This is a genomic window from Priestia sp. YIM B13486, assembly GCF_042787865.1.
Taxonomy (GTDB): Bacteria; Bacillota; Bacilli; order Bacillales; family Bacillaceae_H; genus Priestia; species Priestia megaterium.
On the sequence record NZ_JBHZOZ010000005.1, the window covers coordinates 170098 to 227768 of the forward strand.

Below are 57671 nucleotides of genomic sequence, written 5' to 3' on the forward strand. Positions count from 1 at the left end.
TCATCCAAGATTGCTGTGTCATTTTTGGTATTTGCTTCAATTAAACACTGGTTAATATAGTCATACATAGCCATCATAGACTTAGCAACTTGCACGTTTGTATCAAGGGTAATCATTAATTCTTGAATAATATTTTGTGCTTTTAACAGATTCGTATTTTTCAGCTCAATATTTTTTTCCTGTATGCCTGTTCGTGCAAGTTTGATAAATTTTAAACACCCGTTATACAGCATAAGCGTTAACTCTCCTGGAGAAGCAGTCTGAACAGCTCCTTGCTGATACGCTTGATATGGATTATGTGCTGCCATAAACGTTCACTCCTTCTTAACTAAAATATTGCGATAACTGCGCGCTTTGAGCATTTGCATTTTGAATGGCTTTTTCCATTGCTGTAAACTGACGATAATACCGGTCCTCTACTTGTGTGAGCCTGCTTTCAAAACTAGTGATTTGGCTATTTACGCTTTTTAAATTCCTCCCAAGCAAAAATTGTTCACTTGTCCATGTTGAACGGCCAGCGCGCTGCTCAACTTTGGATACGGTTTGAGTAATCGTATCTCGTAAACGTCGTACAATCCCTTTTTCACTTGTTGTACTTCCACTTTTCATAAATAAATCCATCACAGACTGCGGATCTTTTTCAATTGCTTCTTTCAATTTAGTTCCGTCGCCTTCTATGACTAGCTTGCCTCGATCGCTATAGTTTGCGCTAGTTGAAATGCCAATGTCGGTTAGCTGCGAAAATCCTCCGCTCACTCCTGATACAGAGGCATACCAGTTAGAACGCATTTGGTTTAGACCGCTTGATAAAATTGAGTCTCCTTTTAACAAACCGCTTTTCGCCTTATCATCCCACTGCTCAGCTTGTTTATCCGTTAATTTTTCTCTTTCTTCATCAGTCAAAGGCTGATAGTTCCGGTCTCTTTCTTCCGTAATCTTTCCGTTAATCTTTTCAATCAGTTCATTGTATTTGGTCACGAAATCTTTAATTGTATCAAATACTTTTTGCGTATCATTGCTTACGTTAACGCGCACATCTCCTGTGAAATTGTTTTGAAGGGTATAGGTAACGCCTCCAGTAGTAAATGTATTGGACTTACGAGTTGTTTCTAGACCATTTAGCGTAAATTTTGCGTCTGTTCCTTTGGCATCACCGGCGAGCTGTAAAAAGCCTGTCAAAAATCCTCCTGAAAAAACCATGTTTGAACCATCCGCACTATCAGCAGAAGATAAATTTCCTGTATCTTTACGAGTCATGACAACTTTATTTGTTCCTTCATCGAAAAAGGCTGAAATGCCTACTTTTGAATTGCTGATTTGTGTGAGAAGGGTGTTTAATGAGGTAGAACCGTCAAATTCAAATGGCGTACTTCCATTTGTATTATCACCCGTTGCTTTACCGTTGCTGTCATAAGTTGTAATAGAAAACTTCAATACATTTTGCTGATACCAAAATGCTTCAATTGTACTGCCGCTTGTTAGTGTGGTACCAAATGTCATTTCACCTGTGTCTTCGTTAATGAAAACTTCATCAGAACTTAATGTTTCCGCCTTTGTTCCTATTGTCACTTTATACTCTTTACTTGTACCTTCAGTGGTAACAGATATAAAATTTAAAGTGCCTGTGTTCTGATTTACAGCAGAAATAGAACCCTTTGCTAATTTTATTGTGCTAGTATCAGCACTTAACGTTATAGCCCCTTGTTCCACTGTTTTCTCAGTCCAAACACTTGGGTCTGTTTTTATTGAACCTCTTTGAGACCATAAGCTTTTCGTCGGATCAACACTAGAACCAATACTGTTAGCGCTAATACTCTGCGCAACAGTCGCCATTGTCACGTTTGAAAGAGTATAAGAGGCATTTGCTGCTGAGGAAGTAGCTGCTGCTTTTACTTTCGTTTCATCCGATGAAGATACCGTTTTGGATGAATAAGAAGACTGCAAGGTCATATTAAAAGCGAGATTATTAAATTCTGATAACAGCAAGTTCATAGAGCGATAATCATCTCGCTGCCACTCTAACGTTTGCTTTTGTTTTTTCATTTTATCAATAGGCATACGTTCAGCCTTCATTAAATCACTGACGATTTGATCAATATCCATTCCGCTTGCTAACCCACTTACTCTTACCACTTACCATCACCACCGTTTTTTTATTCATCTATTCATCAACTGTTAGCCATGAAATATGAGTGTATTTTTTCGAATCTTCTTATTCGTTCATAGGTTCAACACTTCTCTATTTTGTATCGGTAAAACAAACATTTTTTTCATAGGTCAAATGATGCAAGATAGAAAAAGCTCACTTATTTTTCTACAATAAGTGAGCTTTTTATTATTGGCCAAGCAAGTTCATCTTCTGGGATAAATTTCTTTGAATATCCTTAGGAATAAGGTATGGTGCTAGATTTATAATATCTCGTAACGAATCAATGGTTACAGAGGCAGATAAATTTATATATTCATCCGTTGTATCTGCTTGCTCAAACGAAATGGAGTCTGGCAAATTATTGAGCAGAGTAATTTCATTCATTTCTTTATCGACCGTGACATCAGAATCCTTATCAATATTTAAGCGATCCCATACAAGAGACATCGGAATCGGCATTCTTCCTAAATGCACGCTATTCACCTTTAAAACAAGCTTTCCATTTTCGGCATTTGGTGTTACGTCAACTACAAACTGTGATTCCATAAAAGATACTACATGTTTATTAATATACAATTTTATATGTTTTGGAAGCAACTCGGCTTCTGCTCCGTCAACCGTTTCATCATTTTCGTAAAGGTAGCTGCGCAAATAATCATTAACATCGCTCTCGCTTAATCGGTATCCTAAAATAGGAGCGCCTCCGTTCAGTTCTAGCGACGTCGCATGAGCGGACTTTTCTTGTGCCAGTGAAGATAATGAAGCAGTCTGATCAAGTTTTTCAATATTTCTGACTGGACTAACGAAAAAGTACAACCCAACTAAAAGGATAATAAATAGAAAAATAACAGCTATAAATTTTCTCAAACACACGCACCCTCTCAAACATTCTTCTTGGAATATAATACCGATTTCTCTTTTATCATACAAGATAAATAAGATGTATGTCGAAAATTTGTATAAAATGTACGTATATACCAGACATCCCAAACGGCGAATAAGTCTACAATGAATAAATCGAGTCTATTTCGACTTAAAAATCGACAATTTTAGTAACTTAAAGTCGATTTTTATAGGAATTTGATAATTGGCACACTTCTTGCTTATTATAAAGGTAAGGGGAGGAATTTCTATTTATATTTTCAGAATTTACTTTATTTTCTAATAGTCTTTCGATAATTTTAAAGGAGTGAATACGATGGGAAACAAAACAGAATCACACGGAAAGTTAAAGCAACGTCACGTTTCCATGATTTCCATTGCAGGTATTATCGGAGCCGGCTTATTTGTAGGAAGCGGATCCGTTATTAATGCAACAGGCCCAGCAGCAGTAGTTTCATATGCAGCAGCCGGACTGCTAGTCGTTCTATTGATGCGTATGCTCGGTGAAATGGCTATGGTAAACCCAGATAAAGGCTCATTCGCAACATATGCTCAGCAAGGAATTGGCGCGTGGGCAGGTTATGCTGTCGGATGGCTTTACTGGTTTTTCTGGCTAATTGTAATTGCGATTGAAGCCACTGCAGGAGGAGCAATTGTTCATGAATGGCTCCCTTCCGTACCAATTTGGCTTTTAAGCTTAATCTTAACCTTTGCATTAACTTTAACAAACTTGTTCTCTGTCAAATCATTTGGAGAATTTGAATATTGGTTTGCTATGATTAAAATTGTGGCAATCGTTGCTTTTATGGGAATCGGTTTAGCTATTATTTTCGGATTAATCCCAGGTACATCTTCACCTGGTCTAGCTAATTTAACGGGCCACGGAGGCTTTATGCCAAAAGGTACGAACTCTATCTTTTTGGGAGTTATTACCGTTATTTTCTCTTATTTCGGGGCTGAAATTGCGGCTATTGCAGCTAGTGAATCAGAAAACCCAGCAAAAGCTATCACAACTGCTATTCGCAGTGTCGTATGGCGAATTTTAATTTTCTATATTGGTTCAGTTGCTATTTTAGTAACTCTTTTACCTTGGAACTCAGCTGATTTACTAAAAAGTCCATATGTAACAATGTTAGAAATGGTCAATATTCCAGCAGCTGCACAAATTATGAATTTAGTCGTATTAGTATCCGTTTTGTCTTGCTTAAACTCTGCTTTGTACACGAACTCACGAATGATTTTGTCATTAGCTCAAAAAGGACAAGCTCCTCGCGCTTTAGCAAAAGTAAGCAAATCAGGCGTGCCGGCAAGAGCTGTATGGATTAGCACAGCTGCTGCATATGTATGTGCTATCTTTAGCTTCGTTTCGCCGGATAAACTCTTTTTATTCTTAGTTAATGCATCAGGAGCCATTGCTCTTATTGTGTACTTAGCTATCGCTATTTCTCATTTACGCCTGCGTAAGAAAATGAATCGAGCAAACCAGCCAATTAAAGGGATGAAAATGTGGTTGTTTCCGTATTTAACATACGTAACAATTGCTATTATTACAGTGATCTTCTTATCAATGGCATTTATTGATTCGATGCGCTCACAGTTTTTCTTAACTCTTGGATTAACCGCTGTGGTTCTTCTTTCATACTCGTTCATCAAAAAAACAAACAACAAGCGACCTGACGATCAATTTTCCGAGTCAGAAAATATTGCAAAATAAAAAAGCCGCAGATGCGGCTTTTTTATTTTGCTTTTGATTATTTCTCAACCGATATGTCACGATGAAGATTTCGAAGCGGCTGAGGAGGGCAAATACGTCGCGTCGCGTAGGAAACGATAAAAATAGTTAACAACCCGCCTACCATCGCAAATGTGCGAAACGGAAACATGACCACTCCGTCTTCAATCATCGGATACGGAAGCAGCGCTTTTAAATGAAGCAGCGGTTCTCCTCCACCTATTCGAAGAACAAGAGACACAATAAACCCAGCCAAAGATCCGTACCAGTTAGCTCCTTTAAAGAATAAAGCACAAACCAACTGCGGAAAAAGTATACAATACACGAGGTCCCCTGATAAATACCATAAAGAGTAGACACTCTCAGAGTTCAAAGCAATTAGAGTTGCTCCCGTTCCAATGATAATGATAGAACGTTTAATAACTTTATCTAACTGCGCCTGTGTCGCATTTGGTTTTACAATCGGACGATACACGTTCCAGGCTGCCATCCCCGACGCTGAAAGCAACGAAGCCGCTACTGCAGCCATAACGGCAGCAGCTAGTCCTCCAAGTGCAATCGCTCCTACTAAATCGGGCGTTAGGTATTTAAATACATACGTTAAAATCATGGACGCGCTCTCAGGGCTTGACGCTCCAAATGAAGACCAGTCTGCACTATAACCTATCATTCCTATTAAAGTTGGAGGCAAGGCCGCTAACGCGCAAAAGATGCCGGCTGTAATAGATAGCCACATTGCTGCTTTTTCGTTTTTAGCAGATAACACGCGCTGAAAATAAATCTGCCATGGGATACCACCAAAAATAAGTAAAAATGTGCTATCCCACCATTGCCAATATGTATTTCCCCATTTCGGATCTTCCCAGCCTTTTATTGGAGGAAATAAATGAAGAGAACCAGTCATGCCTTCTGAATAAGTAGAAAAAACGGCTCCCACCCCTCCCGTATTCGAAAATGCAAAGGGAAGCACCAGAAATAGTCCTAAAAACATAATAGAAAGCTGTAAGATATCGGTATGTGCTACTGCCCACAAGCCGCCAATCACGGTGTATGCAATGGCAATAAGTGCGGAAAGAATGATGGAAATTGAAAAACTGAGGCCTAAAATCACACCGAATGTTGTTCCTAAAGCAGTTAAGATAGCTGCGCTCCAAAACAGCTCTCCCAGTATAGCTGGAAAATAAAGAACCGTAGCCATTTTCTTACCAAAACGAGATTCTAGAGGATCGAGCATTGTCATAAACTCAAACCTTCTCATCTTTCTAGCAAAAAAGATACCGCCTAAAATCAAGCTGATTGAATAACACCATGGCGCTTGAGTCCATGTCAGCCCTGAGGAATAAACGGTTTCGGCCGTTCCAGCAATATACCCTCCACCTACCCAAGTGGCGGTCATTGTGAACATTGAAATCCATAGCGGCATAGATCTTCCTGCAACAAGCATATCATCTGATTTTCCTTTTTTACTTGCAGCGGCTCGAGCACCAATAAAATAAATAACACCATACATAATGAACATTAAAATGAGGCCTGGCCAATAGAGATCTGGATTATAGAGAGAATAGATAAATGCGACAACCATAAAGATGGAAAATCCTATAATAGTTGTCCATAAGGGGGTTAGTAGACGGTTGTTCCTGCTTGATTTCCCTGAAAAGTCAGAAGTCTCATTCGACTTTTCAGGCCTGGCTTGTTGTGTGTCTGAACGAAATGGCTTTTTAGCATTTTGCATCGTCTCACATCCTTTAAATTGATAAAGAAATCTAAAGACATAATTGTCCTCTATTCCTTTTTCCTACCAGCATACAATTAAACCTAAAAATAGATTTTTCAGAATAAAATATAAATAGTTGGATTATAAATACCAATGCGAAGGGGAGAAATTACGTTTATATAATTATATTAAAATAATTTAAATTTATTTTTTTTATTATTTTGCTAAGAACTCATAATTATTTTCATCTTCTATCTAAACTCCTTTCTTAATTTCCACATTCAAAATCCTTTGTTTCTCGAGGTTTGTATGCAAGCAGATATAGTACTATGGTTAATATATCTGAATGTTTAGGATATTGTCAAAAAAGTTTGAGTGTTTTCATATAAAAAAAGAATAATATTCTCATAGCTCGTACATAAAAAAACCTTTTGTATCAAGGGACATAGCAATCAGTGATTTTTTATTACTTTTTGTTAAATTTTTTCTTAATATCCGAATGATTAGTCTCTTCCAGAGAAGATAATCTAATAAATTCTGAACATTTGGGGTTTTTGGGTTTGACTAAATTAAATAACCGATGCTATAATTCGAATTGTTAAGAACGTTAAATATAAATTTAACAAATTCTATTATTTGGAGGTCGATGCTATTGGAACAAACACTTACGCTTGAAAAAATGCACATAAACGGCGAATGGGTTGAAGCACGCAGCGGCGAGAAAAGAGAGATTATAAATCCTTTTAACCAAGAGGTTATCGCTGTCGTTACAGAAGGAAATCGTGCTGATACTGTAGAAGCTATTGAAGCAGCTAGAAAAGCTTTTGATGCAGGTGAATGGTCTAAATTTACAGCGGCCCAAAGAGGTTCTTTACTATTTAAAGTAGCGGAAGAAATTCGTAATGATCGTGAAGAACTCGCTAAACTTGAAACCTTGAATACTGGAAAAACCCTCGTTGAAAGCCTGGCAGACATGGATGGAATTGCTGATGTCTTTCAATACTATGCTGGATTAGCAGATAAAGATGGTGGACAGATGATTGAGTCACCTAATCCCGATTCTGTTAGCCGCGTTGTCCGCGAACCTGTAGGTGTATGCAGCCAAATTACTCCTTGGAATTACCCTTTATTGCAAGCCTCTTGGAAATTGGCTCCGGCACTTGCTGCTGGGAATACAATTGTTATTAAACCAAGCGAAATCACCCCTTTAACAACTATTCATATGATGAAAATTTTTGAAAGAGTTGGCTTTCCATCAGGCGTCATTAACATTGTACTCGGCCCGGGTGCGACCGTTGGACAAGAAATGGCAGAAAGTCACTTAGTAGATTTAGTTTCCTTTACAGGCGGCGGTGTATCTGGACGTAAAGTCATGCAGGCTGCCGCAGGCAACTTTAAAAAAATCGCTCTTGAACTCGGTGGGAAAAATCCGAATATCGTCTTTGCTGACGCTGACTTTGACACTGCGGTTGACTATGCATTAAATGCGGTCTTCTTTCATGCCGGTCAAGTTTGTTCAGCTGGTGCGAGATTACTCGTTCAAGATGATATTCACGATAAATTTGTTTCAGCAGTTATTGAACAAGCCAAAAAAATTAAGCTAGGAGACGGCATGGATGAGGCCACTCAAATGGGACCCGTCATCTCAAAAGAACACCTAGCTAAAGTGGAACATTACATTGAACTTGGGAAACAAGAAGGTGCTTCCCTTATTTTAGGAGGCAAACGTCCAACTCAAGAGTCTTTACAAAAAGGTTTATTCATTGAACCAACTATTTTTACAGACTGTCATGGAGATATGAAAGTTGTCCAAGAAGAGTCATTTGGTCCAATTATGACCATTGAGCGCTTCAGTACTGAAGAAGAAGCGGTGGCACTTGCTAACGATACAATCTATGGATTAGCTGGAGCCGTTTGGACAAGTGATATGAATCGAGCTGAACGTGTAGTGAAAGCACTTCGTATGGGAACAACTTGGATTAACGATTATCATCCCTACTTCCCGCAGGCTCCTTGGGGAGGTTATAAGCAATCTGGGATTGGAAGAGAGCTTAGCCACATTGGGCTAGAAGAATATACGGAAATTAAACATATTTATACGAATACAAATCCACAGCCAATGCGCTGGTTTCAATAAAATTCAAGGGGGAATGTAAAGATGTTTATGCGATTTGAAAGAATGGAACGTTTAAAAAGTTTTGAGATGCCAACGGTTGTAAAACATGGAATTGGTGCTGTTAAGCATACTGGAGAAGAAGTAAAAAACCTAGGTGTATCTAAGGTTTTACTAGTAACAGATCCTGGTGTAAAAAAAGTAGGTTTAGCAGATCCTGTAATCGCTAGTTTAAAAGAAGCGGACGTAGACGTTATTCTATTTGATCAAGTAGAAGCCAACCCTTCTATTCACGTGGTAGCAAACGGCACAAAAATGTACAAAGAAAATGGATGCAACGGACTAGTAGCTGTTGGAGGCGGAAGCTCAATGGATACGGCAAAAGCTATTGGTGTAGAAGTAGCTCATAATGCTCCCGTCTTAGATTATGAAGCAGCTGAAGGAAAAAAACCTTTAACAAAACGTATCCCTCCTTTAACAACCATTCCTACAACTGCGGGTACAGGAAGTGAAGTCACACAATGGGCTGTCATTACGGATCCTGTTCGTGAGTTTAAGTTTAATACAGGTGGACCTTTAATTGCTGCCCACTTAACAATTATTGATCCAGAACTTCACGTATCTATGCCTTCACATATTACGGCCGGTACAGGAATTGACGCATTAGCTCATGCAATTGAATGTTATACATGTCATTTTGCACAACCAATGACAGACTCTGTTGCTTTGTTGGCTATTGAGTACGTTGGAAAATACTTACGACGTGCAGTTGCAAATGGACAGGATATCGAAGCACGCTATGGAATGGCGCATGCAGCTATGCTTGCTGGCCTTTCATATGGAAGTGAATCTGCAGGAGCAGCTCACGCGATGGCTCAAACATTAGGAGGCATTTATCCAATTGCCCATGGCCCTTGCGTAGCAGCAATGCTAGGTCCTGTAATGGAATATAACTGGATGGGCGAGCCTGAAAAATTTGCGCGCATAGCTCAAGCTTTAGGAGTTAATACACACGAATTAACGCTTGAAGAAGCAGCTCAAGCAGCTGTTCGTGAAGTATATCAACTAGTTAAAGATGTACAAATCCCTTCTTTAGAAGAACAAGGTGTTCCAAAAGAAGCGGTTTCTCGCTTAGCTCAAGAAGCATTTAATGATCCACAAACAGTTGGTAACCCTCGTGATTTAACTGTAAAAAGTTACGAATGGATTTATAATCGCTGCTTCGAAGCTACACCATTAACTGTATAAAAATGATAAAAAGGCTGTTGATTTTTCAACAGCCTTTTTTATTTACTCTTTCGCTAATTCTTCATTTAAAATATCGATGATTCTTCGGTCGTCAAAAACTTTCACTACTTTTTTCAAGAAATGATAATAATGTTTGGACTCTATAATCTGCGCTAAATTACGCTTTGCTTTTACTGCGATCTCCTCAGGCACATCTTCATCATTTAAGAGAATCTGCAGCTTGTTTTCCGCTTCTTCGATTGCCTCTAAATTAACTGAAATTTCTCTTTGCCACTTCTTACAGAAAAATGAAAAAAAGGACTTAGAAAAATCTTTTTCTGCTTCATATAAGTCTTTTCGAACACCTTTTTTCCACACTTTGTGGACCATATCAATATTTTGCAGTGAACGAATGGATGTACTCATCGTTGGTTTACTCATACCCAATTCTTCACTCATTTGATCTAATGTAACAGGCTCATCCATAAAATAAAGCATGCCATACAGCCTTCCTACTGAAGGTGTGACCCCATATAAATCCATCGTATCAGCTAAAGCGCTGACAACTACATCTTCTGCTTCTTTTAATAAATCATGATACTCTTGAACATCACTCATTTACTCTTCTCCTCTTTTGTTAAATTCATTTGAATTATACTTAATAAATTTAATGATACACGATAAAAAGGAAAAAAACAGAAATTCAGTTCAATTTTTTTGATAAAAAAGAAGCCTTTCTCTTAAAGAGAAAGGCTTAAGACATAGTGGGGAATACTATATGTTTATCTTTCCCGATTTAGATATTATTTATACCGTATATTTTTGATTATTTTCAACCCGATCGTTTTATTTCTTTTTCGGTAATTGTTTCAGCATATCAATAGCATGTAATGTAATTTGAGAAGCACTTTTATTTTCGTTACGTATTTCTTCATAAATCTCTTGTCTATGAATATCTACAGATTTTGGAGCTTGAATTCCTAACTTTACTTGATCACCATTAACTGCAAGGACGGTCACTTCAATTTCATCACCTATTTTGATTGTTTCATTTAACTTTCGTGTTAAAACAAGCATGGACTCACTCCTTATCTTATTCCTCTTACTCAAATAACCTGTGCTTCGTTTCATAAGCTGTATTCATTAAAATCACTTGCTTAGCAAGCTGTTGCTTTGTATTAATAATAACAGGAGCCTGCAAATTAGCCGTTATCTTTTCCATAGAATCTGACATCGTAAGCAATACGTAAACAGCTGCATCTTCCGCTTGTTGTAATTGAAGCTTTTCGATTTCCTGAGGTTCTAGGTGAAAATCATAATCTAAAAAAAACTGAAATGGATCCGTGATAATAAAAGCTAATTCTTTGGTTTGAATAGACTGCAGAACTTGGGAAGCTTCGGCTTCTGGAAGTGGTAAAATAACGAACTCAGTTTCTTCCAAAAAACCTGGAATCCCTTGATTGAATGTCAGTGTTTGCTGATTATCTATTTCTATATCTCCATGATAGCTTGTTGAAATTTTCATCTCATCACACCTTTGCTAATTGATTTTTTCTTGTTATCTTTTTTCATTATAAAAAAGCTCCTTCTGTTTAGAAGGAACTTTTTAACGCAAGAAATCTAGCAGCGTAGGCTGAATAATTTGAGCTCCTACTCCCAAAGCAGCACGATGCACGCTTTCTTGTACGGTTAAATCCGTAATGACTTTTTCAATATCTGCATCTTCATTATTTGAAAGCATCTTAGTAGCCGTAATTTCCTGTGAATCAAGGCGGTTTTCGATCAGCTCAAGCCGATTGCTCCTTGCTCCCAATTCAGATCGCTCCGCTAATAGCGTAGACAGCTGCGTGTCTACCTGTGTAGAGAGATCTTTTAGTGAGTTTACATCGTTTTGTTCAAAAGCTGTTTGAACATTCTTCATTAAGTCGAATGCTCCTTGTCCAAAAATGTTTTCAGGATGAATATTGACTCTCAGCTGGATACCTTTTGATACTTCAACTGAAAAAGGATCCAGGTTAATTTTCGATTCTATCACACCGCTTTCATTCTCACTTATAGGCGGTGCTCCTACATTTACACCGTTAAAGATATAGTTTCCTGCCACCTGCGTATTGCCCACTTGCATATAATCCAGCTTTAACTGTTCGATTTCACGTGCAATCGCTTGGCGGTCATCACTTTCATTCGTACCGTTTAACCCTTGCACGACCAGCTCCTTAGTGCGCTGAAGAATGGAATTGACTTGTTCAAGTCCTGATTCTGAACTATCAAACCAAGACTGTGCTTCTGTTAAATTACGTTTATATTGATTTACTTCAGAAAGATTCGAACGATAAGCCATTCCTTTAGTAGCCACTACCGGGTCATCAGAAGGACGAGTAATTTTCTTTCCCGTCGATAATTGGTTTTGAAGTGTTTCCAGCTTATTATAGCTATTGCTAATCTGTTTTAACGAATTAGCCGCTAACATTCCTTGTGTGACGCGCATCTTTACCTCCCTCCAGTTCCAAGACCGTTTACAATTTTATCAAGCATTTCATCAATCATAGTCACCATACGGGCACTAGCGTTATATGCATGCTGAAACTGAATCATATTGGTCATCTCTTCATCTAATGAAACTGCACTGGTAGACTGGCGCCTTTGCTCTACAGCTCCCTGAAGGGTTTCTGAATTACTTTTTAAGCGGTTGGCTTGTTGGGCATCTACTGACATTTGGCCAATAACAGATTGATAAAAGCCATCTAGGGAAACAGCTTGATTCCCGGAATTAATAAGCACCTTTTGACGAAATTGAGACAATAGCTGAGCATTTTTTCCATCTCCTTTGCGGCCAGTTCCATCATCCCCAGAGGAGGCCGAAGAAGCAGCAGCAATATTGTTTGTGTTTTGTTTAATTTTATCAGCAATAACAATTCCAGTTGCAGCCCCTTCTTTCTGAGAAATCTCATTAAAAAAGGACATACCAGGATCACCATCTAGCGTGACACCTTGTTGGTGCTTATCATTAAACCAATTTACAAATTCATATGCCATTTCATCTAAATCATCAATCATTGAAGCGTAAACACCTGTTTTATTACCACTATTATCTATATATCCAGAAGCCTCAATTAACCCTTTAAGTTTTCCTTGAGGAAATGACTCAGGGTTCCGTATCTCATCCCCTATATGAATTTCCGTCACATAGGAATCTTGATTTGTTTTCAAACTGATGGCATTTACTTGATGAATTTTCCCATCTAAAAGAGTAATAGCCCCCTGAGACGTTTGAAGCTGAACCGTTACCACTCCTTCTGACGTTGCAGAAGCGTTCCCGCTGCTTTTTGTATACTCTAAAGAAACCGGCATAAATTTAGAAATCTCATCTAGCAGCCGATCTCTTTCATCATACAAATCATTAGGCAAATAGCCATTCGGTTCTACGCTTTGTATTTGTTGGTTCACATTACTTATTTGCTCTAACAAAGAATTCACTTGTGTTACCGCTACGTCACGCTCGTTTTGTAAATCACCTTGAACCGTTTTTAAAGAAGTAGATAAATAAGAGAAAGTATCGCCTACTGCTTCAGCTCGTTCAATCATAACAGACCTGGCTCCTGCTTCTGAAGGGTGTGAAGCTACATCTTGAATGGACTCAAAGAATTGATTAAAAACAGCTGAAAGTCCATCTTCAGTAGGTTCATTCATAATTTCCTCCATTTTTTCAAGAGCGCCAGCGCGCGCATCCCAATACCCCACTTTAATGGTTTCATCTCGATACTGGGTATCTAAAAATGTATCACGTATTCGCTCTACCGTGCTGGCTTCTACTCCCATTCCTATTTGGCCCGCAGTTCCAGTCTGATTCATCCCTGGGGCTGGATAAGCTGGGAACGTTTCTAAACTTACTCGCTGACGCGTATAGCCCGGCGTATTTGCATTAGATACGTTATGGCCAATTGTGTAAAGAGCCGCTTGTTGGGCATCCATTCCTCGTTTAGCCACCTGCAAACCATGAAATGTTGAACTCATTCTGCTTTCCTCCGTTCTTTATGCCTTCGAATTAAAAATAGAGTTGGACTGAAACGATCTATTATTTGTTTTTGTGTAATTGAACGAATCCTCTCGTTTCGATGGAACAAGAAGGTCTAGTTCGGTATGAATCAGCTGCAAAGACTGTGTGAGCAGCTGATTGTTTAAGTCATTTGCATACTTTATATCTTGAATTATATCTATTAGCTGTTTTTGAAAGGGTATCAAGATGGAGTACTCAGAGAATGAGCCTGCTATTTCTTCAATGGAGTGAGCAGCATGTCCGCTTTTTTCCATCGCCTCTATACGTTTTGTTTCCAGTGCAGAAATAGCAGCTATATGAGATTGCTCTTTTTGCAAAGAAGCCGTCAATGCCTTTACATCTTGTTTAATAATAAAGTTCGTTTTCTCTTTAACAATAACAGACAAACTTTTGTGAAGCGTTACTTGTTTTTCTAGTATCGTTTGAATTTCTTGCACGTTCAATCAATGTCAGTCCTTTTATTTTTTATAGAAATCTACAATACTTTTAGCAATTTCTTTTCCGTTAATTTCGTATGTTCCGCTGTTAATTTGCTGTTTTAGTTTCTCCAATTTTTCAAGTCTTTCTGGAGATGGTTCATTTCCCTGAAGTTTCTTCGCCTCAGATGAAATATGAATCTGATCTTGTGGATTCTTTTTAGAGACCTGTTCTGTTTTTTCTGATTGTTTTTTGTACGGATTTATTCCAAATAAGTTCGACGGGTTAATCTTCATCTCTCTCACCTCTTTTTATATTTGTATCCGTTATCTCTATTCATTATATCGGAATTTCCGCCTAAACCTTTAGCATCGGCAAGGAAGTTGAGACCATTTTCACAGTCCACCTTAAACATAGGTCTATAGATAGAAAATCTGCAAACACTCCGCACACTTTTACTCTTTTTTCCTTTCGTTAGAACGATAGGTGGGACGCGTCGGCTCTTCATTTGAACGAATTATCTCACGATTATGCTTTTCTAACCCATGTCTAATTTCTTGAGAGCATGAATGACAGAGTTTACCTTCTCGAATCTGAGCGTTGCATTGCATGCATGGATAGCTTATGTTTGGAAAGTTCGTTAGCACTAATCGACCTTGTCGAATAAATTGATGAATTAACGAATCTGAAACGCCCGTTTCTTTCATTACTTCGTAAGTCGTTGCTGTACGATTTGCTCTCTTCTTCAAGAATGAAGAAACACGTTGAAACAGAGCTTCTTCTTTGTCAAAACATGATTTACATATGTTTATTGATCCACTTTTTACAAATAAATGACCGCATTCCCTGCAATTATCTAACGTTCCCATATTCGAAACTCCTCATTTGTTTTTTATTTTACTATCGGTCAAAGTTTTAAATTATACATCTTCATGCACGAATTAAAGTGAGCGAACGAACTGAACGTGCTCCAGCTTCCTGCAAACAATTTGCCGCTTGGCGCACGGTTGCTCCTGTTGTATAAATATCATCAATCAAGAGAAATTCTTGATTCGTAACCATTGAGGAATTGACTACTTTAAATTCCGGTCTTTCTGCCAGCCGACTTCGCCTATTTTTCTTTGATTGCTTTGTTCCTGAACAGCGAACAAGAGGCATTTCTATGTTGTCACTGATCAGTTCAGCTAGCGCTAAAGATTGGTTAAACCCTCTCTCATATAATCTCTCGTCCGTTAAAGGTATAGGAACTAGTATAGCTTTTGGATTACATTCTTTTTTATAGAACTTATACCACTGCTCCTTGAATGCTTGAATAATTTCATAATCTCCTTGAAATTTAAAACGTTCTATTATGCTTTGCATAAAATCATTGTACGTATAAAGAGAACGGTTGAAAAAAGAAGCATCATTCCATTTCTGACAGTCCATACATGTGTCTAGCTCATAATGAGAAGAAGCGAGGTCTGCAAGAGAACGACCGCATCCCCTGCAAATGCTACTGGTGATGATGGGACATTTTTGCAAGCAAACAGTGCAAATTCTGTCCGTTGAAGAAGGTTTTAACAATGACCTCCAATCGAAAGAAGAGACAAGAGGTTCAAAACAAATCAGACATATTGTCATCGATCAACCAGCCCTTCCTTATAAGCTAGAGCATTCATATATTCAATATGCTCTTTTGCTTTTCGCATAGACAGAGACTGCCCATAATGAAAAAAGACCACGTCTCCCGTTGGAAATTGAGCACTCCTCCCCACTCTTCCTGAAATCTGAACAAGAGCACTTTCAGTAAAAATCGTTTCTTCTGCTCCCAATACTGCAACATCTATGTTGGGAACCGTTACGCCTCGCTCTAATATTGTTGTCGTTACTAAAATAACGAGCTGCCCTTCTCTAAATTTCATTACTTTTTCTTTTCGCTGAGAATCTTCAGCATGGACACCGTCTACCTTTTCCGTCAGCTTCCTAACCATGTCTGTGATCGGAGCAATCCACTTAATTTGCGGGACGAAAATAAAGCATTGTTTTCCTTCATTTATTCTTTTTTTCAACCATTTCTCAACATTAGCAGGCAAAGTATCTGTTTTCATTTTTTTCTTCCAATTGCCACACCATTCAAACCGAGGAACAGGAATAAGCATTCGATGATAGCGGGCTGGAATTTTGACTACTTGTTTTTTCCCTTGCTCAACGTCTTTTTTTAATGATTCATTTGGAGTCGCTGTTAAATAAATCTTTGATGCAGCGTGTTTAGCTGCTTTTGCAACAGCATAGTGCAGCATAGGCTCCGTCGAATACGGAAATGCATCTACTTCGTCAATAATCAACACATCGAATGCTTGATAATAATGCAGAAGTTGATGAGTGGTGGAAATAATAAGAGAGGATTCATGAAAACGGTCTTCGCTGCCTCCATACATAGCCAGCACAGACATATCCGGGAATGCCGATTGAATTCTTGGCTTTAACTCAATAACTACATCTGTTCTTGGAGTAGCAATACAGACTTTCTTTCCGCTGTTCAACGCTGCTTCAATACCTTTAAATAAAATTTCCGTTTTTCCTGCTCCGCAAACAGCCCAAATTAACAGCTCTTCATCTTTTTTTATAGCTTGAATGAGTTCATTTGAAGCACGTTCTTGAGCTTTAGACAGCATCCCTTTCCAATTCATCACGCTGCTTTTTGGCAGAACATTACTTGTTGGTCCTTCCCAGTTTATAAAAGGTGTGCACTCACTTACTTTCCCCATCACAATACATGCTCGGCAATAGTAGCACTCCTGGTGACATCTACTGCATGGAAATGAAGCAAAATAAAAGGGGCTATCACTTCCACACCGGTTGCATTTATATCCGTTTTCTTTCTGGGTAAGTGCTTTTTGATAGGAAATATATCCGTTTAGATAATGTTCATGAATGAGAGATAAAGGATAGGGAGTCTGAGTTAGTAGAAGCTGCTTTCCGCTTAGAGAGCGCTGAAGATCTAAAGAGTAGGGGTATGAAGGATTTAAAGGCGGAGTTCTCCACGTATCGATTTTTGAGAGAGGAAAAGCAGCTGGGCTAGGTACTTGAACGGGATTTAGCAATTCTTGTTTAACAGTAAAAAGCATATCTTCATTCCTTTCGATGTTTATCGTACACATCTATATACGCAAAAAAAGGTGTTTTTTCCTGCAAAAAAACCAAATCAAATGATTTGGTTTTCGATTACTTTTTATACCACCCTATACCGATGGCACCTTCACCTAAATGCGTGCCAATCACAGCGCCAAAATAAGAAAGACTCCATTCAATATGAGGATATTCTTGTTCTAAGTCTCGCTGAATTTCTTTTGCTTCACTTTCACGATTAGAATGAATAACTACAGCTTTCATAGGTACATTTTCTTTTGCATCCTCATCAAGAAGCTCCGTGATTCGTTTTAACGCTCGCTTACGCGTACGAATTTTTTCAAACGGAACAATTTTTTTAGATTCAAAATGTAGCACTGGCTTTACTTGAAGCAGACTGCCGATAATAGCCTGAGCAGCATTTAGGCGACCTCCACGCTGCAAGTGAGATAAATCATCTACCATAAAATACGCACGCATTGATAGTTTCATCTCTTCAAAACGCGCAATGATTTCGTCAGGATGTTTATTTAATTGGACCATCTCGGCTCCTTCAATCGCATAAAAGCCTTGAACCATACAGCTGATTTCTGAATCAAATACGTGCACGTCAAAGTCTTCTACCATGCTACCTGCCGTCAAAGCACCCTGATACGTTCCGCTAATTCCACTAGATAACGTAATAACGATAGCAGCATCGAATTGATCTCGTTTTAACTGTTCAAACAACTCTATAAATTCTCCGATAGCAGGCTGAGAAGTGGTTGGAAGATTTTTTGCTTCTTTAATTTTTTCAAAATATTGATCTGCAGTCATATCTACTTCTTCACAATATGTTTCTTCACCGAAAATAACGCTTAGCGGCACCATATGTATATGATAGTTTGATCGAATTTCCTCTGATATATAGGCGGTACTATCTGTAATAATTGCTGTTTTCATAAGATAGGGATCCATCCTTTGTTATATAAAATAATTTCACTCTATTCTACAACATTTAGGATTAAAATGCATGTAACGAGAGGTTTACCTATTAGTAAAAGCTCCCTTACGTATACATATTAATTAACAAACCTTGAATTTCTCCAACCCGCTTGAGTAAATTTAAACTGTCTTTTTCTTTTTGAAGGATATCATTTGTCAAGTCAACTAGTTTCGTATCCACTTCTTTCACTAACTTATATACTTTAGTCGTTCCTCTATGATTAAATCCTCTTTCTTCATGAAGTTCAAAGCCATTTTTAACGACTTCGTTCATAAACTGCTTCACAAGCGTCTTGTATTTCCGCAAAGAATCAATAGTTTGACTTTTCACTAACTGCTTTCCCTGTTCTTCAACTTTATTTATCACTTGAGTTAAATGTTCATAGGTTAGTTCTTTTTGTTTCTTGACCATTACTCCTGTAAATGAAACCGAACCACTTACTTCTTTTTCTCTAATGAGATTCATGGAAGAAGAAAGACTGTTAATTCGCTGTACCTCCACTATGCATCTCTCCTTTCTCTGTTAGTATACACTCCATTCAATTTAGACTTTTAGATGTGCTAGCTGAAAGTTTCGAGAGGCATCTGATGCGTGGATATGATGATTACCCTTTAGCTAACAGTGATGCTTATGTGCTGTTCATAAGAAGACAGCTTGTTTTTTCGGAGCGAAGAGGTAACTTTAGGCGTCGCTTTTAACACTTCATTCCAAGCGTTAGAAAGCTTCTTCATCATTTGTTAAACTTCACATAAAATAAACGTATCTTTTTTAAAATTAGCCATAATTAATCGCTCAGACATATAGTTGTACAGGGTATCTAACTGCTCTGCAATGATACCTGCTTGATATGTTAAGCCAATTCCTAGCCGATATAAAATATCGTTGCACTGTTTAATTTTTTCATTCGCTGTAAAATAATCGCTGTGTTGAATTGCTATAACAGCTTCATCAATATTTTGAATGAATTTTTCATACATCATAGCTGTTAGCTCTTGCGGAGATTTATGATAGATTAATTCTTCCGTTATAAAATTCAGCTTCATCACCTTCTTGTCTTCTTTAAATCAGTTTTCTATTTATTTCACTAAAAGCTAACTTATAAATTTTTAAAGGACACCAGTTGAGGTTTGAATAAATTCTTCTAAGACCTCATATGTATCTGAATGTATTAAAGACCTTTTTTTACAAGAGCATGCATCAACTTGATGGACATTATTTTGAGGTATGAATGCTTTCGTCGAAGGTTGTAGGATCCTTAAGATTTCCTTTATGCTTAAGCGAAGTTAAAGGACGAGTAAATGTGTAAAGGTATCACCCTTTTCCTTCCTAAAAGATATTTTCTCCCCTTAACTTATCGGTTGTTTTACTTTCTCATTAAATATGACTTTTTACCTACAATTCCAAAAAAATTTATAAAAAGAAAAAAAAAGTCCGATATACCTAGTTGTATATCGGACTTTTGAACTTATCTTACTTCTACCCAACCGTTTTTGATTGCCACAACAACAGCTTGAGTACGATCATTTACATTCATTTTTTGCAAAATATTACTCACATGGTTTTTAACGGTTTTTTCACTAATATATAATGCTTCTCCGATTCCTCGGTTACTTTTACCATCAGCTAACAGTTGTAGCACTTCGCACTCACGACGTGTTAACAAATGTAGTGGACGGCGAATCTCAATTGGTTCGTGCGGATAAGAAGACGATTGTCCTTGAGCTGCTAGTCGACGGTACTCTTTTACTAAACTATGCGTTACTTTCGGGTGTAAATATGAACCACCTTCTGCAACTACTTTCACCGCCTCAATTAACGCATCCGCATCCATTTCTTTTAGCAGATAGCCTCGTGCACCTGTTTGTAAGGCGTGAGTTACATATGTCTCATCATCATGGATAGATAAGATAATAACTTTAGCGTCCGGATTTACTTCTACAAGCTTTTTCGTAGCTTCTACACCATTTACAGCCGGCATGTTAATATCCATGATTACAACATCAGGTTGATGTTCTTCTACAAGGTCAATAACTTCGCTACCGTCGTCACCTTCTGCAACTACTTCAAAATCTTTTTCGAAATCTAAAATTCTTTTTACTCCTTCACGGAATAATTGGTGATCGTCGATTATGATAATTCTTGTCTGCATGTTTGATTCCTCCCCAAATCGAACAACAAATGTTTTACTCTATATTGACCCCTATTTATATACATATCTCTGCCTTTTTAAGCGGCTATAATCGGTACTTTAATCATAACAAGCGTGCCTTGGTTAATTTTCGAATGAACAGAAATAGTCCCATCTAACAAATCAACACGCTCTTTCATTCCTATTAAGCCGAACGAATTCTCTTTTTTCTCTTCTTGATTAAAACCGCAGCCGTCATCTTTGACAAGCAAAATAGCGTGTTCATTGTTGAACTCTATCTTCACTTGGATTTCCGTCGCGTCTGCATGTTTTAATGCGTTCGTTACAGCTTCTTGCACTAGACGAAACAGTGCTACTTCTAATTTTGAAGCAGTTCGCTTCTCTTGTCCAATGGAAATAAACGTAATCCGAGGCTTGCCCTCGTTATAATCTTCGATTGTATCAAGATATTTACGCAGCGTCGGAATTAGACCTAAGTCGTCAAGTGCCATCGGTCTTAAATCATATATAATTCGACGCACTTCGTATAGGGCAGAACGAACCATTTTTCGTAAATCTCGAATTTCCTCCATTGCTTCTTTTGCACTACGTTCCCGGTAAATTCGGTCAATTAATTCCGATCTCATCATAACATTTGCAAGCATTTGAGCTGGGCCGTCATGAATCTCTCTTGACAAACGTTTCCGTTCCTCTTCCTGAGCTTCAATAATCCGAAAGCCAAAATACTCTTTTTGAATGGCATCTTCTACTATTTCCCCTACTTGTTTTAAATCACTTGTTAAATAATTTAACACAACGGAAATTTGACCTACTAGGTGATCTGCACGTTTAATCGTTTCTTCTAATGTAAGCAAGCGTCTTTCTAGTTCATCTCGACGATTACGCAGCTGATATTCGCTTTGCTGATTCATCAGCAGCTTGGTTTGTAATTCGTGTGCTTTTTCATAAGCGTCTTTTACTTCAGGCTCTGAATAAATTTGAAAATGTCGGCTCACATCAGACAAACGCTTTCGAGCCAACCTTGCCTGAGTTTCCAATTTATCGCCTTGCTCTATCGTCTCAAGAACTTTCCCTTTTAACACTTCTAACTCTTCTTTTATTTGCTGATATTCTTGTCTGGCATCTTCAGAAAGACGATAGACTTCATTTTTACTATCTCCCACTGTGCCAATAATCTTCTCAAAAATTTCATCAAGTGCCTTACTTGTTAATTTATGTTTCGACATTTACTCACCCCAAACTATACTCACATTCGGAGAAATGTCTATACGTTCATGCTATATATAGTATTCGTATGACCTATCTGAATTGTGAGGATAAGATCCATATTTTCTCCCTATCTGACTTTTTATATCCAAAAAGTAACGGTTGTTTTTAGTACCCTCAAACTCGACATCAATCGACGCTTGACTCGCGTTATTTGAATAGATTACCATTTACGCTCACTCTTCAACAGTGACTAACTGCCTGTTTAAACCATTTCATTATTTAGCTATACAAGCCTGCACACTCTTTTATTATAACGTATATTCTGTATAGCTTGTTCAAGTGATGTTGAATTTGATTAATTGATGTCTTTTCATAAACATTTTATACTAATAGCAAGTAAACAGTACGTAAATACCCGTTTTTCTTCTATTTATAACGCTAAGGAGGATTTTTTGATTGTTATCACAATATTATACCGTAAAACAAGAAGGTTCACATGAAATCACTATTCAAAAATCCAGATTCATTTGTCATATGAAACGTGTAACAACTGAGGAAGAAGCTCAGCAATTTATTCAAGACATTAAAAAACAGCACTGGAATGCTACTCATAACTGTTCAGCTTACCTAATTGGAGAACGAGATCAATTTCAAAAAGCAAACGATGATGGAGAACCAAGTGGAACAGCAGGCGTACCAATGTTAGAAGTGCTTAAAAAAAGAGGCTTAAAAGATACGGTGGTCGTCGTTACGCGCTATTTCGGAGGCATTAAATTGGGCGCAGGTGGCTTGGTGCGCGCATATGGGAAATCTGTTTCCGAAGCGTTAAATGAACTAGGTACAGTCAAACGAACTCTCATGGCGGTTATGCACACAACCGTCGACTATACATGGCTTGGAAAATTAGAAAATGAGCTTCGCAGTTCCGTTTATCTATTAAAAGAAATCCACTACGCAGATATGGTAGAGATTGAAACATTTGTAGAGGAAGCTCAAACAGAAGCATTTACTGAATGGATGACCGAGCTAACAAACGGCCAAGCAGATATTCGAGCAGGTGAGACGACCTATTTAGAAGAAGATGTAGAATGAATTATTTACTCTTATTAAAAAACATTGTACAATTGATAAATAGCGCAACTATTCTGATGGTTGCGCTACTTGTCAATGAGTAAAAACCTCGTACAGATGCATAGCTTTGACGAGTTTGATTCATACATTCCAATTTATAACACATACTAAGTGTCACAATAAGTGTTCGAATATACGAATAAAAGGAGAAACCGTATGGCTCAATATAGACGTTTTCAAAAAAGAGTAAACAAACGGAAAAGAAAACGAAGGCTTTTTACATTTTTTCTGTTACCTATCCTTATTTTAGGGCTTTCTGCAACCGCTTATGGCTCTTATTTGTTTGTTAAAGCTAAAACAGTAGCTTCTGATTCTTATGAAGGACTCGGAGATCGCGATAACTCCCCTATGCGTGATCGTAAAATCGATCCCAAAAAAGATGATATATCCATTTTATTTATGGGCGTAGATGATAGTGAAACCAGGAAATTCGGAAAATCAGCCCGTACGGATGCTTTAATTTTGGCGACCTTTAACGAAACCAATAAAACCGTAAAGCTTGTAAGCATACCTCGAGATTCGCGGGTTTATATACCTGAAGTGAACAGAAAAGATAAAATTACTCATGCGCATGCTTACGGAGGTCCAAAAGCAACTGTAGAAACGGTAGAACAGCTGTTTAATGTCCCTGTTGATTACTATGTTAAAGTGAATTTTAAAGCTTTCACAGACATTGTAGACTCACTTGGGGGAATCGATTTTGATGTACCTTATGCGATGAGTGAAAAGGACTCAAAAGATCGTCATAATGCTATTGTCTTAAAACCAGGAAATCAACATTTAAATGGCGAAGAAGCGTTAGCTGTTGCTCGAACACGAAAACAAGACAACGATATTGAGCGAGGAAAAAGACAACAGCAGTTGATTGAAGCTATGATTAAAAAAGCTGCTTCCATTGGATCACTAAATAAATATGGAAATCTTATCGAAGCTGTTGGCGATAATATGAAAACGAATTTAATGTTCGGTGAAATGCTTTCGTTTTATGATTATGCTTCGAAAAAAGTAGACATCGAAACCATTAACTTAGACGGCAGCGATGAAAAAATTAACGGCGTGTACTACTTTAAACTAGACAATGATTCAGTGGAAAAAGTAAGTGAAAAGCTCCGCAAGCATTTAGGCATTGAATCAACTTCAGATACAACAGAATAATTAAAAAGACCTCTTGGATATCCAAGAGGTCTTTTTAATTAATTTTTTAAACGAAGTCCACGAACCATGTTGAGAATTGGCCTATATGTCTTATCAACTAGTCCTATCTTTTCAACGATAATTTCAATCGCTACAAGGAGGATAGCTAGTACAAGAAAAGACCCCCACATTGTTTGTACCTTTGAGAAGATAACTGCCGCTAAACCAAATATCGCACTCATTCCATAAATAATTAAAACCGTTTGTCTATGGCTGTACCCTAAGCGCAACAAGCAATGATGCAAATGAGATTTATCAGGAGCCGATAGCGGTTGATTTTTTACGATTCGGCGAATAATAGCAAAGAACGTATCTGAAATTGGTACCCCTAAAATAATAACTGGAACAATGAAGGAAATAACCGCTACATTTTTAAATCCTAACAGAGACAATACAGAAATCATATAGCCTAAAAATAGTGCTCCTGTATCACCCATAAAAATCTTAGCGGGGTGAAAGTTGTAAAATAAAAATCCGAGCGTACTTCCCAATACGATGAAACCCATGCTTGTCACAAACACATTGCCCATCATAATAGCCATACCCGAGATGGTAATCAATACAATAGAGGAAACGCCGGCAGCTAATCCATCCAATCCATCAATTAAATTAATAGCATTGGTAATTCCTACAATCCATAATACCGTAATTGGAATACTTAACATTCCGAATTCTAATTTTCCGCCAAACGGCAAGTTAATGAAGTCAATTTGGACTCCACCGTATACAACAACAATTAATGTCGCTACTAGCTGACCGCCTAATTTGATTTTAGCGGATAGCTCAATCATATCATCTAAGACACCGGTAATGATGATAATGATGCTTCCGATTAAAATCGGCAGCGCATATTTACTGTCAGGCTGTAAAACGAGGTATCCAATAAGAAAACTAAAAAATATCGCCAAACCTCCAAGGCGAGGCATAATTTTTTGATGAACTTTTCGTTGATTTGGTTTATCTGTTGCACCTATTTTAAACGCCAGCTTCTTAACCAGCGGAGTGATCAGAATAGATGTAATAAAACAAATAAACAAGGTCAAATATAGCATGGAGACCCTCCTCAGGTTTATGTTAACCAAAACCATAAAAAATGTATCCAACTTTATATAATTGGATAGTATTTCAAATTGCGTATAACAATAATTACTTACTTATTCCCAAAATGGATTATATCACAATGATTCTACTACTTAAATAGAAATTTATTCTCAAAAATTAGCACATTTACAAACTATCAATAGAAAAGAACTGTATTTTTTGGTGTATAAACAGCTGATTTACTTTATTCTTATGTGGTTATTTTATGTAGAACATTTTCTTTACTATACTTTATTAAAATATAAGCGAACTCCCCCCTTTTCGTCTAATTTATTCGTCATCTCTAACTCTTTTTCCTTTTTATTAAGCATATTTAAACCTTTATTTTTATTTCACATGGCCCCACTCATTATATGAACAAACTTTTGACCTATGCATATCCACTATTTCAAACCACATTCACTGAATCGTTGTCCTTATCTTATATCATTTAAAAGTTAAAATATAGTGAAATGGATAGAGATAAAATTAAACAAAAAAAGGAATTTTATCAAAAAAATGAAACTTTTTTTGATGGGGTTCGTAATACATAGTAGGAACAGCATCAATCATCTTACATAAAGGGGGTGTTGAATGAACTATGTTCGGTCTATCTGTTCAAACAGTGTATTTGTATGGATTAATTATCTGCGGAAGTCTCACCTTCTTATACATTTTATTTAGCGATTTGTTAGATGGATTATCTGAAGCGATACCTTTTTTTAACCCCACTCTTCTTTTTTCTTTTTTAACATTCTTTAGTGCCAGTGGATATTTGTTCGCCTATACGTCATTGCAAAATTATTGGATTATTTCGATTTCCGCTCTTATTGCCCTTCTACTCGTTATTTTGCTCAACGTTTTTGTATTGATTCCTTTATCATCGGCTGAAGAATCTCTTGCTTTTACTGAAGATTCGTTAAAAGGAAGACTTGGTACCATTATTACTTCCGTTCCTGCAGATGGTTATGGAGAAGTATTTATCGAAGGGGTTAGCGGCACTATCTCTAAACCGGCTGCCAGCTTTAAAAACACTGCTATACCTTTAGGCAGCAAAGTGCTTGTTGTAGATATACAAAGGGGCAACGCACTCGTTGTGATTTATGAAGAAGTTATGACCAATCACTCATTATAAATAGTATTAGGGGGAGTTTTATGTTTTCAACACCTATATTAGTTGTCGTTGGAATTGTTGTTTTTTTATTAATTGCGCTGATTGCCGTATTTATTACAAAATACCGTACAGCAGGTCCAGATGAAGCGTTAATTGTAACAGGAAGCTATCTAGGAAATAAAAACGTGCATGTCGATGAATCCGGAAACCGCATTAAAATTGTTCGCGGAGGCGGTACGTTTGTGCTGCCAGTTTTTCAGCAGGCTGAGCCTCTGAGCTTGTTGTCAAGCAAACTGGAAGTATCTACACCTGAAGTATATACAGAACAAGGTGTTCCTGTTATGGCTGATGGGGTATCAATCATCAAAATTGGAGGTTCTATTTCAGAAATTGCAACGGCCGCTGAGCAGTTTTTAGGCAAAGCAAAAGAAGATCGCGAAACCGAAGCTAGAGAAGTCTTAGAAGGTCACCTTCGCTCGATTCTTGGTTCTATGACGGTAGAAGAAATTTATAAAAACCGTGAAAAATTCTCTCAAGAAGTACAGCGCGTAGCTTCACAAGATTTGGCTAAAATGGGATTAATTATTGTATCGTTTACAATTAAAGACGTTCGGGATAAGAACGGCTATCTAGAATCTCTAGGGAAACCTCGTATTGCTCAAGTTAAGCGAGATGCTGACATTGCAACAGCGGAAGCTGAAAAAGAAACAAGAATCAAGCGTGCTGAGGCTCATAAAGATGCCCAAAAAGCGGAGCTTGAGCGAAATACAGAAATCGCGGAAGCTGAAAAAATGAATCAGTTAAAAACCGCTGAATATCGTCGCGAACAAGATATTGCCAAAGCTCGTGCTGACCAAGCATATGATCTAGAAACAGCTCGCGCGAAACAAGATGTAACAGAACAAGAAATGCAAATCCGCATCATTGAACGTCAGAAACAAATTGAATTAGAAGAAAAAGAAATTCTTCGTCGTGAGCGTCAATACGATTCTGAAGTAAAAAAGAAAGCAGATGCAGATCGTTACTCTGTTGAGCAATCCGCAGAAGCTGAAAAAGCAAAACAGCTTGCTGAAGCAGACGCCAACAAATATCGAATTGAAGCAATGGCTAAAGCTGAAGCTGAACGCGTTCGAATTGATGGTTTAGCAAAGGCTGAAGCTCAGCGTGCCCAAGGTGAATCTGAAGCTGAGATTATCCGCTTAAAAGGTTTAGCTGAAGCTGAAGCTAAACAAAAAGTAGCTGAAGCATTCGAGCAGTTCGGTCAAGCGGCTATTTTAGATATGATTATCAAGATGCTTCCTGAATATGCAAAACAAGTTGCAAGTCCTTTAGCAAATATCGACAAAATTACGGTTGTGGATACAGGAAGCAACGGTGAAAACAGCGGAGCTAATAAAGTGACTGGCTATGCAACAAACTTAATGTCTTCTCTTCAAGAATCGCTGAAAGCATCCTCAGGTATAGATGTGAAGGAATTGATTGAAAACTTTTCTGGAAAAGGAAATGTGCGACAAAGCTTGCACGAACTAACGGATGAAATCAAGCAGCAAAACAAGAAAGAAGATATCTAAAAATAAAAAGCATGCGGATTATATCCGCATGCTTTTTTAACCTCTTAACACTCGAAGAAGAAACCTAGGTAATTCTAACTGACGCTTCCATCTCCATGGTTCTTTTAACAGTCGATAAAGCCACTCTAAACCAAACTTTTGAAAAACAGCAGGTGCTCGGTTCAATCGTCCTGAAATAACATCGAACGAGCCCCCTACGCCTTGATAAACAGAAGGATTAAGTTTCTCTTTATGAGCAATAATCCAATTTTCTTGGGCTGGACTGCCTAAAGCCACAAAAACAATTTCTGCTCCTGAATCATTAATCGTACGTTCAATGACTTCTTCATTTTTTTCATAGCCATTTAATGTTCCAACAATTAAAATCCCTGGAAACATCTCTTCCAACTTAGCTTTGGCTTCATCTGCAATTCCAGGCTTGGCTCCGTATAAAAAAATTCTTTTACCGTTATTTGTTGCTTCTTTACACAGCTTCAGCATCATATCAATACCCGTTACACGCTCACGAATACGTCCCTTTTTGAGCTTTGAAGCTAAAATCACACCGATCCCATCTGGAATTTGATAAGTCGCTTGATTTAATAGTGACTTTAATTCCCTGTCTTCTTGTGCTTTCATAATTTTTTCAGGGTTGATTGCTACAATAAATGATTTTCGGCCTTTATCTATATCCTGAAGTAACTTTACCGCTAGCTCATCGTACGTGTCGCTACAAACGTCTATTCCTAAGATGTTTTCCTTCATTAAATCACCCGTATGTTGATTTTTTAGTTTTTTACAAACGAAAGACAGGCTGTTCAGCCCGTCTTTTTATAAAGTAGAAACTTTTGAATCACCAAGTAACACTACGTCAAAGCCTGCTGCTTTCCATTGATCACGCTGAATGCAGTTTTTCGTATCAAAAATAACTTTTGTACGCATGTGATTTTCAACAGCTGATGGAAGAAGCTCTTTGAACTCATTATGATCTGTTAAAATAAGAATCACATCCGCATGTGCAACAGCTTCATCCAAACTTTGCGTCTGACGTTCGATTTTATTCTCTTTGATATGAGGATCAAATGCTGTGTAATCAACGCCCAGTTTTTCTAAATGATGAAGTACATCCGTTGATGGACTTTCACGCATATCGTCAATATTTCCTTTAAAAGCTAAACCTAAAACAGCTACACGTCCATGTTGAATGCCCTTTTCATCTAGTAGGCTTTTCGTTTTCAATGCTGTATATTCAGGCATTGAATCATTTGTATGACGAGAAAGAGAAATAATTTTTGCCAGTTCTGGCTGAAGCTCCGTTAAGAACCAAGGGTCAACAGCAATACAGTGGCCGCCTACACCAGGACCTGGTAAATGAATGTTTACACGTGGATGATAGTTCGCTAACTTAATCGCTTCCCACGCATTTACACCAATTTTTTCACTGATTTTTGCCAGCTCATTTGCAAACGCAATGTTCACATCACGATATGTGTTTTCGATTACTTTCACCATTTCAGCTGTTGTAGCATCCGTTACGTGAATATTTCCTTTTACAAATGTTTTATAAAGCTCAACAGTCAAACGACTAGACTCTTCGTTAATACCACCGACAATACGGTCATTATTTACTAATTCCTCAAATACTTTTCCTGGAATAACGCGTTCAGGTGAATGAGAAACAAATAACTCACTGCCTAATTCTAAACCCGTTTCTTTTAGCACAGGTAGCATGACGTCTTCTACTGTACGCGGAGGAACTGTGGATTCTAAAATTACTAAATTTCCTTTACGAACGTAAGGAACAATCGATTTTGTCGCTTCTCGAACATAGTTCAAGTTTGCCGTTTTATCTTCATTAATTGGTGATGGTACAGCAATAATAAAAATATCCGCCTCTTCAGCTGTTGTGCCTACCGTGAAGTGGCCGTTGTCAACTGCTGATTCTAAACGTTCTTGTAAGCCGTTTTCTTCTATATGAAGTTGCTTATTTTTAATTAATTCTACTGCTTTTTCATTTACGTCGACACCATGTACATATAAGCCGTGATTGGCAAACATAACAGCTGTCGGTAAACCTATATATCCTAAACCAACTACACACAATTTCTTTGTCATTGCAGAAAATCTCCTTTATATGACATGCTTAATAAATAAAACCTATCTGATATTATATCGAAAAATGTCATTTCATGATAGCATTTATATAAAAACATGAAATAATTTCTTTTACTTATTATTATGTAACATTTTATGAGAATTCATCAATAAACGATATAACCATCTTTTGTACAGCGAGCTCTAACCCAAAAGAACTATTGAAAATCTCCTTGATTCCCAATAGTTCCCTTAGTAAATATATTTTACATATGCCCTTCTTTTTCGACAATTTCTCTAAAATAGCTCACTAACTCTTCTCGCAGCGGTTCTCTTTGCAGAGCTAAATCAATTGTTGCTTTAATGAATCCAAATTTATCTCCAACATCATAACGCTTTCCTTCAAAATAGTAAGCAAGAACACGTTGGAATTCATTCAGACGTAAAATAGCATCTGTTAATTGAATTTCTCCTCCTGCGCCAATCTCTTCTCTGCTCAAGATATCAAAAATTTCCGGTGTTAAAATATAGCGCCCCATAATTGCATAGCCTGAAGGGGCCTCTTCTGGATTCGGTTTTTCAACGAGCGTTTCTACGTCTAATAACCCTTTTTCAAGAGGCTCTCCTTTAGGACCTACAATTCCGTACTTTGAAGTTTCTTTTCTAGGCACCTCCTGTACACCAACTACAGCGCATTCATATTTTTCGTATACGTTCATTAACTGTTTCAAACAAGGTGTTTCTGATTGAACTACATCATCGCCTAGCATAACAGCAAAAGGTTCATCTCCGATAAAACTTCTTGCACAGTGAATGGCATGACCTAATCCTTTAGGTTCCTTTTGACGAATGTAGTGAACATTAGCCAAATTCGAAATCCCCTGCACTTCTTCGAGCATGTCCCACTTTTCCTTTGCAGCCAATGTTTCTTCTAACTCATATGATTTATCAAAATGGTCTTCGATTGCTCGTTTTCCACGACCGCTTACAATTAAAATATCTTCAATACCTGATGCTACTGCTTCTTCCACAATGTATTGAATCGTTGGTTTATCTACAATTGGCAGCATTTCTTTAGGCTGTGCTTTTGTAGCCGGCAAAAAGCGTGTCCCTAATCCAGCTGCTGGAATAATAGCTTTACGAATTTTCACTTACTTTTCCTCCTGTCAATGTCAATCGTGCTTATTGGTTATAGTATAGTAAGTCTGCGATTGAGTATGTACACAAAGTCATGTTGAATCCATTTCTTTTTATAAAGAGTCATGTTGGATTCTGCTTTATCATAACAAAAGATTTTGTATAATTCTATTTTTATCATTTATAATGAAAAGAAAATTAATCACTTATAAATATAATTTTATGCTCCACTTATGTATAGAAAGGAATGGGATTATGAGTTCGTTTTCAGATCACTTACAGCACCAATTTATACAGCATTTCCCGTACAGTGATGCACGCTATCGCACAAATGCCCAAGCAGGGCTAGACCTTTACCGTACCCATTCATTCTTCATTTTGCACAATGATGAACAGATATTAAACGTTAAAATCGATTCGTTTTATGTGGAACTAAACAAGCAGTTGCTCCCTGAAAGTACCTGTTCTTGTCAGCATAACGGATTTTGTGAACACTGCTTTGCAGCGTTTTTTTATATGTACTCATTAATAGAACCGCTTGCTCCTCTATTCAAAGAATGGCGAAACCATGAAAAAGCAGCTTTGACTATGCTATCTGCCAAACAAGTGTTAAAAAAGCCGAAGGCAACTTTTCAAGAGTGGAGACAAACTTTTGAGGAGCAGTATACGCTTTTTATGCAGGGGCGGAACGAAAATGACCGTTCCATTTATCATGAATATTATCAGTACTATTACCGTGCTTTAGTGAAAAAGGCTCCTGAGCACCCATTGCTTTATGCTTTATTTTGTATGTATGGAGCGGTTCATACATTCTATAAACTATCAGCTCAATTACAGGCACATCAGCTTTCTACTAACATCGAGGAATCATTCGTATATAGTCACGTCTACAAAATAACAAATGAAATTTATGCTACCGCTGATTCGTTAAAGCAAATGAAATATGATGGAGATGCATTATCTATTATAGAGGACAGCATTCCATACATCCGAGAATTATTGCATAAAGATATGCCTTTACAATATGAACGTATTGAGATTTATCGCGTTATTTGGCAAAAAATCTTCACGTTAGAAAAGTGGCGAAAAATTGAGGAAAGCAAATTAAAAGCTAAGTACGGTTCTTTTATAAACAATACAGCTCTTTCCTATCTTTTATTCCTTCAAGAAAAAGATGGCGAAGCAAAAGAACGTTTGAGCGATGAAACACTACAAATGATTCCCTATCTTATTCCTTGGTTAAATGATTTATTGCATGAAAAAGAAACTGACCGCTTTGCTCAGTGGGGCTCTTATATAATGACCTATATAGGAGATTACGTACGCACCGTTCCGACTACTTATCAAGGAAGCCGAAACATGGTCTCCATGATTGTAAATTTATTTCAGCACTATAAAGACTTAACGAACGATCAAACTTTGTATACTGAAGCATTGCAAACGTTACTTCCCTATAGTTTTATTGAATACAGTGATTTTCTATATGCTTCTGACCAATTGAAAAAGTGGGTTGAATTACAGGTGCTTCTTCAATATGACAGCATCAAATATGACGAGCAAACGATAGAAGCCTTAAAACAAAAAGATGAAAAGCTGGTTATTCCTCTTTATCATCAAATGATTTCAAAGCTGATTTATGAAAAAAAGAAAAGCAGTTATCAAGAAGCCTATATCTACTTACAAGAATTAAAGAGACTTTATCTACAAATGAATCGCTCTCTACTATGGGAACATTATATGGAAGAATTAGCGATAAAAACAAAGAAACAGCGCTCGTTTCAACAACTATTAGAAAAAGGAGATTTACTGAATGTTTGATTTGTTTCATTTAACACTTGAAGTCGAACCTGTACACGGTGACTTTTTTCTCTACTGTGTATCACCTAGCGGCCAAATTTTGCTCCCTGATACATGGAAAGATGCGCTGTTTCTATGGCATGAACAGACCTATTACGGAAGCGAAGCCACACAGGTTGAGATTAATGGAAAAAAAGGAATTCTTCTTTCTGCATGGCAAATGTTCACTTTCATACAATTACCTATTCAACAGCATGTGTTGAAACCGGCTTTGTCCGCTTCAGCGGAAGCTTATCAGCAAATTGCAGTCGATATGACAAAGAGGATTATCAAAGGGAAATTTCATTCTCTTCCTTTTAAAAAACAAATGACTGCCTCGCTTTCACAAGCTGATGAGCAAGAGTGGCGAGCACAAATTAAAGAGAACCTGTTAAAAAAAGAAGGAAAGGACTTTTTAATAAGCATAGAAGGCGAGAGCTATAATCCTCCCTTTGACCTTTCATTGCGTATTGTAGAGCCAACGACCGATGGAGATGTATGGACGGCTGAAACATTCGTGATTCCCCACGATGAAGCCAAAGAACCTTTTATACTTGGAAGAACGCTTCCTAAAGAGTGGAACCACTACGAATCATATATCGCTTACGAACACGAACGATGGAAAGCATTGGCTCCTACTTTATACCAAAAAGGAGCGTTTATTCAGTCTGTCCTAACAGATGAGGAAGTATGGGAATTTCTAACTCAAGATAGTGCAGCATTGATTAAACAAGGTGTCTCTATCCATTTGCCAAGCTGGTGGGAATCATTAAAAAAAGCCACCATCAAAGTATCTGGCACTATAGAAAATACTTCATCTGCATTATTTGGTAAACAAGCTATCAGCAGCTTCCGCTGGTCATTTTCTATTGGCGATCAAACTTTCTCAGAAGAAGAGTTTCGGAAATTAGTCGAACAAAAACGCCGATTATTATCTATTAACGGACAGTGGATTCAACTGGATTCTAGATTAATTAAACAAGCGCAGAAAATTGTTAAAGAAGCTAGTAAAAAAGGCGTCTCAATTCATGAAATTTTAAAAACGAAGCTAACCTACATGGCAGACAGTAAAACCGATGAAGAAGAGGTAAAAGTTGAGTTCCAACTACCCGCTTCCTTTCAATCATTTATTACATCCTTAACGGATTTAGAACGGCTGCCGGAAGTGCTGCCTCCCTCTGAATTTAAAGGTACATTAAGACCTTATCAGCAGCAAGGTTTGAATTGGCTCATGTTTTTGAGAAAGTTTAACTTAGGAGGATGTCTAGCAGATGACATGGGGCTAGGTAAAACCATTCAATTAATTAGTTATTTAACAAATATTCATCCGTTACATAGCTCTCCTTCTCTTATCGTTTGCCCAACTTCTTTAATTGGAAACTGGGAAAAAGAATTACAGAAATTTGCCCCTTCTCTTCGTGTTCATGTTCATTACGGGCCGAAAAGAACCAACGGATACGCATTTGAGAAGATATGTGAAAGTACTGACGTTGTGATCACGACTTATCAAGTTGCTCTTTTGGATGTCGAATTGTTGAAAGGGTTTATGTGGAACAGCATTTCCTTAGACGAAGCACAACATGTTAAAAACCCGCAGACTAAACAGGCGAGAGCTATCCGTCAGCTACAAGGAAGACACAAAATTGCGCTTACTGGAACTCCAATTGAAAACCGTCTGCTGGAACTATGGTCATTATTTGAATTCATCAATCCTGGTTACTTAGGAACAATCAATTCATTTAAAAATCGATTTGTAGCAGGCATTGAAAAAGGCGAGAAACCTGAACGAACTGTTGAGCTTAAAGCACTCATTCAGCCTTTCTTATTAAGAAGAACAAAACAAGATAAAAACATCGCCCGCTCACTGCCTGATAAACAAGAACAAAAAGAATATATCCCGCTGACAGCGGAACAAGCTTCACTTTACCAGGAGCTAGTTCAAGGAATGCTTCAAGAAACAGAGGAAAAAACAGGATTTGAACGAAAAGGCATGATTTTGCAAACACTAAATAAGCTAAAATTATTATGCAACCATCCAGCTTTGTACTTAAAGGAAAGTACAGCTAAACAAACGGTACGGCGATCTCATAAAAGTCAAAAAATTATTGAACTCGTAGAGAGCATTCGCACACAGCAAGAAAGCTGTTTAATCTTTACTCAGTATATTGAAACAGGACTCATGCTGCAAAGAACCTTAGAAAAAGAAATCAACGAGCCGGTTTTATTCCTTCACGGAAGTTTGTCAAAAGAACAACGAGATGCAATGGTTGCTCAATTTCAAGCAAGGAAAAAAGCCATCTTTATCCTTTCTCTTCGCGCAGGTGGAACTGGATTGAATTTAACAGCTGCAAATCACGTTATTCATTTTGACCGATGGTGGAACCCAGCCGTTGAAAACCAAGCAACCGATCGCGCCCATCGAATTGGGCAGAATAAATTTGTTCATGTTCATAAGTTTATTACAAGAGGAACGATTGAAGAAAAAATTGATGAAGTAATCAATCAAAAACAACATCTAAACAATGAACTCATCCAAGGAGATCAATGGGTAACAGAACTTTCTAATAAAGAACTACAAGAGCTTCTTGCATACAGAAATGAATAAGAAAAATTATAAAATGTGTTACAACTTTACTAAAAAGAGGACTTTTTTACTTGTCCTCTTTTTTTATTAGATCATTCGACACAAAAAAATAAGTGTAAATCAATCTCCAGCTACTGATAAAGATACAAAAAACGCAATAAATAGCGTTTTTTGAATAAAAAGGTATTTTTATAGCGAAAAAGACCCTTTACTTTCTCTTTAAATTCCAGCATATTTATACATATAATATTTTTGTAATTTAATAGACATATTGGAAAAATAAACACGGAACATTTACATAATTAGGGGGATTTATTAATGAAAAAAAGGCAGCTCGCTTTATCTCTAGGCGCCATTGTTGGCGGGACATTCTTATATCAAGCTTCAGCTGAAGCATCTGCTTCAACTGTTCAAGTAAAAGCTGGAGATACACTTTGGTCATTATCTACCAAATACCATACAACGGTAGAAGCTTTAAAAAGCGTAAATAAGTTATCTTCAAATACAATTCACATAGGACAAACGTTATCGATTCCTTCTGCTTCAACCTCTCAACCATCTAATAAGGAAGAAAAGCCTTCAGCTCCTGCTACTGGTTCGACTTATAAAGTTCAAAGCGGCGATACCCTTTGGAAAGTTGCTACTCGTTTTAATATGAGCGTAGAAGAATTAAAACGTTTGAACGCTCTTTCTTCTAACATTATTTATATTAACCAAACGTTAAAAGTAAATGGAAGCAATAGCGCATCGACTCCAACTACGAGTAAACCAGCAGAAACTCCTTCTAAGGATGCAAACGGAACTTACAAAGTTCAGCGTGGAGATAGCCTATCTAAAATAGCTTCGACATTTCACATGAGCGTGAGTGAGCTAAAACAAATAAACGGATTAACATCTAATACGATTTATGTAAATCAACAATTAAAGGTATCAAAAAGCAGCCAAACAACTACGCCAACAACAAAACCAAGTACATCCACACCTTCAACTTCTAACGGAACATTAAATGTATCGCAAATGATTTCAGATGCAAAACGTTATATAGGTGTTCCTTACAGATGGGGTGGCACAACTCCTTCTGGTTTTGACTGCAGCGGATTCATTTATTACGTAACGAAACAACAAATTTCTACAACGCGCTATACGACGGCTGGTTATTGGAGTGTATCAACACCCGTCAGTAATCCACAGCCTGGAGACTTAGTGTTTTTTAATACATATTCTAGCGGTCCTACACATATGGGCATTTACCTTGGTAATCGTCAATTTATTCATGCTGGATCTTCTACGGGTGTAACCGTTGCAAGCTTAGATAACAGCTACTGGAGCAAGCGCTACTTAGGTGCAAAAAGATTTTCTAAATAATTGATAGAAGCTGAAACAAAAGTATTTTAGTTGAAGGAAGATCCGAACGAGTTTGATTCTTGATGGAGAATCAAACTCGTTCGGATTTTTTCATTGGTAGGGTCGACGTAGGTTTCATATATGTAGGTGCTTCTAGCTGTTGAGCGGAGGGCAAAGCGAAGACTCCTGCGAGAAAAGCAGAATAGATGAAACCGCGCGCAAGTGACGAGGAGGCTCATCAGCCGTCCGCGGAAAGCGAAGCCTTGCACGGAAATCAACAGTGGTGTAACAAATGATCCATACTAGCTCACCCCATTTGTTTGTCTTTAGATTGCATTAATTCAGTTATGTCTCAATCTCTTATATACAGAAAAAAACCGTTAAATGATTTAACGGCTGAAATAGAGGAATAGTTCGGGGATAGTGAATACTTTAGTTTTCTCTCTTGAGAACATAGAAAGAGCATTGCTCTTAAAAAGGATCTATCTTCTATTATGATAGATAAGAGGAATTAAAACCTTAGCTGAACTAATCACCCCCTTTCATACTAGATAACTTTATTCTTCTTGTTGATTTGAATCAAATGAAGAAAAACCGGATGGCTTTCCACTTAAAAACTTAACAGCATCAGCCACAACGTCGGTCATATATACTCGTTGCTGAAGATTATTTTCAAATGTGCGCGTTTGTACACGCCCTACTACACCTACAACCGCTCCTTTATCACAGTAAGCAGCCGTATTTTCTGCATTTTTTCTCCACAGAGTAATGTTGACAAAATCAGCATCGTATTCACCTTCAACATTTCGAAACGTTCGATTAATTGCTAAAGTAATAGTAGATACTGCAATCCCTTCATGGGTATATCGAAGCTCGGGTTTTTTTGTCAGTCTTCCTACAAGAACAATATGGTTAATCATAGTCTCCCACTCCAACTGATTGAATAATGGGAATCTTTAAGCTCATTCATGTTATAATATGGATAACCTACTATTTACGTAAAGGAGGAAACATCAATGAAAACATTTAAACTTGTGTCATTTCAATTGGTTGATGATCAAGAAAAACGTCAGTCTGTCTCACTCACTAATGGCCTTATTATTAATAAAGAAGACGGCGAAAATAACTGGATTTTAGAAGCAGTTATCGATAAGAAATGGTACGATGAATTTCATGTTTTGTTGAAAGATAAACAAAAAATGACGGTAGAAGCTAAAATTACGAAAGAAACAAATGATCCGGCTACCTTTATAGCTACCGTGGCTTCCATTACTTCAATTGGTGAAAATCGTATTAGTTTGTTGATGAAAGGTGTTTTAAAAGAACGGAGACTTCATTATGCTGAAATGCTCTTAGAGGATTTAATTAACCAAGGGTTATCAGGTCAAGAATTACTTCAACAGTTCAAACTGCAGCTTCGAAACAGACCGATAAAAAGTACATCTAAAAAATAAGTCAAGTCATCTCAAGGTGTCTGGATTTAAAAGAGAGGATTATTGTTTGCGGTCTTTTTCGTTGGTGCATGAGAAGGGTAAAGAAAAGAGAACTCACTGGAGAGGTACCTTTCTTTTTTTCCTAAAAATAAATGAGCACAATTAGAACGTTTGAAGCGATTATCTCTTATGCGAGCGCCTTGCCTTTTCAAATAAAAATTTGTCATTTTTTCACTCCTTTTTCTTTGTAATTCGTATATTAATGCATTTTTCCCCGTTATTCAACCATTTTTTTCAATATACCGAACAAAAAATAGGATTTTTTTACTGTAAAAACCTTTATTTTTGTTCTTTTTTTTATATCCATGCAGAAAAATGAATCTTTTTAGAGAAAAAAAAGAAATAAAAACAGGTTTTATTCCCTTTATTGCAGAAGGTAAAGTGTATATGTTTCATATTGTGCGAATTTAGCATATTACAAAGAATATGAACTACATTCGAACAATAAGACATATATTTATCTTTACGAAATCAGGTGATGCATATGAAGGATTTTGGAGAAAGAATTAAGCAGTTCAGACTAAAAGGAGGATTTTCACAAGAAGAATTAGCAAATCAGTTGAATGTTTCTCGTACAACTATTTCAAAATGGGAATGTTCAAAACAAACGCCTTCCATTTTTGATTTTTTATCTCTATGTAATTGTTTTCAAATTACGCTGGACCAACTTATTGAGCCTTCCTCTTATAAACAAGATCATTTACATGACTTCCAACTTCTTTACTTAACAAGAAAATGTGAATCGGATTCACACGACGAGACCATTTTAACCCTCATAGATAAACAGCCCTTATTGAAACATGTGCTCTTACAATTTTCATCTCTGTCACCAACACTTCAAAAAGAGTTGCTAACGGATATTATACCTTTATTAAAGAAACTTTTTTCTGCTTTGCAGCGCCAATAAAAAAAGCTGCATCAGCAGCTCTTATGTACTATTCTTTTTTATCGCCTAAAGCAAACATAATATCTGTTTCGCAGACTAACTCTCCATCTACAGTTGCGATACCTTTTCCTTTGCCAATAGATCCACGCGCACGTACAATTTCAACCTCTAAACGCAGTTGATCACCAGGTCTTACTTGCTTTTTAAAGCGGCAGTTGTCAATGCCTGCAAAAAATGCTAAACGTCCTTGATTTTCTTCTTTTTTTAGCATAGCTACTGCTCCTACCTGAGCCAAAGCTTCTACAATTAAAACCCCTGGCATCACAGGATAGTCAGGGAAATGCCCGTTAAAAAATTCTTCATTGGCAGATACGTTTTTTAAACCAACTGCTTTTTTTCCCTCTTCCACTTCTAAAATACGATCGACCAATAAAAATGGATATCGGTGTGGAATAATTTCTTTAATTTGTTCAATATCAAGCATAAATAAGTCTCCTTTCAAACCGCATGTAACATACGATACTATTATCAATATACAGAATGCTCAATTGAGAAGCAACTACTTGCTTAAGCTCTGATCCCATTAACTAAGCCCATCATTTGATCTGCAATTGAAATAGAGCGGGAATTAAATTGATACGCACGTTGAGCAATGGACATATCAGTAAGTTCTTTACTCAAATCTACATTTGACTGTTCCAATTTCCCTTGCTCTACGCCTGCTGTTTCTCGAGCTCTTCCAGTCAAATCTGTAAACATATTCGGTTGATTCATCCCTGCTGGAAAGGCAAATAGATTTTCTCCTTTAGCTTCGAGCACCTGCGGCTTTTGGACATTTGTTAACCCAAGTGTAAACTGGTCAACACCCTTATTCATAGTAACCGTTATCGTTCCACTTCCATCAATTTGTATATCTTTGAACGCGTTACTGAAAATAATAGCTTGACCATTTTCCCCCAGCACATCCTGACCAGAACCGTTTACTAATTTAACATTGTTCGGGCCTTCAGGGCTAAGATGAAAAGAACCATCTCTCGTATATTGTACAGGCTGTTGGGAATCGTTTACGGCAACTTGAAAATAAACGTTTGGATTTGATGCAGCTACATCTAATAGTTTACCTGTATTCTGAAAAGCACCCTGCGTCATATTCAAGCTCATTTGATCTAAATAAGCGCCTGTGCCTTGCCGAATTCCAGCTGGCGTAAGCCGCTTTTCTGTTCCCTTATCTTCTTGATTGTTTACTTGTTGATACAGCATATCATTAAATGAAGCATCTCTCGCTTTATATCCTGTCGTATTTGTATTAGATAGATTATGACCAATGACATCAAGCTGCTGCTGCAGCTGTCCCATCGTATTGGCCGCTGTTATCATTGTACGGTTCATCCTTCTCATCTCCCCTGTTGCTTTTAGCGCACACGCCCAATTTCATTTGCCGCTTTATCCATGCTTCTATCGTAAGCTTGCATTATTTTTTGATTTGCCTCAAAAGCTCTGTAAGCCGTTAGTAAATCAGTCATACTTTGAGCAGCATCTACATTGGAACGTTCAACAAATCCTTGCTTTAACTGATAAGAAATGCCTGGATTATTCCTAGCTGAAGGCAAGGGCTGATTGTTCAGCGTTTCATACAATCCATTCCCTGCCTTTTTAATCGTTTGTAAGTCACTAGCATAAGCAATATCGATTTGTGCGACCTGCTGATTATTTTCCGTTACGTTACCTTGTGAATCAACTGTAAAGTTTTCACTTTTTAGTTGAATTGGTTGATTATTTGTATTTAATACATAAGCTCCGGTAGACGTAGTTAAAAACCCTTCCTGATCTAATGTAAAATTACTGTTTCTTGTATATTGAGGCGTATTATCAGGGCTTTGTACCACAAAAAATAGTCCGCCCTCTTTTGTAGGCATATTTTGCTCCATCAATGCAATATCAGTTGATTGAGACGTTTGCTGAAGATCACCTTGTGTAAAATTTAGAACTGTTTCTTGCATATACACGCCCGTATTAATCGTACCTATTTCTTTTTTGTTCTGAACAGAGATGCTACGGTCAGTAGATAAATCTTCAGATTCCATTCGCTGCAGCAACATATCAGGAAATGCCTTTAACGTACCTTGATCTGCTTTAAATCCTGGCGTATTAGCATTTGCTATGTTATTCGTTAATAAGTCAGTTTGACGCTGTTGAGACAGCATACCCGCCGCTGCCGTGTAAAATCATCCTCCTTACAAGTAAACGTTGCTCGTTATAGCCAGCTCACAGAGTATAATAGATAAAAGAAGAGACTCCTCTGTATGAAACGAGCCAATAGAGGAGTCTTCATTTATTTAAACAATATTGCGACGAGATAGTTTATCAATATTATCGAGCATAATACCTGTTCCAACAGCTACACAACCCATTGGATTTTCTGCAATTAGCACAGGCACCTTTAATTCTTCCGCTAACAGCTGGTCCATACCGTGAAGCAATGCTCCACCGCCAGTTAAAATAACGCCTCTGTCTATAATATCGGCAGAAAGTTCAGGAGGTGTACGCTCTAATACACTTTTCGAAGCTTGTACAATGACGCTGACAGACTCTCTAAGTGCCTCCTCTACTTCTTCAGAATAAACAGTAATCGTACGAGGTAGGCCTGAAACCATGTCTCGCCCTCGAATGTCCAGCTCTTCATTACGAGCTTTAGGAAACACCGTACCAATTTTCACTTTAATTTCTTCTGCTGTACGCTCTCCGATTAAGAGCTTATATTTTTGCTTAATGTACTGCAAAATTTCGGCATCAAAACGATCACCAGCCATCTTAATAGAAGCTGCTGTTACGATATCGCCCATTGAAAGGACGGCCACATCGGTTGTACCTCCACCAATATCTACGACCATATTTCCGCTCGGCTGAAAGATATCCATTCCAGCGCCAATTGCCGCGACTTTTGGTTCTTCTTCCAAATAAATGGTTTTTCCACCGCTCTTTTCAGCAGCTTCGCGAATGGCTTTTTGTTCAACAGAGGTAATATTTGTTGGACAACAAATTAAAATGCGAGGCTTGGATAAAAAACCTTTTACATTTAATTTGTTAATAAAGTGTTTGAGCATAGACTCTGTAATTTCGAAGTCAGCGATAACACCATCTTTTAAGGGACGAATGGCAATAATATTACTGGGCGTTCTTCCTACCATACGTCTCGCTTCTTCCCCTACTGCTAGCACTCTATTTGTATTTTTATCAATCGCCACAACAGACGGTTCATTTAACACAATTCCTTTGCCTTTAACGTGAATTAAGACGTTAGCTGTACCTAAATCGATACCAATGTCTTTTGCTAACATACCTTAAATCCTCCTTCTATTTACATATCTTTGCATGATAACCATTCTTTTTTCCTAATTTACTATTTTATCACAATTTGTATATGTATGTTGTTATTAGCAAAAATATTTATTATATACCTATTTTATCCAAAAAATAAAATGCCCTATACTACCTCTATAAAAAAGGCAATATTGGGCATTTTTTCATTTTACAGTTTCTTCTTCCTTTTTGTACTTTAATTTTGTTGCTTCTCCTCCACGCAAATGCCGAATAGATTTATGATAATCAAGAATTTCTTTTACTTCATTTGCTAACTCAGGATTTATTTCTGGTAGACGCTCTGTTAAATCTTTATGGACAGTACTTTTCGAAACGCCAAATTCTTTCGCAATTACACGAACTGTTTTCTTTGTTTCTACAATATACTTTCCAATCTTGATAGTTCTCTCTTTGATGTAATCGTGCACACTACTCGCCCTCCCCAAATTGGATATGAGAAGTATCCAAGGGAATGTATATATTATCCCTTTTCTAACATTCTCTTTATAGGTTTGTAACAGTTTATTAGCTTGTGTGCAGATATATGCTAGAAAAGTCAGTAAGGACAAGTGATTTCTTATATTTTTTTGAAAATTTAGTGTTTTTTATTTACTTTTTTAACATAATGCATCTCATTTTAGAAAAATTCATAAAAAAAGAAGCTCGATTTTATCCAGCTTCTTTTCGTATTTATGGTCTTGCCTTATGCATTTGGTTTAGACGTATCTGTTGAAGGGTGTTTTGAATCTTTATCTTCTTTAGTCTTTTCATCAGATGATTTTTCGCTATCCTTTGATTCTTCAGAAGAAGAGTCGTCTTTTGGTTCTGTCACTTCAGCTGCTTTGACTTCTTTGATAGAACTAACAGATTTTCCAAAATAACTGCTTGGATTAATTGCTACACCATCTTTACGAACTTCAAAATGTACATGTGTTTTTGCTTCTTGATTATATAAGCTTTTTCCAGCTTTTGCGATCGTTTGGCCTTGCTTAACAATATCTCCTACTTCTACATCAGCTTTCTCAAGAGATTGATACTGTGTGACTAAACCATCTTTGTGATCAATTTCTACTACATAACCTAGTAAAGGATCTTTTGTTGCTTTTGTTACTGTACCGCTAGCTGCTGCTACAACATCAAATGATTTATCTCCCTTAACAGCTAAGTCAACACCTGTGTTTGGATGATACGTATTGTTGTAGAAAACTAGTGCTTCTTCTTGCTGTTTTTCAGATGCTTGATCGTCGTAGAAAGGCTTTTTCACGATAGCTGATGCTTTACTAGCAACTGGCATTTTTAAATTTTCAAGCGAAGCATTTACCTCTACAGCGTCGTCTCGATAAGCCGTACCGTCTTGGCTATAGCCGCTTTTGTCTTCTTTGCTAATATCGTTTCCATTAGCTTGAAACCAAAGGACTGCTGTAAGAATAATTGCTGCACTCGCTAAATAGATAGCCGGGAACACCCAACGCTTTCTAACTAATTTTTGAACTTTCGATTTTGGAGAAGTACGTTTCTTTTCTTCCTCTCTCATATATCATCACCTCAGCAATCAGTCTGAACACAATTGAATGAATATATACACAGCGATAAAAAATTTTTTTCGATTATTTTTCAACAGATGAATCTAAAATATACATTTTATTTAAAAAAAGTGAAAAACATAAAAAAAGACCCTGCTATAAGGGTCTTTTAATTAGCGTTTAGCTGTCAATTGTGCAACAAACTGATCGTTAGGGGTAATCGCAACACCTGTATAATAATGAGTAACAATATCTTTATAGGTTTTTCCTTCTAGTGCCATACCATTTGCTCCGTACTGACTCATCCCAATACCATGTCCATATCCTTTTGTGTTGATGATAATTTCATTACCTTTTTTTGTCCAATGAAAGTCGGCTGAGGATAAACCCAGTTTTTCCCGAACATCTTTTCCCGACAGTTCTTTACCGTTTATTTTTACGTAATCTACGCGCTGCCCCGGCGTTCTAGAGACGATTTCACCTACTGATCCACTGTTTGTTAATTTCACTCCAAGCCTCTGTTCAAAGCTAGCAACAGACATTACTTTCTGATTTGTAAATTCAGGGGACTTTTTATCCCATGGACTAGCTACACTTTTTAGATAAGGAATGGAATTCTTCCAATATGCTTCTGAGTTTTCAGTGTAACCATTGCTGGTAGAAAAGAACGTAGCATTAATTGGCTTATTTTTATACGTAAGAATTTGACCTTGGGTGTCCTTCACTGCTTCTTGAATTTTTTTGATTTTCCAATCATAGTCTTTGTTCCATCTGCTTCTTAGCTCATCTTTATTTAAATATACTTGGTACTCTACGGTATCAGTCACATCCGCTCCTTGGGGAAGATGACTATTTCCATTCATCATAGTTTGCACAATATAGGTTCTGGCTGCCAAACTTTGAGCCTTAAGTGCTTCAAGCTCAAAAGTAGCAGGCATTTCAGCTGCTACTACCCCTACAAGATAGTCTTCGAGCGGCAGTTTTTCTACTTTTTTCGTTTCCGTACGATAAACACTGACGTCAAGAGGAGACGCTGTCACTTTTTGTAGTTTTTCGGTTTTTGGGGTCTGTTTGACATTTTCATGTAGCTTTCCATCTGTCTTTTCAGTAAAAGGAACAACGAGAAGTGTTGGGATGAGTAACACAACGAAAAAAAAGATGACTCCTAGTACGACGATTGGCTTTGCTTGTTTCATGAACGCCTAGCCTCCATATCTATTATTTTGACAAGGAACACCTATATCCCTATATTCCATATGTATGGAGGTGGACAACCTTTTATGACAGCAAACCGGCCATAAGGGTCGTCCAACGACAAAAAAAGCATCTCGCTATGAGATGCTTTTTTTATGACATATTTACTTGACGTCTGAAGCCTGTTGAGTTTGTTCTACTTGCTTTGTTTCATCATTTACACGTTCAATATCAGCGCCTAAAGCGGCTAATTTATTGTGGAAATTTACATAACCACGATCAAGGTGTTTTAATTCCGTTACACGCGTATAGCCGTCTGCTACAAGTCCTGCTAATGTTAACGCTGCTGCTGCACGAAGATCTGTTGCTGCTACTTCAGCGCCTTGTAGTTGAGTAGGTCCGTTAATAATAACAGAGCGCCCTTCAATTTTAATATCAGCGTTCATGCGGCGAAACTCTTCTACGTGCATAAAGCGGTTTTCAAAAACTGTTTCTGTAATCATACTTGTGCCTTCTGCTGCTAATAATAATGCCATCATTTGAGATTGCATATCCGTAGGGAACCCTGGATGAGGCATTGTTTTAATATCTACTGATTTTAGCTTTTCAGGTCCTACAACACGTAAGCCGTCGCCTTCTTCAGTAATTTCAACACCCATTTCTTCCATTTTAGCAACAAGGGAACTGATGTGCTCTGCTACTGCACCGCGTACAAGTACGTTTCCACCTGTAATAGCTGCTGCTACCATGAATGTTCCAGCTTCGATACGATCTGGAATAATTGCATGTTCTGCACCATATAATTTATTAACACCTTCAATACGGATCGTACCAGTTCCTGCACCGCGAACTTTAGCGCCCATTGCGTTTAAGAAGTTTGCTAAATCGACAATCTCAGGTTCTTTTGCTACGTTTTCCATAATTGTAGTGCCTTCCGCTAATGCTGCTGCCATCATAATATTTTCTGTGGCACCTACACTTGGGAAGTCTAAATAAATTTTAGCACCTTTTAGTCTTCCTTCAACTTTTGCATCAATAAAACCATTTCCTACTTGAACTTTAGCACCCATTGCTTCAAAGCCTTTAAGATGCTGATCAATCGGTCTTGATCCAATTGCACATCCGCCAGGTAAAGCTACACGAGCCTCACCTGTACGCGCCAATAAAGGACCCATTACAAGTACTGAAGCGCGCATTTTTCTTACATATTCAAAAGGTGCATCTGTTTTTAACTCTCTTGATGCATCTACAACTACACGATTTGTTTCAAAATCTACTTCTGCATTCAGATGTCTTAAAACTTCGCCAATCGTAAATACATCGGAGAGAGCTGGTACATCATTTAGAATTGTTTTTCCTTCACTAGCTAATAAGGTTGCAGTGATAATAGGTAAAACGGCGTTTTTTGCTCCTTCAACTTTAACTGTACCGCTTAATCTATTTCCACCGCGGACGATGATTTTTTCCAAGGTATTCCCCTCCGCGTCCATTTTCTCTATATTAATATTCAGACGTAATGATAGGTGTGCCAACAACTATGGTTGTTTGACCGCCCATTCTTGTCTTGCGTAATGCAATTTGTAAGTTCATTTCCTGCTTTTTCGTTTGAAGAGCTTCTTTCCACAGTCCAGTATATGCTGAAACAGAGGTAAATGACTCTTCCACTAGAGATTCCACTGGTTTAGCATTGAAAGCTCGTAATAGGTCTTGAATTTCAACAGACAAAACACTTTCCATCTTATCATTGATTTCCCCAGTTGCACAAGAGAAAATTATGGGTTCTGATAGGAAAATTTTTTCATAATTTGTCTGAAATACATTTTGAAAATGGGTCATATTTTTTTCTTTCAAACCTTGTCCCGTTACATGATACGATATGTACGCATTGCTGTGTTCATCGATCGCATAAGTTAACAGAATGACTTCGTTCACATCTTCACTTTTGCGTGTACCTATTGCTTTCCATAGGTCTCTTTCCCTCTTCACTTCCCATTTAAAACCTCTAAAATTACTTTTAATACTTTTAGCTTGCGAATAAAAGGTTTTTTGGTCAGTAACAGCTTTTACTTCTTCTCTTGCATACAACGATACTTCAGTTAACGAAACATGCTGCTTATTTAAGGTGTGAACAATCTTCTCAATAGTAGTTTCATTGTTTTGGGCATTGCTCACATAACTTCCATGATATACGAATAAGCCAGTAATGAAAATAGCCAAAAAGACACTAATTTTTTTAAACATTTCGCCACTCCCTCTCCGTACTCATCAGTCTTTCCAGAAGGCGATGATACATACATGAAAAGGGTCGTCATATTTAGACATAGCGACATACATTAGCGTATAAATTCGTATATCTTCAATGAATGAACGCCTATTTTATCATAGACTCATAGCTTGCCAATCATTGAAAAAATGAGGGAATGCGCTGTGACCAAAATAAATAATCCAAAAAGAAATTACTTACTGTTGATGAAATCGTAATGGTCAATAAAATAAGCATTAATTTTGCTTGAAACACATGATTAGGTTTCATCAGCTTTTCAATTTGAAAGCCTTGCAAAGCATACCAAGTAATCACAATAAAAATCAAATGTGAAATCATGGTTAGTAACGTTTGCTGTTCAATTCCTCCAAACAATAAAAGCACTCCTTTTAAACACCATATGAAAAGAAGAGACGATCATCGTCTCTTCTTTTCATATTAAAGCACACTTATGCAAATTCGTAAACGGTAACATGAAAAACATTTATTTTATTCCCTATTTTAAGATCCTTTTCCACTATTGAGCAAAATAAAGAAGATAGATGCGCTTATTTAAATGGAATATATAATCATAGATCAATGCTATTTGCTCTTCCCTTTTTGTATAATAGAGCAAAAAAGCCCTCTCATTCGTTTGAGAGGGCTTTTTTTAGAACTTACGTTGACTAATATCTAAACGATTGACTGCCCGTTTTAAGGCAATTTCAGCACGCTTAACATCAACGTCATCTTGTTTGCTATCAAGGCGCATTTCAGCGCGCTTTTTCGCTTCTTCTGCACGAGCTATGTCAATCTCTTCAGCTGTTTCAGCAGCCTGTGCAAGAATTGTTACTTTGTCAGGTCTTACTTCAAGAAATCCTCCGCTAACAGCCACAAGTTCTGTACTGCTTGCTTTCTTCAAGCGGACTGCTCCAATTTGTAAAGGAGCAACCATCGGAATATGGCCATGTAAAATACCAAGCTCACCACTCTGTGCTCGGGTACTTACCATTTCCACTTCTGATTCGTAAACTGGGCCATCAGGAGTCACTACACTGACATGGATTGTCTTCATTTAAAAAACCTCCTATGTCCCTTAAATTAAACTTCTACTCCCATACGTTTCGCATTTTCAATAACTTCTTCAATGCGACCAACTAAACGGAACGCATCTTCAGGTAAATGATCGTATTTACCTTCCAAGATCTCTTTAAATCCTTTAACAGTTTCTTTTACAGGAACATAAGAACCTTTTTGACCTGTAAATTGTTCTGCTACGTGGAAGTTTTGAGACAAGAAGAATTGAACGCGACGAGCACGTTGTACAACAAGTTTATCTTCATCAGATAACTCATCCATACCTAGGATTGCAATGATATCTTGTAACTCTTTATAACGCTGTAACGTTTGTTGAACTTGACGCGCAATTGCATAGTGCTCTTCTCCAACAATTTCAGGAGATAAAGCGCGAGATGTAGATGCTAATGGATCTACCGCAGGGTAAATACCCATCTCTGATAATTTACGCTCTAAGTTTGTTGTTGCATCTAAGTGAGCAAATGTTGTCGCTGGAGCTGGATCCGTATAGTCATCGGCTGGTACGTAAATCGCTTGAATCGATGTTACAGAACCTACGCTTGTTGACGTGATACGCTCTTGAAGCTGACCCATTTCTGTCGCTAATGTTGGCTGATAACCTACTGCTGATGGCATACGGCCAAGTAATGCTGATACTTCTGAACCCGCTTGTGTGAAACGGAAGATATTATCAATAAAGAATAATACGTCTTGACCTTGTTCGTCACGGAAGTATTCTGCCATTGTTAATCCTGTTAATGCAACACGTTGACGTGCACCAGGTGGCTCATTCATTTGTCCAAATACCATAGCCGTCTTCTTAATAACACCAGAATCTGTCATTTCATGGTATAAGTCATTACCTTCACGCGTACGCTCACCTACACCAGCGAATACTGAAATACCGCCGTGCTCTTGAGCAATGTTATTGATTAATTCTTGAATCAATACTGTTTTACCTACACCGGCACCACCGAATAGACCGATTTTTCCACCTTTAATGTAAGGAGCTAATAAGTCTACTACTTTAATACCTGTTTCAAGAATTTCAGCTTGTGTAGATAGATTTTCGAACTTTGGTGCTTGACGGTGGATTGGATCACGACGTGCACCTGCATCGATTGGGGCGTCTAAGTCGATTTTTTCACCTAATACGTTAAATACACGCCCTAACGTAACGTCACCAACTGGTACTGAGATTGCTGCACCTGTATCTTCTACTTCTAATCCACGAACTAAGCCGTCAGTGGATGACATTGCTACTGTACGAACTGTGTTATCACCTAAGTGAATCGCAACTTCTAATGTTAATTCGATTGCAACTTCACTTGCACTGCTCGGTTTATGTGAAATTTTAAGGGCGTTATAAATTGCCGGAAGGTGTCCGTTGTCAAACTTTACGTCTACAACTGGACCCATGATTTGAGTAACGCGTCCTTTTGTCATCGTGTTCCCTCCTAACTTGCTTTTCCATTAAACTTTCTATTCTAACGCTGCCGCTCCGCCAACAATTTCCGTAATTTCCTGGGTAATTGCCGCTTGACGTGCACGGTTATATGACAATGTAAGATTATTGATAAGATCTTTTGCGTTGTCTGTTGCACTTTTCATCGCTGTCATACGAGCAGCATGCTCACTTGCTTTTCCATCAAGTAGGCCGCCGTAAATTAAACTCTCTGCATACTGAGGAAGTAATACTTCTAAAATCTCTTCTTGTGATGGTTCAAATTCATAACCAACAAGTTTACCAGAAGGTTGAAGATCTGTTAGAGGCAATAGCTTCTTCTCCGTCACTTCTTGTGAAATCGTATTGATAAAGTGATTGTAGTATAAGTAAAGTTCATCAAACGTACCGTCTGCAAACATTTGAACTGTTTGTGAAGCGATTCCTTGAATGTCAGCAAAAGCTGGCTGATCTGCTAAGCCTGTGATTTCAAGCAAAACCGGAATGCCGCGTTTCACGAAGAAATCTCTCCCTACTCGTCCAATTGCAATCACACCGTATTCATCAGGTGATTGATGGCGTTCTTCAATAGCTTGAGATACTTTTCGCAAAATATTACTGTTATATGCTCCTGCTAGACCGCGATCTGAAGTGATTACGATGTAACCAGTCTTCTTCACACTGCGCGCAGTTAGCATTGGATGTGAAGCGCCTCTGCTGCCTAGGGCTACGCTTGAGACTACTTCTTGAATTTTTTCCATGTATGGAACAAACGATTTTGCATTTTGTTCCGCTCTATTCAGCTTTGCAGCTGAAACCATTTCCATTGCTTTCGTAATCTGGCTCGTTTTTTTCGTCGATGTGATTCGAGTTTGTATATCACGTAATGATGCCAAAGGTTTCACCACCTTGTTTTAGAAGATCACGTGGTATGAAAGGTGAACAAATGTTCACCTTCACCTTATTGAAAGATTGTCTTAACATACCATGCTGACAATATATTATTCAGATGCAATAAATGTTTTCTTGAATTCTTCAAGTGCTGATTCGAATACGCCAGCTTCAGGAAGTCCACCAGTTGTACGGATTGATTCAAGTACTTCTTTACGGTTTGACTCTAACCATGTTAAGTACTCGTCTTCAAAGCGCGTAATATCTGATACCGGAACGTCATCTAAGAAGCCTTTTGTTAATGCGTAAAGCACAGCTACTTGTTTTTCTACGCGAAGCGGTTTGTGTAAACCTTGTTTTAAGATTTCAACTGTACGCGCTCCTCGATTTAATTTTGCTTGAGTTGCTTGGTCAAGATCAGAACCGAACTGAGCAAACGATTCAAGCTCACGATAAGATGCAAGGTCTAGACGCAGTGTACCTGCTACCTTTTTCATCGCTTTAATTTGTGCAGATCCCCCTACACGTGATACAGAAAGACCAGCATTAATCGCAGGACGCACGCCTGAGAAGAATAGATCTGACTGTAAGAAAATTTGTCCGTCTGTAATCGAAATTACGTTCGTTGGGATATAAGCAGATACGTCTCCTGCTTGCGTTTCAATAAATGGAAGAGCTGTTAATGAACCTCCACCTTTTGCGTCCGATAACTTTGCCGCACGCTCTAATAAACGAGAGTGCAGGTAGAATACATCCCCTGGATACGCTTCACGACCTGGAGGACGGCGTAATAGTAATGAAAGTTCACGATAAGCTGATGCTTGTTTTGTTAAGTCATCGTAAATAACAAGTACGTGCTTACCGTTATACATAAACTCTTCACCCATTGTTACCCCAGCATATGGCGCTAAGAATAATAGTGGAGCTGGTTGTGAAGCTGATGCTGTTACAACGATTGTGTAATCTAGAGCACCGTGTTTACGTAATGTCTCTACTACGTTACGAACTGTTGATTCTTTTTGGCCAATCGCTACATAGATACATACCATATCTTGATCTTTTTGGTTTAAGATTGTATCGATTGCTACCGATGTTTTACCCGTTTGACGGTCACCGATAATTAACTCACGCTGTCCACGACCGATCGGCACAAGTGCGTCAATCGCCTTGATACCTGTTTGAAGCGGCTCATGTACTGATTTACGATCCATAACGCCAGGTGCAGCACCTTCAATTGGACGTGTTTTTGTTGTTTCTACTGGGCCTAAGCCGTCTACTGGCTGACCTAATGAGTTAACAACACGACCGATTAACTGCTCCCCTACTGGAACTTCCATGATGCGTCCTGTACGGCGAACTTCGTCACCTTCACGAATTTCCGTATATGGTCCTAAAATAATGATACCTACATTGTTTTCTTCTAAGTTTTGTGCCATTCCCATGACACCATTTGAAAATTCAACCAGTTCTCCAGCCATGACATTGTCGAGGCCATGAGCACGTGCGATACCGTCCCCAACTTGGATAACAGTACCTACATCACTCACTTTAATCTCAGACTGATAGTTTTCAATTTGCTGCTTGATCAGCGCACTAATTTCTTCAGCTTTGATGCTCATGAATTTCACCCCTATCTACGATCTGTGTGCAAGAAGTCCTCGGTGGATCGTTTCTAATTTGCTGCTAATGCTGCCATCATAGATACGATTACCAATGCGAAGCTTCACGCCGCCGATTAGGCTTTTATCTACTATATTTGAAATATTTAACGTATGTTTTCCAACTTTAGAAGCAAATGATTGTGAGATTGCTCTTTTCTCATCTGCACTTAAAGGTTTGACAGAATAAACAGTTGCATCTGCCACGCCACGTACTTCGTTCGCTAAGAAACGATACTCTTTTACCATCTCGCTAACAATTTGAATGCGGTGACGCTCTAATAATAGAAGAACCGTATGTTGAACAGTTGGTGAAAGTTCAGCAAATGCCTCACTTACAAACTGTTTTTTTCGCTCAATTGTAATTTTTGGATGAGTTAATACATCCATTAATTCAGGTGTTTTAGCAAACACCTCTTCAACGATTTGTAGCTGGTCTTGCATTTCATCGATCATCTGTTTTTCTGTTGCTAATTGAAAAAGAGCTAGTGCATAGCGCTTGGCTACAGCTGGTTGACTCATCGTACATCCCCTACTTCTTGGATATATTCATGAATTAACTTCTCTTGATCTTGTTCAGAAAGTTCTTTTTCAATAACTTTCGACGCAATTAAAACAGATAATGAAGCAACTTGCTCACGTAACGCAGCAACTGCTTGATCTTTTTGCTGTTCGATTTCTTGTTTTGCTGCAGCTTTTAGACGCTCAGACTCTTCGCGTGCTGCCGCAATGATTTCTTCTTTTTTATCTTCTGCAGACTTTCTAGCGTTTTCCATCATTACTTGCACTTCTTGACGAGATTGCTTTAAGATTTCACGCTGCTCTTCAACAAGCTTCTTCGCTTCCTCATTTTGCTTTTCTGCTTCATCAATCTCACCGGCAATATGCTCTTCACGTTTTTTCATGATTCCCATTACAGGACCAAACGCGAATTTTTGAAGTAACGCAAGTAGGATAAGGAACATCACTAATTGGAAAAGAATATCTCCACCATTAATGCCTGCTGCTCCTAACACAAACATGTTCGACACGGCCATGTTCACTCCCTTCAGAGACTCCACATATATAATTTACTTATTAAAGACATAAAGTAATGGCGAAGGTTCTTTTGAATGATCTTCGCCACATGTAACACATTATTATTTACCTTGTACCATGAATGCAATAACTACGGCGATAATTGGAAGCGCCTCAACTAAGGCAACCCCAACGAACATCATTGAAGTTAATGTACCACGTGCTTCTGGTTGGCGAGCTGTGCCTTCAATCGTCTTAGAAACGATAAGACCGTTACCAATACCAGCACCTAGTGCCGCTAAACCAATCGCAATTGCAGATGCTATTAAACCCATTTTATAAAGTCCTCCCTTAATATATATGATTTTGTTTAACTAAGTTTTGTTTTGTCCAAATTGGGTATTACTTGAACAAAGCTTTATAAATTAATGGTCGCTACTCACTTTGTGAGATAAATAAACCATCGTTAACATTGTGAAAATGAAGGCCTGAATTGCGCCTACAAAAATACTGAATCCTTGCCATAAAAGCATTGGAATAGCAGCTCCAATTGTACCTAAGAAGCCTGTTGTTGCTAAACCAGCTAGCAAGCTTAACAAAATTTCCCCAGCATAAATATTACCGTAAAGACGAAGGCCAAGCGTTAACGTATTGGCAAACTCCTCGATAATCTTAAGCGGGAATAAAAATGCCATTGGCTTGAAGTAATCTTTCGTGTATGCAGAGAACCCTCGCATTTTAATACCATAGTAATGTGATAGTACAACTACCATAACGGCTAACGTCAGCGTAATTGCTGGATCAGCGGTTGGCGATTTCCACCATAAGTTATGGTCAATCACGATGGCAAATGGAAGACCCAACATATTTGACACAAAAATGTACATAAGTAAAGTTACACCTAGCGTCAAAAAGCGGCCACCTGTTTTCCAATCCATATTGCTATTAACGAGTCCTTTAACAAAATCTAAGACCCATTCAATAAAGTTTTGTGCACCGCTTGGCTTCATAGCAAGAGTACGAGTACATAAAACTGCAATTAAGAATACAATAACAGAAGCTACGGTAACCATAAGCAAGTTACTTTGACTAAAAGTAAGGCCTAGAAACTCTATAGTTGGTGATTCATGACCCAACTGTGTTCACCTCTCTTTCTATCTTCTACGCATATTTTGAACAACTAAATCTATGATAATGACAACGTAATACGTCATTAATCCCACAACTACACTAATAATATGAAAGGTTTTTGGATAAGAGATGGTAATCACAACTGCGAGAGCAGCTGTTGCAAATCTTACAACAGTCCCAATTGAACGGGGCTTTTTCCCCTCATCCAACGCCTGTCCAAACTGCTCAAACTTTCTTACTAAGTTCCACAAATTATACAAACTCAGGGCGGTTCCTAAAATTAAACCTGCAAAAACAGCCTTATAACTTGTAAATCCCCAGCCGAGAACGTATAATGCTAACAAATACAATATGTATGAACGAAGTCTTGGAAAAACGTGCTGCAAATCCTGCATGAATTATTAATCTCCTGAAAAAAAATGGTGGACTGTCCGCAGCATCATAAAAACACCTGCTGCTAGCCCTGAAAGAAGGCCTAAAATCAAAAATAGTGGTTCGGTGTCAAGCCATTGATCAGCCCATCTTCCAGAGAATAAGCCAATTAAGACTGAACCTGCTAACTGTGATAGAATGATTGACACTAATGCCATCGCTTGCAAAGGATGACGGTTGCGATCTTTCATAAGCTCATACCCCTTTTGCAAAATTTTCTTTTTTCCGAATTCTCTATCGTTTTTATAGCTCAATATATGATAGAAAGGCAAAAAAAATTGCTAAAAAAGGTAAAAACAGCTAATAAAATACGCAGAAATATCAACGGTTTTCACAGATTGAAAACCTTATCATTTATATTCCCTGTAAGCATACAATAGCGTATATTTAATGTCAATGTGTTTAAGCTAAAAACTTCACAATCTCTTCTTATTGTTCACATTTCTGCCACACATAAAACCTCTTCAAATGAAAACATTTAAAGAGGTTCATTCAATCGTTATTGTACTGTTTACAACATGCTCTTGTCCATGCTTTTTCACAAATGCAAATATTTGGTACGCTCCCGGTACAAGCGATTCATCGATCGTTATTTTCCGTTTTCTCATGCCTCTTTCTACATCAACGTCAACATCTAAATACGATATAAACTGTAAAGACTGCTTATCAAAAAGAGCAACGCCTAACTCATCTGCTCCTTCAGGCAAAAACAGTTCATAACTATACGTATTTTTCTCTTTTTCCGCTGCTACTTGCAATCCCATGACACGGGGATAATCTGGAATGCTAACCATGTACATATAAGGAAGCGAAAATGTTTCACGTGAATCATTTATTTCCAAATATCCGTCATATATACCTTTATTTTTAAAACGGGGCTGCACCGATAAAGTGACAGCTATTTCTTTTGTCTGATGGGGCTGCACGGTGACAGGTAATGGAACATCCCAATTCACTCCTTCATCCCTTTTCGGAACGTTCAAGCGATACGTTTTTGCTTTATCAGACTGGTTATCAATTTTAAATGATAAGACTTTCTTTGATGGGCGCGTAAAAATACCGAAAGATAAAGAAGATGGATAAAATAAAGAGTCTGCTGTGACAGCTTTTGCTATTTGAATTCTCCCGGCTCCTTGTTCATATACGTGATACGTTTTACCATTTAGCTGCTGCATTACTTTACTTGTGTTCATCAATGAAGCTTTGACTTGTTCAGGAGACCAGTTCGGGTGAGCTTGTAAAATAAGAGCGCACGCTCCAGCTACATGGGGCGCAGCCATACTTGTTCCATGCATGCGTTCATATCCCCCAGGAACTGTACTATTAATGAAGTAACCAGGTGCGACGACATCCGGCTTGATTCCCCAAGTAGTCGTTACAGGTCCTCTTGAACTGAAAGATGTGAGCAAGTCTTGCACCACTTGCTTGCCAGTGCGTAAGTATGGCTGTTGAGACTGAATGTATTGATTAATGGTATCACCGTTTTTTTTACTTACCCATATCACTGGAATATTTACTGATTCTTGTAGTTTACCGATTATGTTTTTTTCAGTCGGACTATATAAAATAACGGCTTTTGCTCCTGCCTGTTCAGCTTGTTTAATCTTTTTTTCAACCACATTTCCTTCTGCTTTTAGCAAAATGACGTTACCCAACGCATGCTTTTGCTCTTTGAAGTATTCTTCATTTATTACACGCAGCGTTTGATTAAACGTCCATGGACGAGACCCTTCTACTGGCGCCATCATAATTTTTTCTTTGTTAAATCCAATTGTTAGAAATTGAACTGTTGTCGGGGAAACAGAAGCGCCAACCGAAATAGCTTTTCCCGCTGTACCTGGAGAGCCCACGGTCCATAAACCTGGACCTGAATTGCCGCTGGATGTAACCGTTACAATTCCTTTTTCAACAGCTCGATCTAACGCTAAGCTTGTTGGTAAATCAGGGCCATTCACATCATTTCCTAATGATAAATTAATAATATCTACATCATCTTGAATTGCTTTTTCGATAGCTAGAATAACACTTTCAGACGTTCCAGCTCCACCAGGTCCAAGAGCTCGGTATGCGTAGATCTCCGCCTGAGGTGCTACACCTTTAATATTTCCATTTGCTGCAATAATACCAGCTACATGAGTGCCATGCAGAGTAGGCTCTCCTTGCTCCCGAGTGGTTTCCATCGGCTCATAATCTTTATCTATTACATCATACCCTCCCCTGTAGGTTTGTTTTAAATCCGGATGAGAATAATCAACACCCGTATCGATGACGCCTACTTTGATCCCTTTTCCTGTTAAGCGCTGATTATGAGTATCAAATAAGCCTCTTACCTGTTCTGAGCCAATGAAGGTTACACTATTTTCTTCTGCAACCTGGTAGTTTTTAATAGAATGTGAACCAATAATAGAAGGATTATGAGATAGTTTTTCCAAATCCGAGATGGAGCCGTTTAATGAAAGTCCTGTAAATACTGTGTGAAATTCGCTCTTAATCTTTATATTAGGATAATTTTTT

At 37.8% G+C, this 57671-nt stretch carries 55 protein-coding genes and 2 pseudogenes (2 of these 57 only partly in view); 12 read left to right on the forward strand and 45 right to left on the reverse strand.

Annotated features, from left to right (window positions below):
* The 3 genes from fliS (ACFX4G_RS15590) to ACFX4G_RS15600 form a co-directional block, all read right to left on the reverse strand.
* A protein-coding gene (fliS, locus tag ACFX4G_RS15590; RefSeq protein WP_377575586.1) for a flagellar export chaperone FliS crosses the window boundary here: on the reverse strand, nucleotides 1-308 show its 5' portion. Its footprint begins 94 nt before the window's first position; 308 of the gene's 402 nt are visible here — the first part of the coding sequence; it begins with the start codon at nucleotides 306-308; the stop codon falls past the left edge of the window.
* A gap of 16 nt (nucleotides 309-324) precedes the next feature.
* Nucleotides 325-2133, reverse strand: a complete 1809-nt coding sequence (gene fliD / locus ACFX4G_RS15595) for a flagellar filament capping protein FliD (RefSeq protein WP_377575589.1) — start codon at nucleotides 2131-2133, stop codon at nucleotides 325-327.
* A 202-nt stretch (nucleotides 2134-2335) separates the two neighbouring features.
* Complete coding sequence (locus ACFX4G_RS15600) at nucleotides 2336-3016, reverse strand: hypothetical protein (protein WP_377575592.1); 681 nt, start codon at nucleotides 3014-3016, stop codon at nucleotides 2336-2338.
* A 331-nt stretch (nucleotides 3017-3347) separates the two neighbouring features.
* Here ACFX4G_RS15600 and ACFX4G_RS15605 point away from each other — a divergent pair, with 331 nt between their 5' ends.
* A complete protein-coding gene (locus tag ACFX4G_RS15605; protein WP_043977411.1) occupies nucleotides 3348-4745 on the forward strand; it encodes an amino acid permease in 1398 nt (465 codons plus the stop codon).
* A gap of 37 nt (nucleotides 4746-4782) precedes the next feature.
* Here the strand turns inward: ACFX4G_RS15605 and ACFX4G_RS15610 are convergent, their stop codons facing one another.
* Nucleotides 4783-6495 (reverse strand): high affinity choline transporter 1, encoded by a 1713-nt coding sequence (locus ACFX4G_RS15610; protein ID WP_377575595.1) that lies wholly within the window; start codon nucleotides 6493-6495, stop codon nucleotides 4783-4785.
* A gap of 628 nt (nucleotides 6496-7123) precedes the next feature.
* Between ACFX4G_RS15610 and betB the strand changes: the two genes are divergently transcribed.
* Both betB and gbsB read left to right on the forward strand, forming a co-directional pair.
* Complete coding sequence (betB, locus tag ACFX4G_RS15615; RefSeq protein WP_176521338.1) at nucleotides 7124-8614, forward strand: betaine-aldehyde dehydrogenase; 1491 nt, start codon at nucleotides 7124-7126, stop codon at nucleotides 8612-8614.
* Nucleotides 8615-8635: 21 nt separating this feature from the next.
* Nucleotides 8636-9838: a choline dehydrogenase gene (gbsB, locus tag ACFX4G_RS15620; RefSeq protein WP_043977419.1), complete on the forward strand. Its 1203-nt coding sequence runs from the start codon at nucleotides 8636-8638 to the stop codon at nucleotides 9836-9838.
* Nucleotides 9839-9880: 42 nt separating this feature from the next.
* On the opposite strand, the gene cudC is transcribed toward gbsB, so the two are convergent.
* The 15 genes and pseudogenes from cudC to ACFX4G_RS15695 all read right to left on the reverse strand — a co-directional run bounded on the left by cudC (nucleotide 9881) and on the right by ACFX4G_RS15695 (nucleotide 21762).
* On the reverse strand, nucleotides 9881-10435 hold the full coding sequence (cudC, locus tag ACFX4G_RS15625) for a choline uptake/conversion transcriptional regulator CudC (RefSeq protein WP_028409671.1): 555 nt from the start codon (nucleotides 10433-10435) through the stop codon (nucleotides 9881-9883).
* Nucleotides 10436-10663: 228 nt separating this feature from the next.
* On the reverse strand, nucleotides 10664-10894 hold the full coding sequence (gene csrA / locus ACFX4G_RS15630; protein ID WP_013085431.1) for a carbon storage regulator CsrA: 231 nt from the start codon (nucleotides 10892-10894) through the stop codon (nucleotides 10664-10666).
* Nucleotides 10895-10919: 25 nt separating this feature from the next.
* Nucleotides 10920-11342, reverse strand: coding sequence for a flagellar assembly protein FliW (gene fliW, locus ACFX4G_RS15635; RefSeq protein WP_377575598.1), 423 nt, complete (start codon nucleotides 11340-11342; stop codon nucleotides 10920-10922).
* A gap of 81 nt (nucleotides 11343-11423) precedes the next feature.
* Nucleotides 11424-12305, reverse strand: a complete 882-nt coding sequence (gene flgL, locus ACFX4G_RS15640) for a flagellar hook-associated protein FlgL (protein ID WP_097824903.1) — start codon at nucleotides 12303-12305, stop codon at nucleotides 11424-11426.
* A 2-nt stretch (nucleotides 12306-12307) separates the two neighbouring features.
* Nucleotides 12308-13831: a flagellar hook-associated protein FlgK gene (gene flgK / locus ACFX4G_RS15645; protein ID WP_097824904.1), complete on the reverse strand. Its 1524-nt coding sequence runs from the start codon at nucleotides 13829-13831 to the stop codon at nucleotides 12308-12310.
* A gap of 18 nt (nucleotides 13832-13849) precedes the next feature.
* A complete protein-coding gene (locus ACFX4G_RS15650; RefSeq protein WP_229754667.1) occupies nucleotides 13850-14311 on the reverse strand; it encodes a flagellar protein FlgN in 462 nt (153 codons plus the stop codon).
* Nucleotides 14312-14332: 21 nt separating this feature from the next.
* Nucleotides 14333-14587 carry a flagellar biosynthesis anti-sigma factor FlgM gene (flgM, locus tag ACFX4G_RS15655; RefSeq protein ID WP_014457790.1) on the reverse strand — a complete coding sequence of 85 codons (255 nt, stop codon included), beginning with the start codon at nucleotides 14585-14587 and terminating at the stop codon, nucleotides 14333-14335.
* Nucleotides 14588-14746: 159 nt separating this feature from the next.
* On the reverse strand, nucleotides 14747-15160 hold the full coding sequence (locus ACFX4G_RS15660; RefSeq protein WP_097824905.1) for a TIGR03826 family flagellar region protein: 414 nt from the start codon (nucleotides 15158-15160) through the stop codon (nucleotides 14747-14749).
* A 61-nt stretch (nucleotides 15161-15221) separates the two neighbouring features.
* On the reverse strand, nucleotides 15222-15719 hold the full coding sequence (locus tag ACFX4G_RS15665; protein ID WP_377575604.1) for a ComF family protein: 498 nt from the start codon (nucleotides 15717-15719) through the stop codon (nucleotides 15222-15224).
* 191 nt (nucleotides 15720-15910) lie between these two features.
* Nucleotides 15911-17401 carry an ATP-dependent helicase ComFA gene (locus tag ACFX4G_RS15670; protein WP_377575607.1) on the reverse strand — a complete coding sequence of 497 codons (1491 nt, stop codon included), beginning with the start codon at nucleotides 17399-17401 and terminating at the stop codon, nucleotides 15911-15913.
* Nucleotides 17402-17498: 97 nt separating this feature from the next.
* Nucleotides 17499-18344, reverse strand: coding sequence for a DegV family protein (locus ACFX4G_RS15675; RefSeq protein ID WP_377575611.1), 846 nt, complete (start codon nucleotides 18342-18344; stop codon nucleotides 17499-17501).
* Nucleotides 18345-18450: 106 nt separating this feature from the next.
* Nucleotides 18451-18888 carry a YaaR family protein gene (locus tag ACFX4G_RS15680; protein ID WP_097824908.1) on the reverse strand — a complete coding sequence of 146 codons (438 nt, stop codon included), beginning with the start codon at nucleotides 18886-18888 and terminating at the stop codon, nucleotides 18451-18453.
* Between the two features lie 110 nt (nucleotides 18889-18998).
* Nucleotides 18999-19430: pseudogene (fliS, locus tag ACFX4G_RS15685) on the reverse strand (flagellar export chaperone FliS).
* Nucleotides 19431-19852: 422 nt separating this feature from the next.
* Nucleotides 19853-20536 carry a response regulator gene (locus ACFX4G_RS15690; RefSeq protein ID WP_013059772.1) on the reverse strand — a complete coding sequence of 228 codons (684 nt, stop codon included), beginning with the start codon at nucleotides 20534-20536 and terminating at the stop codon, nucleotides 19853-19855.
* A 77-nt stretch (nucleotides 20537-20613) separates the two neighbouring features.
* Nucleotides 20614-21762 (reverse strand): sensor histidine kinase, encoded by a 1149-nt coding sequence (locus ACFX4G_RS15695; RefSeq protein ID WP_013059773.1) that lies wholly within the window; start codon nucleotides 21760-21762, stop codon nucleotides 20614-20616.
* Nucleotides 21763-22201: 439 nt separating this feature from the next.
* Between ACFX4G_RS15695 and ACFX4G_RS15700 the strand changes: the two genes are divergently transcribed.
* Together ACFX4G_RS15700 and ACFX4G_RS15705 are read left to right on the forward strand one after the other, a co-directional pair.
* Nucleotides 22202-22837: a YigZ family protein gene (locus ACFX4G_RS15700; RefSeq protein ID WP_013085443.1), complete on the forward strand. Its 636-nt coding sequence runs from the start codon at nucleotides 22202-22204 to the stop codon at nucleotides 22835-22837.
* Nucleotides 22838-23032: 195 nt separating this feature from the next.
* On the forward strand, nucleotides 23033-24031 hold the full coding sequence (locus ACFX4G_RS15705; protein ID WP_013059775.1) for an LCP family protein: 999 nt from the start codon (nucleotides 23033-23035) through the stop codon (nucleotides 24029-24031).
* Between the two features lie 38 nt (nucleotides 24032-24069).
* Here ACFX4G_RS15705 and ACFX4G_RS15710 read toward each other — a convergent pair whose 3' ends face one another.
* Nucleotides 24070-25122 (reverse strand): glycosyltransferase family 4 protein, encoded by a 1053-nt coding sequence (locus ACFX4G_RS15710; RefSeq protein ID WP_013059776.1) that lies wholly within the window; start codon nucleotides 25120-25122, stop codon nucleotides 24070-24072.
* A 629-nt stretch (nucleotides 25123-25751) separates the two neighbouring features.
* On the opposite strand from ACFX4G_RS15710, the gene ACFX4G_RS15715 reads away from it, so the two are divergent.
* The gene (locus tag ACFX4G_RS15715; protein ID WP_013085444.1) at nucleotides 25752-26285 is read left to right on the forward strand and encodes an NfeD family membrane protein; all 534 of its coding nucleotides are present in this window, start codon (nucleotides 25752-25754) and stop codon (nucleotides 26283-26285) included.
* A 20-nt stretch (nucleotides 26286-26305) separates the two neighbouring features.
* Complete coding sequence (locus ACFX4G_RS15720; RefSeq protein WP_013085445.1) at nucleotides 26306-27835, forward strand: flotillin lipid rafts scaffold protein FloT; 1530 nt, start codon at nucleotides 26306-26308, stop codon at nucleotides 27833-27835.
* 36 nt (nucleotides 27836-27871) lie between these two features.
* Here ACFX4G_RS15720 and ACFX4G_RS15725 read toward each other — a convergent pair whose 3' ends face one another.
* The 3 genes from ACFX4G_RS15725 to galU form a co-directional block, all read right to left on the reverse strand.
* The gene (locus tag ACFX4G_RS15725; protein ID WP_013059779.1) at nucleotides 27872-28579 is read right to left on the reverse strand and encodes a WecB/TagA/CpsF family glycosyltransferase; all 708 of its coding nucleotides are present in this window, start codon (nucleotides 28577-28579) and stop codon (nucleotides 27872-27874) included.
* Between the two features lie 66 nt (nucleotides 28580-28645).
* Nucleotides 28646-29929, reverse strand: a complete 1284-nt coding sequence (locus ACFX4G_RS15730; protein WP_013059780.1) for a nucleotide sugar dehydrogenase — start codon at nucleotides 29927-29929, stop codon at nucleotides 28646-28648.
* Nucleotides 29930-30174: 245 nt separating this feature from the next.
* A complete protein-coding gene (gene galU / locus ACFX4G_RS15735) occupies nucleotides 30175-31059 on the reverse strand; it encodes a UTP--glucose-1-phosphate uridylyltransferase GalU (RefSeq protein WP_016765909.1) in 885 nt (294 codons plus the stop codon).
* Between the two features lie 241 nt (nucleotides 31060-31300).
* On the opposite strand from galU, the gene ACFX4G_RS15740 reads away from it, so the two are divergent.
* The 3 genes from ACFX4G_RS15740 (at nucleotide 31301) to ACFX4G_RS15750 (ending at nucleotide 36830) form a co-directional block, all read left to right on the forward strand.
* On the forward strand, nucleotides 31301-32863 hold the full coding sequence (locus tag ACFX4G_RS15740) for a replication initiation protein (protein WP_097824909.1): 1563 nt from the start codon (nucleotides 31301-31303) through the stop codon (nucleotides 32861-32863).
* Nucleotides 32856-35486 (forward strand): DEAD/DEAH box helicase, encoded by a 2631-nt coding sequence (locus ACFX4G_RS15745; protein WP_377575616.1) that lies wholly within the window; start codon nucleotides 32856-32858, stop codon nucleotides 35484-35486. Before ACFX4G_RS15740 ends, ACFX4G_RS15745 begins: the two co-directional genes overlap by 8 nt.
* A gap of 297 nt (nucleotides 35487-35783) precedes the next feature.
* On the forward strand, nucleotides 35784-36830 hold the full coding sequence (locus ACFX4G_RS15750; RefSeq protein WP_377575619.1) for a C40 family peptidase: 1047 nt from the start codon (nucleotides 35784-35786) through the stop codon (nucleotides 36828-36830).
* Nucleotides 36831-37366: 536 nt separating this feature from the next.
* Here ACFX4G_RS15750 and ssb read toward each other — a convergent pair.
* Nucleotides 37367-37729, reverse strand: a complete 363-nt coding sequence (gene ssb / locus ACFX4G_RS15755; protein WP_016765913.1) for a single-stranded DNA-binding protein — start codon at nucleotides 37727-37729, stop codon at nucleotides 37367-37369.
* Between the two features lie 96 nt (nucleotides 37730-37825).
* On the opposite strand from ssb, the gene ACFX4G_RS15760 reads away from it, so the two are divergent.
* Together ACFX4G_RS15760 and ACFX4G_RS15765 are read left to right on the forward strand one after the other, a co-directional pair.
* Nucleotides 37826-38263, forward strand: a complete 438-nt coding sequence (locus ACFX4G_RS15760; protein WP_097824913.1) for a YwpF-like family protein — start codon at nucleotides 37826-37828, stop codon at nucleotides 38261-38263.
* A 523-nt stretch (nucleotides 38264-38786) separates the two neighbouring features.
* The gene (locus ACFX4G_RS15765) at nucleotides 38787-39209 is read left to right on the forward strand and encodes a helix-turn-helix domain-containing protein (protein WP_034648293.1); all 423 of its coding nucleotides are present in this window, start codon (nucleotides 38787-38789) and stop codon (nucleotides 39207-39209) included.
* 28 nt (nucleotides 39210-39237) lie between these two features.
* Here ACFX4G_RS15765 and fabZ read toward each other — a convergent pair whose 3' ends face one another.
* The 21 genes and pseudogenes from fabZ to ACFX4G_RS15870 all read right to left on the reverse strand — a co-directional run.
* Nucleotides 39238-39672 (reverse strand): 3-hydroxyacyl-ACP dehydratase FabZ, encoded by a 435-nt coding sequence (gene fabZ / locus ACFX4G_RS15770; protein ID WP_013059788.1) that lies wholly within the window; start codon nucleotides 39670-39672, stop codon nucleotides 39238-39240.
* A gap of 83 nt (nucleotides 39673-39755) precedes the next feature.
* Nucleotides 39756-40577 carry a flagellar hook-basal body protein gene (locus tag ACFX4G_RS15775; RefSeq protein ID WP_377575623.1) on the reverse strand — a complete coding sequence of 274 codons (822 nt, stop codon included), beginning with the start codon at nucleotides 40575-40577 and terminating at the stop codon, nucleotides 39756-39758.
* A 23-nt stretch (nucleotides 40578-40600) separates the two neighbouring features.
* Nucleotides 40601-41413, reverse strand: a pseudogene (locus tag ACFX4G_RS15780) (flagellar hook-basal body protein); the annotation flags it as partial.
* A gap of 111 nt (nucleotides 41414-41524) precedes the next feature.
* Nucleotides 41525-42526, reverse strand: a complete 1002-nt coding sequence (mreB, locus tag ACFX4G_RS15785; RefSeq protein WP_013085455.1) for a rod shape-determining protein — start codon at nucleotides 42524-42526, stop codon at nucleotides 41525-41527.
* Nucleotides 42527-42712: 186 nt separating this feature from the next.
* Nucleotides 42713-42976 carry a sporulation transcriptional regulator SpoIIID gene (gene spoIIID, locus ACFX4G_RS15790; RefSeq protein ID WP_013059792.1) on the reverse strand — a complete coding sequence of 88 codons (264 nt, stop codon included), beginning with the start codon at nucleotides 42974-42976 and terminating at the stop codon, nucleotides 42713-42715.
* A 275-nt stretch (nucleotides 42977-43251) separates the two neighbouring features.
* Nucleotides 43252-44082 (reverse strand): stage II sporulation protein SpoIIQ, encoded by an 831-nt coding sequence (spoIIQ, locus tag ACFX4G_RS15795; RefSeq protein WP_377575626.1) that lies wholly within the window; start codon nucleotides 44080-44082, stop codon nucleotides 43252-43254.
* Between the two features lie 162 nt (nucleotides 44083-44244).
* Complete coding sequence (spoIID, locus tag ACFX4G_RS15800; protein ID WP_013059794.1) at nucleotides 44245-45267, reverse strand: stage II sporulation protein D; 1023 nt, start codon at nucleotides 45265-45267, stop codon at nucleotides 44245-44247.
* A gap of 162 nt (nucleotides 45268-45429) precedes the next feature.
* Nucleotides 45430-46734 carry a UDP-N-acetylglucosamine 1-carboxyvinyltransferase gene (murA, locus tag ACFX4G_RS15805; protein ID WP_013085458.1) on the reverse strand — a complete coding sequence of 435 codons (1305 nt, stop codon included), beginning with the start codon at nucleotides 46732-46734 and terminating at the stop codon, nucleotides 45430-45432.
* Between the two features lie 31 nt (nucleotides 46735-46765).
* Nucleotides 46766-47506 (reverse strand): YwmB family TATA-box binding protein, encoded by a 741-nt coding sequence (locus ACFX4G_RS15810; protein ID WP_013059796.1) that lies wholly within the window; start codon nucleotides 47504-47506, stop codon nucleotides 46766-46768.
* Nucleotides 47507-47666: 160 nt separating this feature from the next.
* Nucleotides 47667-47903 (reverse strand): DUF1146 family protein, encoded by a 237-nt coding sequence (locus ACFX4G_RS15815; RefSeq protein ID WP_013059797.1) that lies wholly within the window; start codon nucleotides 47901-47903, stop codon nucleotides 47667-47669.
* A 274-nt stretch (nucleotides 47904-48177) separates the two neighbouring features.
* On the reverse strand, nucleotides 48178-48582 hold the full coding sequence (locus ACFX4G_RS15820) for a F0F1 ATP synthase subunit epsilon (protein WP_013085460.1): 405 nt from the start codon (nucleotides 48580-48582) through the stop codon (nucleotides 48178-48180).
* A gap of 26 nt (nucleotides 48583-48608) precedes the next feature.
* A complete protein-coding gene (gene atpD / locus ACFX4G_RS15825) occupies nucleotides 48609-50030 on the reverse strand; it encodes a F0F1 ATP synthase subunit beta (protein ID WP_013059799.1) in 1422 nt (473 codons plus the stop codon).
* 36 nt (nucleotides 50031-50066) lie between these two features.
* Entirely contained in the window at nucleotides 50067-50924 is an 858-nt protein-coding gene (locus ACFX4G_RS15830; protein WP_013059800.1) for a F0F1 ATP synthase subunit gamma, read from the reverse strand.
* Between the two features lie 105 nt (nucleotides 50925-51029).
* On the reverse strand, nucleotides 51030-52538 hold the full coding sequence (gene atpA, locus ACFX4G_RS15835; protein ID WP_013085461.1) for a F0F1 ATP synthase subunit alpha: 1509 nt from the start codon (nucleotides 52536-52538) through the stop codon (nucleotides 51030-51032).
* A gap of 15 nt (nucleotides 52539-52553) precedes the next feature.
* Nucleotides 52554-53099: a F0F1 ATP synthase subunit delta gene (locus ACFX4G_RS15840; protein ID WP_013059802.1), complete on the reverse strand. Its 546-nt coding sequence runs from the start codon at nucleotides 53097-53099 to the stop codon at nucleotides 52554-52556.
* Complete coding sequence (locus ACFX4G_RS15845) at nucleotides 53096-53614, reverse strand: F0F1 ATP synthase subunit B (RefSeq protein WP_013085463.1); 519 nt, start codon at nucleotides 53612-53614, stop codon at nucleotides 53096-53098. Before ACFX4G_RS15845 ends, ACFX4G_RS15840 begins: the two co-directional genes overlap by 4 nt.
* A 102-nt stretch (nucleotides 53615-53716) precedes the next feature.
* Nucleotides 53717-53929: a F0F1 ATP synthase subunit C gene (gene atpE / locus ACFX4G_RS15850; RefSeq protein WP_013059804.1), complete on the reverse strand. Its 213-nt coding sequence runs from the start codon at nucleotides 53927-53929 to the stop codon at nucleotides 53717-53719.
* A gap of 90 nt (nucleotides 53930-54019) precedes the next feature.
* Nucleotides 54020-54730 (reverse strand): F0F1 ATP synthase subunit A, encoded by a 711-nt coding sequence (atpB, locus tag ACFX4G_RS15855; protein ID WP_013059805.1) that lies wholly within the window; start codon nucleotides 54728-54730, stop codon nucleotides 54020-54022.
* A gap of 18 nt (nucleotides 54731-54748) precedes the next feature.
* Entirely contained in the window at nucleotides 54749-55120 is a 372-nt protein-coding gene (locus tag ACFX4G_RS15860) for an ATP synthase subunit I (protein ID WP_013059806.1), read from the reverse strand.
* Nucleotides 55121-55126: 6 nt separating this feature from the next.
* Nucleotides 55127-55348: an AtpZ/AtpI family protein gene (locus ACFX4G_RS15865; RefSeq protein WP_013085464.1), complete on the reverse strand. Its 222-nt coding sequence runs from the start codon at nucleotides 55346-55348 to the stop codon at nucleotides 55127-55129.
* 297 nt (nucleotides 55349-55645) lie between these two features.
* Nucleotides 55646-57671, reverse strand: partial view of a S8 family serine peptidase gene (locus ACFX4G_RS15870; RefSeq protein WP_230184033.1) — the 3' portion only. It continues 167 nt past the right edge of the window; 2026 of the gene's 2193 nt are visible here — the last part of the coding sequence; its start codon lies off the right edge, out of view; the stop codon is at nucleotides 55646-55648.

Coding starts and splice junctions, on each gene's coding strand:
- atpE (WP_013059804.1), bottom strand. CDS start 53,929: ATGGGTTTAATAGCATCTGCAATTGCGATTGGTTTAGCGGCACTAGGT.
- flgK (WP_097824904.1), bottom strand. CDS start 13,831: ATGAGTTCAACATTTCATGGTTTGCAGGTGGCTAAACGAGGAATGGAT.
- csrA (WP_013085431.1), bottom strand. CDS start 10,894: ATGCTTGTTTTAACACGAAAGTTAAATGAAACAATCAAAATAGGTGAT.
- ACFX4G_RS15860 (WP_013059806.1), bottom strand. CDS start 55,120: ATGCAGGATTTGCAGCACGTTTTTCCAAGACTTCGTTCATACATATTG.
- ACFX4G_RS15690 (WP_013059772.1), bottom strand. CDS start 20,536: ATGCAGACAAGAATTATCATAATCGACGATCACCAATTATTCCGTGAA.
- ACFX4G_RS15745 (WP_377575616.1), top strand. CDS start 32,856: ATGTTTGATTTGTTTCATTTAACACTTGAAGTCGAACCTGTACACGGT.
- flgM (WP_014457790.1), bottom strand. CDS start 14,587: ATGAAGATTAACCCGTCGAACTTATTTGGAATAAATCCGTACAAAAAA.
- spoIID (WP_013059794.1), bottom strand. CDS start 45,267: ATGAAACAAGCAAAGCCAATCGTCGTACTAGGAGTCATCTTTTTTTTC.
- ACFX4G_RS15865 (WP_013085464.1), bottom strand. CDS start 55,348: ATGAAAGATCGCAACCGTCATCCTTTGCAAGCGATGGCATTAGTGTCA.
- ACFX4G_RS15695 (WP_013059773.1), bottom strand. CDS start 21,762: ATGTCGAAACATAAATTAACAAGTAAGGCACTTGATGAAATTTTTGAG.
- ACFX4G_RS15715 (WP_013085444.1), top strand. CDS start 25,752: ATGTTCGGTCTATCTGTTCAAACAGTGTATTTGTATGGATTAATTATC.
- cudC (WP_028409671.1), bottom strand. CDS start 10,435: ATGAGTGATGTTCAAGAGTATCATGATTTATTAAAAGAAGCAGAAGAT.
- ACFX4G_RS15750 (WP_377575619.1), top strand. CDS start 35,784: ATGAAAAAAAGGCAGCTCGCTTTATCTCTAGGCGCCATTGTTGGCGGG.
- ACFX4G_RS15710 (WP_013059776.1), bottom strand. CDS start 25,122: ATGCTATATTTGACCTTGTTTATTTGTTTTATTACATCTATTCTGATC.
- ACFX4G_RS15605 (WP_043977411.1), top strand. CDS start 3,348: ATGGGAAACAAAACAGAATCACACGGAAAGTTAAAGCAACGTCACGTT.
- fabZ (WP_013059788.1), bottom strand. CDS start 39,672: ATGCTTGATATTGAACAAATTAAAGAAATTATTCCACACCGATATCCA.
- ACFX4G_RS15725 (WP_013059779.1), bottom strand. CDS start 28,579: ATGAAGGAAAACATCTTAGGAATAGACGTTTGTAGCGACACGTACGAT.
- ACFX4G_RS15670 (WP_377575607.1), bottom strand. CDS start 17,401: ATGCTTTTTACTGTTAAACAAGAATTGCTAAATCCCGTTCAAGTACCT.
- ACFX4G_RS15820 (WP_013085460.1), bottom strand. CDS start 48,582: ATGAAGACAATCCATGTCAGTGTAGTGACTCCTGATGGCCCAGTTTAC.
- ACFX4G_RS15760 (WP_097824913.1), top strand. CDS start 37,826: ATGAAAACATTTAAACTTGTGTCATTTCAATTGGTTGATGATCAAGAA.
- ACFX4G_RS15730 (WP_013059780.1), bottom strand. CDS start 29,929: ATGACAAAGAAATTGTGTGTAGTTGGTTTAGGATATATAGGTTTACCG.
- fliW (WP_377575598.1), bottom strand. CDS start 11,342: ATGAAAATTTCAACAAGCTATCATGGAGATATAGAAATAGATAATCAG.
- atpA (WP_013085461.1), bottom strand. CDS start 52,538: ATGAGCATCAAAGCTGAAGAAATTAGTGCGCTGATCAAGCAGCAAATT.
- atpD (WP_013059799.1), bottom strand. CDS start 50,030: ATGACAAAAGGACGCGTTACTCAAATCATGGGTCCAGTTGTAGACGTA.
- ACFX4G_RS15740 (WP_097824909.1), top strand. CDS start 31,301: ATGAGTTCGTTTTCAGATCACTTACAGCACCAATTTATACAGCATTTC.
- ACFX4G_RS15675 (WP_377575611.1), bottom strand. CDS start 18,344: ATGAAAACAGCAATTATTACAGATAGTACCGCCTATATATCAGAGGAA.
- ACFX4G_RS15720 (WP_013085445.1), top strand. CDS start 26,306: ATGTTTTCAACACCTATATTAGTTGTCGTTGGAATTGTTGTTTTTTTA.
- betB (WP_176521338.1), top strand. CDS start 7,124: ATGCTATTGGAACAAACACTTACGCTTGAAAAAATGCACATAAACGGC.
- ACFX4G_RS15845 (WP_013085463.1), bottom strand. CDS start 53,614: ATGGCCGTGTCGAACATGTTTGTGTTAGGAGCAGCAGGCATTAATGGT.
- ssb (WP_016765913.1), bottom strand. CDS start 37,729: ATGATTAACCATATTGTTCTTGTAGGAAGACTGACAAAAAAACCCGAG.
- ACFX4G_RS15775 (WP_377575623.1), bottom strand. CDS start 40,577: ATGAACCGTACAATGATAACAGCGGCCAATACGATGGGACAGCTGCAG.
- ACFX4G_RS15705 (WP_013059775.1), top strand. CDS start 23,033: ATGGCTCAATATAGACGTTTTCAAAAAAGAGTAAACAAACGGAAAAGA.
- ACFX4G_RS15810 (WP_013059796.1), bottom strand. CDS start 47,506: ATGTTTAAAAAAATTAGTGTCTTTTTGGCTATTTTCATTACTGGCTTA.
- ACFX4G_RS15660 (WP_097824905.1), bottom strand. CDS start 15,160: ATGGGAACGTTAGATAATTGCAGGGAATGCGGTCATTTATTTGTAAAA.
- ACFX4G_RS15665 (WP_377575604.1), bottom strand. CDS start 15,719: ATGGACTGTCAGAAATGGAATGATGCTTCTTTTTTCAACCGTTCTCTT.
- ACFX4G_RS15610 (WP_377575595.1), bottom strand. CDS start 6,495: ATGCAAAATGCTAAAAAGCCATTTCGTTCAGACACACAACAAGCCAGG.
- spoIIQ (WP_377575626.1), bottom strand. CDS start 44,082: ATGAGAGAGGAAGAAAAGAAACGTACTTCTCCAAAATCGAAAGTTCAA.
- flgL (WP_097824903.1), bottom strand. CDS start 12,305: ATGCGCGTCACACAAGGAATGTTAGCGGCTAATTCGTTAAAACAGATT.
- ACFX4G_RS15840 (WP_013059802.1), bottom strand. CDS start 53,099: ATGAGTCAACCAGCTGTAGCCAAGCGCTATGCACTAGCTCTTTTTCAA.
- mreB (WP_013085455.1), bottom strand. CDS start 42,526: ATGTTAGCAAAAGACATTGGTATCGATTTAGGTACAGCTAACGTCTTA.
- gbsB (WP_043977419.1), top strand. CDS start 8,636: ATGTTTATGCGATTTGAAAGAATGGAACGTTTAAAAAGTTTTGAGATG.
- ACFX4G_RS15765 (WP_034648293.1), top strand. CDS start 38,787: ATGAAGGATTTTGGAGAAAGAATTAAGCAGTTCAGACTAAAAGGAGGA.